At 65.6% G+C, this 55,213-nt stretch carries 58 protein-coding genes, 2 tRNA genes and 1 riboswitch (1 of these 61 cut by a window edge); of the genes, 41 read left to right on the top strand and 19 right to left on the bottom strand.

Annotated elements, in window-relative coordinates; genetic code table 11:
- The 3 genes from rpoB to BW990_RS18550 all read left to right on the top strand — a co-directional run.
- Positions 1-3,460 carry the 3' portion of a DNA-directed RNA polymerase subunit beta gene (rpoB, locus tag BW990_RS18560; protein WP_076450512.1) on the top strand. The gene continues 680 nt to the left of window position 1, outside the view, so the window shows 3,460 of its 4,140 coding nt (coding positions 681-4,140); its start codon lies beyond the left edge, outside the window; the stop codon is at positions 3,458-3,460.
- A gap of 128 nt (positions 3,461-3,588) precedes the next feature.
- Positions 3,589-7,836, top strand: a complete 4,248-nt coding sequence (rpoC, locus tag BW990_RS18555; protein WP_076450509.1) for a DNA-directed RNA polymerase subunit beta' — start codon at positions 3,589-3,591, stop codon at positions 7,834-7,836.
- A 155-nt stretch (positions 7,837-7,991) separates the two neighbouring features.
- Positions 7,992-8,303 carry a DMT family transporter gene (locus tag BW990_RS18550; protein ID WP_076450506.1) on the top strand — a complete coding sequence of 104 codons (312 nt, stop codon included), beginning with the start codon at positions 7,992-7,994 and terminating at the stop codon, positions 8,301-8,303.
- Between the two features lie 77 nt (positions 8,304-8,380).
- Here BW990_RS18550 and BW990_RS18545 read toward each other — a convergent pair whose 3' ends face one another.
- Positions 8,381-8,776, bottom strand: coding sequence for a hypothetical protein (locus tag BW990_RS18545; RefSeq protein WP_076450504.1), 396 nt, complete (start codon positions 8,774-8,776; stop codon positions 8,381-8,383).
- A 12-nt stretch (positions 8,777-8,788) separates the two neighbouring features.
- Positions 8,789-9,991, bottom strand: coding sequence for a pyridoxal phosphate-dependent aminotransferase (locus BW990_RS18540; RefSeq protein ID WP_076450502.1), 1,203 nt, complete (start codon positions 9,989-9,991; stop codon positions 8,789-8,791).
- Between the two features lie 100 nt (positions 9,992-10,091).
- On the opposite strand from BW990_RS18540, the gene BW990_RS18535 reads away from it, so the two are divergent.
- From BW990_RS18535 to BW990_RS18525, 3 genes are all read left to right on the top strand, one after another.
- Positions 10,092-10,487 (top strand): helix-turn-helix domain-containing protein, encoded by a 396-nt coding sequence (locus BW990_RS18535; protein WP_407690147.1) that lies wholly within the window; start codon positions 10,092-10,094, stop codon positions 10,485-10,487.
- Positions 10,484-10,780, top strand: a complete 297-nt coding sequence (locus BW990_RS18530; RefSeq protein WP_076450499.1) for a succinate dehydrogenase assembly factor 2 — start codon at positions 10,484-10,486, stop codon at positions 10,778-10,780. The genes BW990_RS18535 and BW990_RS18530 overlap by 4 nt, the downstream gene beginning before the upstream one ends.
- A 78-nt stretch (positions 10,781-10,858) precedes the next feature.
- Positions 10,859-11,356, top strand: a complete 498-nt coding sequence (locus BW990_RS18525) for a MarR family winged helix-turn-helix transcriptional regulator (protein ID WP_076450496.1) — start codon at positions 10,859-10,861, stop codon at positions 11,354-11,356.
- 34 nt (positions 11,357-11,390) lie between these two features.
- Here BW990_RS18525 and BW990_RS18520 read toward each other — a convergent pair whose 3' ends face one another.
- The 4 genes from BW990_RS18520 to BW990_RS18505 all read right to left on the bottom strand — a co-directional run bounded on the left by BW990_RS18520 (position 11,391) and on the right by BW990_RS18505 (position 15,133).
- Entirely contained in the window at positions 11,391-12,164 is a 774-nt protein-coding gene (locus BW990_RS18520) for a DUF1194 domain-containing protein (RefSeq protein WP_076450494.1), read from the bottom strand.
- Positions 12,165-12,187: 23 nt separating this feature from the next.
- Positions 12,188-12,622, bottom strand: a complete 435-nt coding sequence (locus BW990_RS18515; RefSeq protein WP_076450491.1) for a VOC family protein — start codon at positions 12,620-12,622, stop codon at positions 12,188-12,190.
- A 67-nt stretch (positions 12,623-12,689) separates the two neighbouring features.
- A complete protein-coding gene (locus tag BW990_RS18510; RefSeq protein ID WP_143526282.1) occupies positions 12,690-14,072 on the bottom strand; it encodes a surface lipoprotein assembly modifier in 1,383 nt (460 codons plus the stop codon).
- 5 nt (positions 14,073-14,077) lie between these two features.
- Positions 14,078-15,133 carry a hypothetical protein gene (locus BW990_RS18505; RefSeq protein WP_076450486.1) on the bottom strand — a complete coding sequence of 352 codons (1,056 nt, stop codon included), beginning with the start codon at positions 15,131-15,133 and terminating at the stop codon, positions 14,078-14,080.
- Positions 15,134-15,367: 234 nt separating this feature from the next.
- On the opposite strand from BW990_RS18505, the gene thyX reads away from it, so the two are divergent.
- The 6 genes from thyX to BW990_RS18475 all read left to right on the top strand — a co-directional run bounded on the left by thyX (position 15,368) and on the right by BW990_RS18475 (position 19,796).
- Positions 15,368-16,276, top strand: coding sequence for an FAD-dependent thymidylate synthase (gene thyX, locus BW990_RS18500; protein ID WP_076450483.1), 909 nt, complete (start codon positions 15,368-15,370; stop codon positions 16,274-16,276).
- Positions 16,277-16,502: 226 nt separating this feature from the next.
- Complete coding sequence (locus BW990_RS18495; protein WP_076450481.1) at positions 16,503-16,970, top strand: hypothetical protein; 468 nt, start codon at positions 16,503-16,505, stop codon at positions 16,968-16,970.
- Positions 16,971-17,202: 232 nt separating this feature from the next.
- Positions 17,203-17,595: a DUF2177 family protein gene (locus tag BW990_RS18490; RefSeq protein WP_076450478.1), complete on the top strand. Its 393-nt coding sequence runs from the start codon at positions 17,203-17,205 to the stop codon at positions 17,593-17,595.
- 218 nt (positions 17,596-17,813) lie between these two features.
- Positions 17,814-18,422 (top strand): outer membrane beta-barrel protein, encoded by a 609-nt coding sequence (locus BW990_RS18485; protein ID WP_234990306.1) that lies wholly within the window; start codon positions 17,814-17,816, stop codon positions 18,420-18,422.
- A gap of 186 nt (positions 18,423-18,608) precedes the next feature.
- Positions 18,609-18,932, top strand: coding sequence for a hypothetical protein (locus BW990_RS18480; RefSeq protein WP_076450476.1), 324 nt, complete (start codon positions 18,609-18,611; stop codon positions 18,930-18,932).
- A gap of 72 nt (positions 18,933-19,004) precedes the next feature.
- A complete protein-coding gene (locus BW990_RS18475; protein ID WP_076450474.1) occupies positions 19,005-19,796 on the top strand; it encodes an inositol monophosphatase family protein in 792 nt (263 codons plus the stop codon).
- 7 nt (positions 19,797-19,803) lie between these two features.
- On the opposite strand, the gene BW990_RS18470 is transcribed toward BW990_RS18475, so the two are convergent.
- Both BW990_RS18470 and BW990_RS18465 read right to left on the bottom strand, forming a co-directional pair.
- A complete protein-coding gene (locus BW990_RS18470) occupies positions 19,804-20,172 on the bottom strand; it encodes a GFA family protein (protein ID WP_076450472.1) in 369 nt (122 codons plus the stop codon).
- Entirely contained in the window at positions 20,169-20,915 is a 747-nt protein-coding gene (locus BW990_RS18465; RefSeq protein WP_076450558.1) for a rhomboid family intramembrane serine protease, read from the bottom strand. The genes BW990_RS18470 and BW990_RS18465 overlap by 4 nt, the downstream gene beginning before the upstream one ends.
- 324 nt (positions 20,916-21,239) lie before the next feature.
- On the opposite strand from BW990_RS18465, the gene BW990_RS18460 reads away from it, so the two are divergent.
- The 4 genes from BW990_RS18460 (at position 21,240) to BW990_RS18445 (ending at position 22,868) form a co-directional block, all read left to right on the top strand.
- Positions 21,240-21,716: an Lrp/AsnC family transcriptional regulator gene (locus tag BW990_RS18460; RefSeq protein WP_076450470.1), complete on the top strand. Its 477-nt coding sequence runs from the start codon at positions 21,240-21,242 to the stop codon at positions 21,714-21,716.
- A 30-nt stretch (positions 21,717-21,746) separates the two neighbouring features.
- Complete coding sequence (locus BW990_RS18455; RefSeq protein ID WP_076450468.1) at positions 21,747-22,292, top strand: tetratricopeptide repeat protein; 546 nt, start codon at positions 21,747-21,749, stop codon at positions 22,290-22,292.
- Positions 22,293-22,332: 40 nt separating this feature from the next.
- Positions 22,333-22,418, top strand: a tRNA-Leu gene (locus BW990_RS18450).
- 156 nt (positions 22,419-22,574) lie between these two features.
- Positions 22,575-22,868, top strand: a complete 294-nt coding sequence (locus BW990_RS18445; RefSeq protein ID WP_076450466.1) for an SH3 domain-containing protein — start codon at positions 22,575-22,577, stop codon at positions 22,866-22,868.
- Positions 22,869-22,896: 28 nt separating this feature from the next.
- On the opposite strand, the gene BW990_RS18440 is transcribed toward BW990_RS18445, so the two are convergent.
- Positions 22,897-24,816: an acyl CoA:acetate/3-ketoacid CoA transferase gene (locus BW990_RS18440; RefSeq protein WP_076450464.1), complete on the bottom strand. Its 1,920-nt coding sequence runs from the start codon at positions 24,814-24,816 to the stop codon at positions 22,897-22,899.
- A gap of 189 nt (positions 24,817-25,005) precedes the next feature.
- Here BW990_RS18440 and BW990_RS18435 point away from each other — a divergent pair, with 189 nt between their 5' ends.
- Complete coding sequence (locus BW990_RS18435) at positions 25,006-26,568, top strand: calcium-binding protein (RefSeq protein ID WP_076450462.1); 1,563 nt, start codon at positions 25,006-25,008, stop codon at positions 26,566-26,568.
- Positions 26,569-26,643: 75 nt separating this feature from the next.
- On the opposite strand, the gene irrA is transcribed toward BW990_RS18435, so the two are convergent.
- Positions 26,644-27,066: an iron response transcriptional regulator IrrA gene (gene irrA / locus BW990_RS18430; RefSeq protein ID WP_076450460.1), complete on the bottom strand. Its 423-nt coding sequence runs from the start codon at positions 27,064-27,066 to the stop codon at positions 26,644-26,646.
- A gap of 176 nt (positions 27,067-27,242) precedes the next feature.
- On the opposite strand from irrA, the gene fabA reads away from it, so the two are divergent.
- Positions 27,243-27,752 carry a bifunctional 3-hydroxydecanoyl-ACP dehydratase/trans-2-decenoyl-ACP isomerase gene (fabA, locus tag BW990_RS18425; protein ID WP_076450457.1) on the top strand — a complete coding sequence of 170 codons (510 nt, stop codon included), beginning with the start codon at positions 27,243-27,245 and terminating at the stop codon, positions 27,750-27,752.
- A 42-nt stretch (positions 27,753-27,794) separates the two neighbouring features.
- On the opposite strand, the gene BW990_RS18420 is transcribed toward fabA, so the two are convergent.
- Together BW990_RS18420 and BW990_RS18415 are read right to left on the bottom strand one after the other, a co-directional pair.
- Positions 27,795-28,169, bottom strand: coding sequence for a hypothetical protein (locus BW990_RS18420; RefSeq protein WP_143526280.1), 375 nt, complete (start codon positions 28,167-28,169; stop codon positions 27,795-27,797).
- Between the two features lie 43 nt (positions 28,170-28,212).
- Entirely contained in the window at positions 28,213-29,097 is an 885-nt protein-coding gene (locus BW990_RS18415; RefSeq protein ID WP_076450451.1) for a sulfotransferase, read from the bottom strand.
- A gap of 164 nt (positions 29,098-29,261) precedes the next feature.
- Here BW990_RS18415 and fabB point away from each other — a divergent pair, with 164 nt between their 5' ends.
- From fabB to BW990_RS18395, 4 genes are all read left to right on the top strand, one after another.
- Entirely contained in the window at positions 29,262-30,491 is a 1,230-nt protein-coding gene (fabB, locus tag BW990_RS18410; RefSeq protein ID WP_076450448.1) for a beta-ketoacyl-ACP synthase I, read from the top strand.
- A gap of 27 nt (positions 30,492-30,518) precedes the next feature.
- Positions 30,519-31,310: an enoyl-ACP reductase FabI gene (locus tag BW990_RS18405; RefSeq protein ID WP_076450446.1), complete on the top strand. Its 792-nt coding sequence runs from the start codon at positions 30,519-30,521 to the stop codon at positions 31,308-31,310.
- Positions 31,311-31,764: 454 nt separating this feature from the next.
- A complete protein-coding gene (locus BW990_RS18400; protein WP_076450443.1) occupies positions 31,765-32,166 on the top strand; it encodes a thermonuclease family protein in 402 nt (133 codons plus the stop codon).
- Between the two features lie 54 nt (positions 32,167-32,220).
- Positions 32,221-32,895 carry an FAD-binding oxidoreductase gene (locus BW990_RS18395; protein WP_076450440.1) on the top strand — a complete coding sequence of 225 codons (675 nt, stop codon included), beginning with the start codon at positions 32,221-32,223 and terminating at the stop codon, positions 32,893-32,895.
- 36 nt (positions 32,896-32,931) lie between these two features.
- Here the strand turns inward: BW990_RS18395 and BW990_RS18390 are convergent, their stop codons facing one another.
- Positions 32,932-33,801 (bottom strand): glycosyltransferase family 2 protein, encoded by an 870-nt coding sequence (locus tag BW990_RS18390; protein WP_076450437.1) that lies wholly within the window; start codon positions 33,799-33,801, stop codon positions 32,932-32,934.
- Positions 33,802-33,908: 107 nt separating this feature from the next.
- Between BW990_RS18390 and miaB the strand changes: the two genes are divergently transcribed.
- The 8 genes from miaB (at position 33,909) to metK (ending at position 41,780) form a co-directional block, all read left to right on the top strand.
- Positions 33,909-35,231 (top strand): tRNA (N6-isopentenyl adenosine(37)-C2)-methylthiotransferase MiaB, encoded by a 1,323-nt coding sequence (gene miaB, locus BW990_RS18385; protein ID WP_076450435.1) that lies wholly within the window; start codon positions 33,909-33,911, stop codon positions 35,229-35,231.
- A 217-nt stretch (positions 35,232-35,448) separates the two neighbouring features.
- A complete protein-coding gene (locus BW990_RS18380) occupies positions 35,449-36,075 on the top strand; it encodes an OmpA family protein (protein ID WP_083950717.1) in 627 nt (208 codons plus the stop codon).
- Between the two features lie 13 nt (positions 36,076-36,088).
- A complete protein-coding gene (locus tag BW990_RS18375; RefSeq protein ID WP_076450432.1) occupies positions 36,089-36,412 on the top strand; it encodes a hypothetical protein in 324 nt (107 codons plus the stop codon).
- Between the two features lie 156 nt (positions 36,413-36,568).
- Positions 36,569-37,543, top strand: a complete 975-nt coding sequence (locus BW990_RS18370) for a PhoH family protein (RefSeq protein ID WP_076450429.1) — start codon at positions 36,569-36,571, stop codon at positions 37,541-37,543.
- Between the two features lie 13 nt (positions 37,544-37,556).
- Positions 37,557-38,069 (top strand): rRNA maturation RNase YbeY, encoded by a 513-nt coding sequence (gene ybeY, locus BW990_RS18365; protein WP_076450427.1) that lies wholly within the window; start codon positions 37,557-37,559, stop codon positions 38,067-38,069.
- Between the two features lie 27 nt (positions 38,070-38,096).
- A complete protein-coding gene (locus BW990_RS18360) occupies positions 38,097-39,026 on the top strand; it encodes a transporter associated domain-containing protein (protein WP_076450425.1) in 930 nt (309 codons plus the stop codon).
- Positions 39,019-40,536, top strand: a complete 1,518-nt coding sequence (gene lnt / locus BW990_RS18355) for an apolipoprotein N-acyltransferase (protein ID WP_076450423.1) — start codon at positions 39,019-39,021, stop codon at positions 40,534-40,536. The genes BW990_RS18360 and lnt overlap by 8 nt, the downstream gene beginning before the upstream one ends.
- Before the next feature lie 11 nt (positions 40,537-40,547).
- Positions 40,548-40,595, top strand: a riboswitch (SAM-SAH riboswitch).
- A gap of 6 nt (positions 40,596-40,601) precedes the next feature.
- Positions 40,602-41,780: a methionine adenosyltransferase gene (gene metK / locus BW990_RS18350; RefSeq protein WP_076450421.1), complete on the top strand. Its 1,179-nt coding sequence runs from the start codon at positions 40,602-40,604 to the stop codon at positions 41,778-41,780.
- Between the two features lie 192 nt (positions 41,781-41,972).
- On the opposite strand, the gene BW990_RS18345 is transcribed toward metK, so the two are convergent.
- Both BW990_RS18345 and BW990_RS18340 read right to left on the bottom strand, forming a co-directional pair.
- Positions 41,973-42,686, bottom strand: coding sequence for an NUDIX hydrolase (locus BW990_RS18345; RefSeq protein WP_076450419.1), 714 nt, complete (start codon positions 42,684-42,686; stop codon positions 41,973-41,975).
- Between the two features lie 52 nt (positions 42,687-42,738).
- Positions 42,739-43,131: a DUF983 domain-containing protein gene (locus tag BW990_RS18340; RefSeq protein ID WP_076450416.1), complete on the bottom strand. Its 393-nt coding sequence runs from the start codon at positions 43,129-43,131 to the stop codon at positions 42,739-42,741.
- Positions 43,132-43,361: 230 nt separating this feature from the next.
- On the opposite strand from BW990_RS18340, the gene BW990_RS18335 reads away from it, so the two are divergent.
- From BW990_RS18335 to BW990_RS18320, 4 genes are all read left to right on the top strand, one after another.
- Entirely contained in the window at positions 43,362-43,850 is a 489-nt protein-coding gene (locus BW990_RS18335) for an EF-hand domain-containing protein (protein WP_076450414.1), read from the top strand.
- Positions 43,851-43,926: 76 nt separating this feature from the next.
- Positions 43,927-44,493 carry a sigma-70 family RNA polymerase sigma factor gene (locus BW990_RS18330; RefSeq protein WP_076450552.1) on the top strand — a complete coding sequence of 189 codons (567 nt, stop codon included), beginning with the start codon at positions 43,927-43,929 and terminating at the stop codon, positions 44,491-44,493.
- On the top strand, positions 44,480-44,857 hold the full coding sequence (locus tag BW990_RS18325; protein ID WP_076450411.1) for a hypothetical protein: 378 nt from the start codon (positions 44,480-44,482) through the stop codon (positions 44,855-44,857). The genes BW990_RS18330 and BW990_RS18325 overlap by 14 nt, the downstream gene beginning before the upstream one ends.
- A gap of 3 nt (positions 44,858-44,860) precedes the next feature.
- A complete protein-coding gene (locus BW990_RS18320) occupies positions 44,861-45,349 on the top strand; it encodes a periplasmic heavy metal sensor (protein WP_076450409.1) in 489 nt (162 codons plus the stop codon).
- On the opposite strand, the gene BW990_RS18315 is transcribed toward BW990_RS18320, so the two are convergent.
- Complete coding sequence (locus tag BW990_RS18315) at positions 45,301-46,785, bottom strand: diguanylate cyclase (RefSeq protein WP_083950715.1); 1,485 nt, start codon at positions 46,783-46,785, stop codon at positions 45,301-45,303. The genes BW990_RS18320 and BW990_RS18315 overlap by 49 nt on opposite strands.
- Positions 46,786-46,887: 102 nt before the next feature.
- Between BW990_RS18315 and BW990_RS22365 the strand changes: the two genes are divergently transcribed.
- The 5 genes from BW990_RS22365 to BW990_RS18290 all read left to right on the top strand — a co-directional run bounded on the left by BW990_RS22365 (position 46,888) and on the right by BW990_RS18290 (position 49,658).
- Positions 46,888-47,172 (top strand): DUF3572 domain-containing protein, encoded by a 285-nt coding sequence (locus tag BW990_RS22365; RefSeq protein ID WP_076450404.1) that lies wholly within the window; start codon positions 46,888-46,890, stop codon positions 47,170-47,172.
- Complete coding sequence (locus BW990_RS21150; RefSeq protein WP_234990305.1) at positions 47,163-47,870, top strand: HAD family hydrolase; 708 nt, start codon at positions 47,163-47,165, stop codon at positions 47,868-47,870. The genes BW990_RS22365 and BW990_RS21150 overlap by 10 nt, the downstream gene beginning before the upstream one ends.
- 68 nt (positions 47,871-47,938) lie before the next feature.
- Positions 47,939-48,529 carry a heme NO-binding domain-containing protein gene (locus tag BW990_RS18300; protein WP_076450401.1) on the top strand — a complete coding sequence of 197 codons (591 nt, stop codon included), beginning with the start codon at positions 47,939-47,941 and terminating at the stop codon, positions 48,527-48,529.
- A complete protein-coding gene (locus BW990_RS18295; protein ID WP_083950713.1) occupies positions 48,526-49,527 on the top strand; it encodes a GGDEF domain-containing protein in 1,002 nt (333 codons plus the stop codon). The genes BW990_RS18300 and BW990_RS18295 overlap by 4 nt, the downstream gene beginning before the upstream one ends.
- Before the next feature lie 56 nt (positions 49,528-49,583).
- Positions 49,584-49,658 (top strand) — tRNA-Gln (locus BW990_RS18290).
- 583 nt (positions 49,659-50,241) lie between these two features.
- Here the strand turns inward: BW990_RS18290 and BW990_RS21640 are convergent.
- Entirely contained in the window at positions 50,242-51,015 is a 774-nt protein-coding gene (locus BW990_RS21640) for a hypothetical protein (RefSeq protein WP_143526279.1), read from the bottom strand.
- A gap of 545 nt (positions 51,016-51,560) precedes the next feature.
- Between BW990_RS21640 and BW990_RS21145 the strand changes: the two genes are divergently transcribed.
- Both BW990_RS21145 and BW990_RS18285 read left to right on the top strand, forming a co-directional pair.
- A complete protein-coding gene (locus tag BW990_RS21145) occupies positions 51,561-51,809 on the top strand; it encodes a hotdog family protein (protein ID WP_083950712.1) in 249 nt (82 codons plus the stop codon).
- Positions 51,809-52,192 (top strand): transposase, encoded by a 384-nt coding sequence (locus BW990_RS18285; RefSeq protein WP_234990304.1) that lies wholly within the window; start codon positions 51,809-51,811, stop codon positions 52,190-52,192. Before BW990_RS21145 ends, BW990_RS18285 begins: the two co-directional genes overlap by 1 nt.
- A gap of 338 nt (positions 52,193-52,530) precedes the next feature.
- Here BW990_RS18285 and BW990_RS18280 read toward each other — a convergent pair whose 3' ends face one another.
- Both BW990_RS18280 and BW990_RS18275 read right to left on the bottom strand, forming a co-directional pair.
- Complete coding sequence (locus BW990_RS18280; RefSeq protein WP_076450399.1) at positions 52,531-53,316, bottom strand: hypothetical protein; 786 nt, start codon at positions 53,314-53,316, stop codon at positions 52,531-52,533.
- Positions 53,317-53,329: 13 nt separating this feature from the next.
- The gene (locus BW990_RS18275) at positions 53,330-54,508 is read right to left on the bottom strand and encodes an MAC/perforin domain-containing protein (protein ID WP_076450397.1); all 1,179 of its coding nucleotides are present in this window, start codon (positions 54,506-54,508) and stop codon (positions 53,330-53,332) included.
- Positions 54,509-55,213: the final 705 nt, after the last annotated feature.

Below are 55,213 nucleotides of genomic sequence, written 5' to 3'. Positions count from 1 at the left end.
GGACGCGTATTACGACACGGTCGATTTCCACTACGAGAAGGGCAAGGGCTGGAAGACGAAGTTCTTCCCCGACCGTGTGCGCGGCACACGTCCGACCCACGACCTGATCGATGCCGATACCGGTGAAGTCATCGCCGAGGCCGGCAAGAAGATCACGCCCCGCGCGGTCAAGCAGATCAAGGACGAGGGCAAGGTGAAGAACCTCCTCGTGCCGTTCGACAACATCGTCGGCCGCTTCGTCGCCAAAGACATCATCAACGAAGAAACCGGCGCGATCTACGTCGAGGCCGGGGACGAGCTGACCTGGACCGTCGACAAGGACGGGGAAGTCTCGGGCGGCACCCTGAAGGAGCTGGTCGATGCCGGCGTGACCGAGATCCCGGTCCTCGACATCGATAACATCACCGTGGGCCCGTACATGCGGAACACCATGGCGAACGACAAGAACATGAACCGCGACACCGCGCTCATGGATATCTATCGCGTCATGCGTCCGGGTGAGCCGCCCACCGTCGAGGCCGCCTCGGCGCTCTTCGACACGCTGTTCTTCGACGGCGAGCGCTACGACCTCTCGGCCGTGGGCCGGGTGAAGATGAACATGCGTCTCGCGCTCGACAAGCAGGACACGCAGCGCACGCTCGACCGCGAAGACATCGTCGCCTGCATCAAGGCGCTGGTGGATCTGCGCGACGGCCGCGGCGATATCGACGACATCGACCACCTCGGCAACCGCCGGGTGCGCTCGGTCGGCGAGCTGATGGAGAACCAGTACCGCGTGGGTCTCCTGCGCATGGAGCGCGCCATTAAGGAGCGCATGTCGTCGGTCGAGATCGACACCGTCATGCCGCAGGACCTGATCAACGCGAAGCCTGCCGCGGCGGCGGTGCGTGAATTCTTCGGCTCCTCGCAGCTGTCGCAGTTCATGGACCAGACCAACCCGCTGTCGGAAGTCACGCACAAGCGGCGCCTCTCGGCCCTCGGGCCCGGCGGTCTGACCCGCGAACGCGCCGGCTTCGAGGTGCGCGACGTGCACCCGACCCACTACGGCCGGATGTGCCCGATCGAGACGCCGGAAGGCCCGAATATCGGTCTCATCAACTCGCTCGCCACCTTTGCGCGGGTGAACAAGTACGGCTTCATCGAAACGCCCTACCGCGTGGTGAAGGACAGCCAGGTGACCGACGAGGTCCACTACATGTCCGCCACCGAGGAGATGCGCCACACCATCGCGCAGGCCAACGCGTCGCTGAACAGCGAAGGCAAGTTCGTCAACGACCTGGTGAACACCCGCCAGTCGGGCGATTACACGCTGGCGCCCGCCGACAGCGTCGACCTGATCGACGTGTCGCCGAAGCAGCTGGTGTCGGTCGCGGCCTCGCTCATTCCGTTCCTCGAGAATGACGACGCCAACCGCGCGCTGATGGGCTCCAACATGCAGCGGCAGGCGGTGCCGACGCTGCGCTCCGAAGCGCCGCTGGTGGGCACGGGCATCGAGGGCATCGTCGCCCGCGATTCCGGCGCCTCCATCATGGCCAAGCGCGGCGGCGTGATCGACCAGGTCGACGCGATGCGGATCGTCGTGCGCGCCACGGAAGATCTCGAGCCGGGCGATCCGGGCGTCGACATCTACCGTCTGCGCAAGTTCCAGCGGTCCAACCAGAACACCTGCATCAACCAGCGTCCGCTGGTGACCGTGGGCATGGAAGTGTCCAAGGGCGAGGTGATCGCCGACGGCCCGTCCACCGATATGGGCGAGCTGGCGCTGGGCAAGAACGTGATCGTCGCGTTCATGCCCTGGAACGGCTACAACTACGAGGACTCCATCCTCATCTCCGAGCGCATCGCGCAGGACGACGTCTTCACCTCGGTCCATATCGAGGAATTCGAAGTCGCGGCCCGTGACACCAAGCTCGGGCCCGAGGAAATCACCCGCGACATTCCGAACGTGGGTGAAGAGGCGCTGCGCAACCTTGACGAGGCGGGCATCGTCTATATCGGCGCCGATGTGGAGCCGGGCGATATCCTCGTCGGTAAGATCACGCCGAAGGGCGAAAGCCCGATGACGCCGGAAGAGAAACTCCTCCGCGCCATCTTCGGCGAGAAGGCCTCGGACGTGCGCGACACCTCGCTGCGCGTGAAGCCCGGCGATTACGGCACGGTCGTGGAAGTCCGCGTCTTCAACCGTCACGGCGTCGAGAAGGACGAACGTGCGCTCCAGATCGAGCGGGAAGAGATCGAGGCCCTCGCGCGCGACCGCGACGACGAGCTCGCGATCCTCGACCGCAACATCTATGCGCGTCTGAAGTCCATGATCCTCGGCAAGACCGCCGTGAAGGGCCCCAAGGGCGTCAAGGCGAATTCCGAGATCACCGAGGAGCTGCTGGACAGCCTGACCCGCGGTCAGTGGTGGCAGCTCGCCCTCGGCGAGGAAGAAGAGGCCAAGTTCGTCGAGGCCCTGAACGAGCAGTACGAGGCGCAGAAGCGCGCCCTCGATGCCCGGTTCGAGGACAAGGTCGAGAAGGTCCGCCGCGGCGACGATCTGCCCCCGGGCGTGATGAAGATGGTCAAGGTCTTCGTGGCGGTGAAGCGCAAGCTGCAGCCGGGCGACAAGATGGCCGGCCGTCACGGCAACAAGGGCGTCATCTCCAAGGTCGTGCCGATCGAGGACATGCCGTTCCTGGCGGACGGCACGCCGGTCGACTTCTGCCTCAACCCGCTCGGCGTGCCGAGCCGGATGAACGTGGGCCAGATCCTCGAGACGCATATGGGCTGGGCCGCGCGCGGTCTGGGCATCAAGATCGACGAGGCGCTGCAGGATTATCGCCGCACCGGCGACCTGAGCCCCGTGCGCGAGGCGATGCACACGGCCTATGGCGACGACGTCTTCGAGGAAGGCATCGCGGGCATGTCGGACGACGCGCTGATCGAGGCGGCAAGCAACGTCACGCGCGGCGTGCCGATCGCGACGCCGGTCTTTGACGGCGCGAAAGAGCCGGACGTGAACGACGCTCTGCGCCGTGCTGGCTTCGACGAAAGCGGACAGTCGATCCTATTCGACGGCCGCTCGGGCGAGCAGTTCGCGCGTCCGGTGACCGTGGGCGTCAAGTACCTGCTGAAGCTGCACCACCTCGTGGACGACAAGATCCACGCGCGTTCGACCGGGCCTTACAGCCTCGTCACGCAGCAGCCGCTTGGTGGTAAGGCGCAGTTCGGCGGTCAGCGCTTCGGCGAGATGGAAGTCTGGGCGCTCGAAGCCTACGGCGCGGCCTACACCCTGCAGGAGATGCTGACGGTGAAGTCCGACGACGTCGCGGGCCGGACCAAGGTCTACGAGAGCATCGTCAAGGGCGAGGACAACTTCGAGGCCGGCGTGCCGGAATCGTTCAACGTGCTCGTCAAGGAGGTCCGGGGTCTGGGCCTCAACATGGAACTCCTGGATGCGGAGGAAGACGAAGAGTGACGCCAGTCTCCGGGCGCGGATTTTCATCGAAAATCCGCCCCGGTTTCCGCGCGGAAACCGGCCTGAATTTTGCGAAAATCCAGGCCCCGCTCTTCCCCCCCGCACCCTCTGAACTCTGAGGAAAAGACATGAACCAGGAAATCACGAACAACCCGTTCAATCCCCTGACCCCGCCCAAGGTCTTCGACGAGATCAAGGTGTCGCTGGCCAGCCCCGAACGGATCCTCTCGTGGTCCTTCGGCGAGATCAAGAAGCCCGAGACGATCAACTACCGCACGTTCAAGCCCGAGCGTGACGGCCTGTTCTGCGCGCGCATCTTCGGGCCGATCAAGGATTACGAATGCCTCTGCGGCAAGTACAAGCGCATGAAGTATCGCGGCGTCGTCTGCGAGAAGTGCGGCGTGGAAGTGACCCTTCAGAAGGTCCGCCGCGAGCGTATGGGCCATATCGAACTGGCCGCGCCCTGCGCCCATATCTGGTTCCTGAAGTCGCTGCCCTCGCGCATCGGCCTCATGCTGGACATGACGCTGCGCGATCTGGAGCGCGTGCTCTATTTCGAGAACTACGTGGTGATCGAGCCGGGCCTGACGGACCTGACCTATGGCCAGATGCTGACCGAGGATGAATTCCTCGACGCGCAGGACCAGTACGGCATGGACGCCTTCACCGCCAATATCGGCGCCGAGGCTATCCGTGAGATGCTGGCCCAGATCGACCTGGAATCCGAGGCCGACCGCCTGCGCGAGGAGCTGAAGGAAGCCACCGGCGAGCTGAAGCCCAAGAAGATCATCAAGCGCCTGAAAGTGGTCGAGAACTTCCTCGAATCCGGCAACCGTCCGGAGTGGATGGTCATGACCGTGATCCCGGTCATTCCGCCGGAACTGCGTCCGCTCGTGCCGCTCGATGGCGGCCGCTTCGCGACGTCGGACCTGAACGACCTCTACCGCCGGGTCATCAACCGCAACAACCGTCTGAAGCGTCTGATCGAGCTGCGCGCGCCCGATATCATCGTGCGCAACGAAAAGCGGATGCTGCAGGAATCCGTGGACGCGCTTTTCGACAACGGCCGCCGCGGCCGCGTCATCACCGGCGCCAACAAGCGTCCGCTGAAGTCGCTGTCGGACATGCTCAAGGGCAAGCAGGGCCGCTTCCGCCAGAACCTTCTGGGCAAGCGCGTCGACTTCTCGGGCCGTTCGGTCATCGTGACCGGCCCCGAACTGAAGCTGCACCAGTGCGGCCTGCCCAAGAAGATGGCGCTCGAGCTCTTCAAGCCGTTCATCTATTCGCGGCTCGAGGCCAAGGGCCTCAGCTCGACCGTGAAGCAGGCCAAGAAGCTCGTCGAGAAGGAGCGTCCCGAGGTTTGGGACATCCTCGACGAGGTCATCCGCGAGCACCCCGTGCTGCTGAACCGGGCGCCCACGCTGCACCGTCTCGGCATCCAGGCGTTCGAGCCCATCCTGATCGAGGGCAAGGCGATCCAGCTGCACCCGCTCGTCTGCTCGGCCTTCAACGCCGATTTCGACGGCGACCAGATGGCCGTGCACGTGCCGCTCTCGCTCGAAGCGCAGCTCGAGGCGCGCGTCCTGATGATGTCCACGAACAACGTGCTGTCGCCCGCCAACGGCGCGCCGATCATCGTGCCGTCGCAGGACATGATCCTCGGTCTCTACTACACCACCATCATGCGCGAAGGCATGAAGGGCGAAGGCATGATCTTCTCCTCGACCGAGGAAGTGGAGCACGCGCTCAACGCCGGTGAAGTGCACCTGCACGCCAGGATCCAGTGCCGGGTGAAGCAGATCGACGAAGAGGGCCAGGAAATCGTCAAGCGCTTCGAAACGACGCCCGGCCGGGCCCGCCTCGGCGCGCTCCTGCCGATGAACAACAAGGCGCCCTTCGATCTGGTCAACACGCTCCTGCGCAAGAAGGACGTGCAGCGGGTCATCGACACCGTCTACCGCTATTGCGGTCAGAAAGAGTCGGTCATCTTCTGCGACCAGATCATGACGATGGGCTTCAAGGAAGCGTTCAAGGCCGGCATCTCCTTCGGCAAGGACGACATGGTCATCCCCGACGCCAAGTGGCCGATCGTCGAAGAGACGCGCGACCAGGTGAAGGACTTCGAACAGCAATACATGGACGGCCTGATCACCCAGGGTGAGAAGTACAACAAGGTCGTCGATGCCTGGTCGAAGTGCAACGACAAGGTCACCGAGGCGATGATGTCCACCATCTCGTCGGCCAAGCACGACGAGAACGGCGCCGAGATGGAGCCGAACTCGGTCTACATGATGGCCCATTCCGGTGCCCGTGGCTCGGTCACGCAGATGAAGCAGCTGGGCGGCATGCGCGGCCTGATGGCCAAGCCGAACGGCGACATCATCGAGACGCCGATCATCTCGAACTTCAAGGAAGGCCTGACCGTTCTCGAATACTTCAACTCGACGCATGGCGCCCGCAAGGGTCTGTCGGACACCGCGCTCAAGACCGCGAACTCGGGTTACCTGACCCGCCGTCTCGTGGACGTGGCGCAGGACTGCATCGTGCGGATGAAGGATTGCGGCACCGAAAACTCGATCACCTGCGAAGCGGCGATCAATGACGGGGAAGTCGTGGCCTCCATCGGCGAGCGTCTCCTGGGTCGCGTCGCGGCCGAGGATGTCGTGAAGCCGGGCACCGACGAGGTGCTCTGCAAGCACGGCCAGCTCATCGACGAGCGCACGGCGGATACGATCGAAGAGGCGGCGGTGCAGACCGTGCGCATCCGTTCGCCGCTGACCTGCGAAGCCGAAGAGGGCGTCTGCGCGGCCTGCTACGGTCGCGACCTCGCGCGCGGCACCATGGTCAACGTGGGCGAAGCGGTGGGCATCATCGCGGCGCAGTCCATCGGTGAGCCGGGCACGCAGCTGACGATGCGGACCTTCCACATCGGCGGCGTGGCCCAGGGTGGCCAGCAGTCCTTCCTCGAGGCGTCGCAATCGGGCAAGATCGAGTATGACAACCCGAACACGCTGGTGAACGCGGCGGGCGACCTTCTGGTCATGGGGCGGAACATGAAGATCCGCATCGTGGACGAGAACGGCGCCGAACGCGCGAGCCACAAGGTCGGCTACGGCACCAAGCTCTTCGTCAAGGAGGGCGACACGATCGAGCGCGGCGACAAGCTGTTCGAATGGGATCCCTACACCCTGCCGATCATCGCCGAGAAGGACGGGACGGCCAAGCTCGTCGACCTCGTGAACGGCGTTGCCGTGCGCGAGGAAACCGACGACGCGACCGGCATGTCCCAGAAGATCGTGACCGACTGGCGTGCCGCGCCCAAGGGCAACGAGCTCAAGCCCGAGATCATCCTGCAGGATGAGAACGGCGAGCCCGTGCGCAACGATCAGGGCAACCCGATCACCTACCCGATGTCGGTGGACGCGGTCCTCTCGGTTGAGGAGGGCGACACGGTCAAGGCCGGTGACGTGGTGGCGCGGATCCCGCGCGAGGGTGCGAAGACGAAGGACATCACCGGCGGTCTGCCGCGTGTGGCCGAACTCTTCGAGGCCCGTCGACCCAAGGATCACGCGATCATCGCGGAAATCGACGGCTACGTGCGCTTCGGCAAGGACTACAAGAACAAGCGCCGGATCTCGATCGAACCCGCGGACGAGAATGTCGAGCCCAAGGAATACATGATCCCCAAGGGCAAGCACATTCCCGTGGCCGAAGGCGATTACGTCCAGAAGGGCGACTACATCATGGACGGCAACCCCGCGCCGCATGACATCCTGTCCATCATGGGTGTCGAGGCGCTGGCCAACTACATGATCGACGAAGTCCAGGACGTCTACCGCCTCCAGGGCGTGAAGATCAACGACAAGCATGTCGAGGTGATCGTCCGCCAGATGCTCCAGAAGTGGGAAATCCTGCACAGCGGGGACACCACGCTTCTCAAGGGCGAGCATGTGGACAAGCTCGAGTTCGACGAGGCCAACGCGAAGGCCGAGAAGAAGGGCGGACGTCCCGCGCAGGGCGAACCGATCCTGCTCGGGATCACCAAGGCGTCGCTGCAGACGCGCTCGTTCATCTCCGCGGCCTCGTTCCAGGAGACGACGCGCGTGCTCACCGAAGCCTCGGTGCAGGGCAAGGTCGATACGCTTGTCGGTCTGAAGGAGAACGTCATCGTCGGCCGCCTGATCCCGGCGGGTACCGGTGGCGCCACCACCAACGTGCAGAAGATCGCCACGGATCGCGACAACGTCGTGATCGAAGCGCGCCGCGCGGAGGCCGAAGAGGCCGCCCGCCTGGCCGCGCCCACGGAAAGCGACGATGCGGTCGGTGGCGATGCCTTCGACACGGTGATCGAAGAGACCACCGAGAGCCGCGAGTAACCGCGCCTCTTCCCCGACATCGAAAGGCCCCGCATCGCGCGGGGCCTTTTCTTTTTTGCCGCAGCTGCCGCGCGATCGGGCAGGCCATGTATTCCCGACTTACCCGACGTCACGGCCCGTGGTATCATGAGGCATTGTTCTGAAGGTCTTTTGACATGGCCATTCCCTTGATCGTCCTCGCTTCGGCAGGCTTCTATTGCATCGCGATGATCGCCATGAAGTCATGGTGGGTCGGCCCCAGCCCCTGGATCCTGATCGCGATTGCCGGCGCCCTGCTGATCGCCGGCGCCTTCGAAGTGCTTGCCCTGAAACAGGAACGTCTGGGGATCGTCTATGTGGGCATCCTCGGGGCCGAGGTGCTGATCATCGGAACCGTGTCGATCCTGCTCTTCGGAGAAAGCTTCACCGCACGGGAAGTGGCCGGGATCGCGCTGGTGCTGGTGGGCACGGCGCTGGCCTGGGCCTAGGGCCGGGCTTCTCGGTCGCGGCCCGACGGGTTGCCCCGCCTTTTGCCCACGATCCGCCGCCGCGCAGACGCGTCGGCCTATCCCAGCCGGTCCGCTTTCTTGCGCACCAGCACCGTGCGCAGGTCGTGCATGGCCAGCAGCAGCGCATCGGTGACCTCTTCCAGCTGCTCGGCGGTAGCCTTGGACTGCGCCCATTGCGCCGTCAGGTTCATGTGGTCGATGGCGCGGTGGATATCGTCCATGTCCCGAGCCGCGACGAGCGCCCGGCGACCGTCCATCCAGCCCTCGATCTCGGCGATGTCCCCGGCGCTCAGGGCACGGTCGCCCTGCGGCTTGATCTCGCCGTTGCGGATGTTCACGACCGCGATCGGCTCCATCTCGATGCGCCGCTGCCGGTTCTCGGTGTCGAGCCGGAACACCAGCGCGCCGTTCTCGCGGACGCGGAAGTAATACTCGGGCAGGTCGCTGGACATGGGTCTGGCTCCTTATCTCAGACCGTCGCAGAAGCGGCGGATCCGCGTGCAGGCCTCGCGCAGCGCGTCGTCCGAGGCCGCGTAGCTGATGCGGAAATGCGGCGACAGCCCGAAGGCCGCACCGAAGACGACCGCAACGCCTTCCTCCTCCAGAAGCGCGCGGGCGAAGGTCTCGTCGTCGTCGATCCGCGTGCCGCCCGCGCTCGTCTTGCCGATGGCTCCGGCGCAGGACGGGTAGACGTAGAAAGCGCCCTCGGGCGTGGGGCAGGAGAGGTGCGGCGTGTCGTTCAGCGCGGCCACCACCATGTCGCGCCGCCGCGCGAAGGCCGCGAGCCGCTCGCCGAGGAAGTCCTGCGGGCCGGTCAGCGCCTCCACGGCGGCCCATTGGCTGATCGAGCAGGGGTTCGTCGTCGATTGCGACTGCACCTTGCGCATGGCGGCGATCAGCGGCTCGGGCCCGCCCGCATAGCCGATCCGCCAGCCGGTCATCGCATAGGCCTTGGAGACGCCGTTCACCGTCAGCGTCCGGTCGTAAAGCGCCGGGGCCACCTCGGCGGGTGTGCAGAAGGTGAAGCCGTCATAGGCCAGGTGCTCGTACATGTCGTCGGACATGATCCAGACATGCGGGTGACGCTCCAGCACGTCGGTGAGCGCCTTGAGCTCGGCGCGCGAATAGCCCGCGCCGGTAGGGTTCGAAGGCGAGTTGAAGATGAACCACTTGGTCTTCGGCGTGATCGCCGCCTCGAGCGCCTCCGGCGTCAGCTTGAAGCCGGTCTCCATCCCCGCCTCGACGATCACGGGCTCCGCCCCGCCAAGGCGCACGATATCGGGGTAGCTGACCCAGTAGGGCGCGGGAATCACCACCTCGTCGCCGGGATTGAGCGTCGCGATCAGCGCGTTGAACAGAACCTGCTTGCCCCCGGTCGAGACCGAGATCTGCGAGGGCGTGTAATCCAAGCCATTCTCGCGCTTGAATTTTTCGCAGATGGCGGCTTTCAGCTCGGGAATGCCGTCGGGGGCGGTATATTTCGTTTTTCCCGCATGGATTGCCGCAATCGCTGCGGATTTTATGTTATCCGGTGTGTCAAAGTCAGGTTCGCCGGCCCCGAGGCCGATCACGTCCCGCCCCTCCGCCGCGAGGTCCCGGGCCAGCTGCGTGACGGCCACGGTCGGCGAAGGTTTTACCCGGGCGAGCGTGTTCGACAGGAAGGACATACGCGGGCTCCGGCGCTTGAGTGAAGATTGTTGTCGAAGGTTTATGGGGCACATTCCGCGCGTGCAAGCGTGCCGGGCCCGAGCACAGGAGATTGACGAAATGATGAGTGACGTGGACTGGTACGGCCCCGATGCCGCGACCTTCGGGGACCGCGTATCCGCCGCACGCGAGGCTGCGGGCATGAGCCCGGAACAGCTGGCCCGCCGCCTCGGGGTCAAGGCGCGCACCCTGCAGAACTGGGAAAACGACCTGTCGGAGCCGCGCGCGAACAAGCTGTCGATGCTGTCGGGCCTGCTGAACGTGTCGATGATCTGGCTGCTGACCGGCGAGGGCGAGGGCGTGAACGGTCCCGCCGAGGACAGCGCGAACCTTGGCGATCTGCGCGAGGCGCTCACCGAGCTTCGGGCGATTCGCGCCGACATGAAAACCCTTGCGGACCGGGCCGGACATCTGGAAAAGCATCTGCGCAAAGCCCTGGCCACGGAGCCCACATGATTTCCGAACAGCCCCGCGACGGAGAACCCCGCGATGTCCGCATCAAGCGCCTGAAGATGCGCTCGATGCGGCGAGGCATCAAGGAGATGGACCTGATCCTGATCCATTTCTCCGAGGCGCATCTGGCGTCGATGGATGATGCGGGGCTCGGTCTTTACGATGCGCTCCTGTCGGAAAACGACCAGGATCTCTACCAATGGGTGACCGGCCAGGTGGCCGCACCCGACCGGTTTTCCGCCCTCGTCGCCGAGATCGCCGCGGCCTCCGAAGGCGTCGTCGCGGATATCCGCTAAGACCCCGCGCCACTTAACCTAATCTTCGGTTTTTTCGCCAATGCTGCACGCCGATCAAGGGATCAGCGGAGACAGCGTATGAGCATCCATTCTTCTCTGGGGCGGGCCGGGCAGGCCAGCTTCATGATGACCTATCTCGATGCGCTCTCGCTCGTGGAGCGATTGCATCGGTTGTTGCTCGACGTCATCAAGGACGAATTCGAACGCGTGGGCGTGTTGCAGATCAACGCGGTGCAGGCGCTCCTGCTGTTCAACATCGGCGACAACGAGGTCACGGCGGGGGAGTTGAAGACGCGCGGCTATTACCAGGGCTCCAATGTCAGCTACAATCTCAAGAAGCTGGTCGAAGCCGGGTACATGCACCATCAGCGCTGCGAGATCGACCGCCGGGCGGTGCGCGTCAAGCTGACCGACAAAGGCCGGGAGATCCGAGATCTGGTCGAGGGGCTGTTCGCGCGTCATGCCGAAGGTCTGGAAGCCAAGGGCGTTCTGGGTCCCGACGGGCTCGAGGATATCACCCATGCCCTGCGCCGCATGGAACGCTATTGGACCGATCAGATCCGCTATATCTATTGAGGGGCCGCGGCGGGCGGTCGGGCGCGATGGGCGCTCAGCCCGGCGGGGTCGCCCCCGCAGCGCCATCGCCCGCATTTCGGCCCGGACCATCGGTCCCCGCCGCCTGCGCCGGACTTGACGAGACCGGGGCGGGCAGGGGCGCCAGGTCGCCCACGACCATGTTGCTGATCTCGCGGAACAGCTTGCGGGTCATGGCCCGGCGATAGCCCTCGTACCCTTCGGAGAGTTCGACGAAGGCGTTCGGACCGTGCATCACGTTGAACTCGTAGTAATCGGCGACCATCGGATCCGCCCCGAGGATGGCCAGGCCGTTCACCGTCACCCCCTGGAAGGGGAAATGCTTGTAGGCGAGGTCTGGCCCGAAGCCGTCATTGGTGATCCCGTCGCCCGAGACGTCGATCACCCGGCGCGCGCATTGCGGCCCCTTGGCCAGAAGCGTGGCGCCGTATCCCAGCGCGTATCCCATCGCCGTCGGAAAGCGGGTCTGCGAACGCGGGAAGCCGCGCAGCGTGGCGATGGCCCGGTCGATATCCGCGTCGCTCCGCAGCGCCGTCCAGTCCAGAACCAGCGCGTTCTGGCGCCGCCCGCTCCATTCATAAACCGCGAGCGCCACATGCCCGGGTCCCGACAGGATCGCGCGGCGGATATCGGGATCGCCCAGGGCCGCCGCCGCGCCGTCGCGCTGCAGGATGTATTCCCGCTCGTCGACCGAGCTCGAGACGTCGAGCGCCAGAACCAGGGCGAGGCGGCAGGAGGCCGCCTGGGCCGCCGCGCCGCCAGCGAGCCAGCCCGCAAGCAGGACCGCCACCAGCCCGGTTCTGAGCGCCGCTCTTACCAATGGCCCGTATTCTCCATCGAGGCCCAGGGCTCCCGCGGCGGCTTGGCCTCGCCCTTCTGCAGCAACTCCACCGACACGTTGTCGGGCGAGCGCACGAAGGCCATGTGCCCGTCGCGCGGCGGGCGGTTGATGGTCACGCCCGCATCCATCAGCATCTGGCACGCGGCGTAGATGTCGTCGACGCGATAGGCGAGATGACCGAAATGGCGACTGTCCGAGGGCAGGCCGTCGTCGCCGTCCCAGTTATAGGTCAGCTCCACATCGGCGCGGCCATCGTCCTGATCCGGCGGGCAGAGGAAGACCAGCGTGAAGCGGCCGGCCTCCACATCCTTGCGCATGCGTTCCTTCAGGCCGAGCAGCTTGTAGAATTCGAGCGATTTCTCGAGGTCCTTCACGCGGACCATGGTGTGCAGATATTCGATGGACATGGATGCCCTTCCTTCCTTCGGGTTGCTTGTCCGACAGGGTAGGGGGCTCGCCCAAGATGTCGAGAGATCAGAACCGCGATCTGATATCGATGCTAAGGCCGGTCTCGGAGCTGTCGTAAAGATCGACATTCGAGGCCACGTCCTTATGGCTGATCGTCACGCTTGGAACGAATCCGTAATAGTCGACCGCTTCCAGAACAACCGTCAGCGCCGCCCCAAGTGTGGCGTCGTCACGATCGCCGAAAGTGATGGTCGTCGCGTCGTAATGCCGGTCGGCTCCGAAAATTCCCAAGGCGATCTCACTGCCGTAAACCGGGGTCGGCCAGGCCAAGTCGAGCGCGATCCGATCCTCATCGTAATCTAGGTAGACTGCGTCGGAGCGGCTCTCGTTCCGGGTATAGGAAAGCGCGATTGGCATTCCGGCGAGGCGCGTCTCGAGGCCCAGCGTGGCCTGAAGGCGCACCGCGTCAGAGCGATCTCCGAGGCCGGTCTGCCATTCCTGCGACAGACTCAGCGCGGCCTCTGTGTCCGGGCTGAGCGCATATTGCGCCCTCACCGCGCCGCGCGCCGCGTTTTCGAGAGGTTCGCCTGCAAGGATCGTGTGGCTCATCCCGAGATCGAACCCCAACTCCAGCCGGTGGTCGGCTGTTAGCCAGTCCTGCATAAGCCCGGCGGCAAGAGTGGTTTGGTCGTAATCCGACCCTTTAGCGTCGGGCGCGATGTCCTGGGCCTCGTCGGACAGGCTGTAGGTCTTGTGGACGGCTTCCAACTTCACCCGGCTGCGGCGGCGCTCGGTCTCAGCGAAGCGGTATGCCGTTGCGATGCCGGCGGCATATTCGATCCCAGAAAGCGCACGCGCTTCACCTTCTAGGATAAATTTGAAGGGCAGGTCGTAGACGGTGATGGTCTCGCTCGTCGACCCGCCGTTGATGTTGGTGTTGGGAGTGATTGCGAAGGTGAAATTCGTCTCCCAGGGATTGCGCTTCCTCACATAGCGAAAGTCGCGCATGGCGAGGTTTTCGAGCCTGGGATCGGGCGCGATATGCGCTGCGCGCCGTAGCCAGAACTGCGCCCGCGTGCGCTTACCGTCTGAGGCGAGCGCCTGCGCCATTGACATCGCCGCGGCGAACCGCTCGTGGTCGTCGCCGGCATGCTCCCAGGCCCGCGCCGCCGCATCGCGCGCCTCGTCGAAGCGGCGGATGTCGCGTGTTGCGCGGGATTTGAGGATGAGCGCGTCGACGTCCTCGGGGTCGCGCTGCAAGAGGGCGTCCAACAGCACGATAGCCCGGCCGGCGATCCCGGCCTCGAGATCGCGGCTCGCCACGAGCAGCATCTCTTCCGGCGAGAGCGTAACGCCCTGGGCGCGCGCCGCCTCTGGCTGGCTTACCACCAGGCCCGAGGTCAGGACAGCGGCTCCGAGCGCGCCGATTAGGCTAAGCTTCGTCAGCACCGGGCTTACCGCGACACGATGAAGCCGCCGGTTTCGCGCACAGTGATGTTGGTCCCGCGCGGGTCGAGGCCCTCGACCACGATCACCCCGACGATCTCGCCTCCCGGGGCAGCGGTATGGTCACCGGACATGACCGCGTAATAGTTACCGGTCATGAATTCGTCGCCATCGACGGTGTTGAACGCCTCGCCGGTCAGCTCGCCGTTTTCGTCGGCCACGCCCGGCCCGATCCTGAAGCGCAGGACCGGCAGCTCGGTCAGCGTCGTGCCCTTGTCGTCGTTGATGGCGTCGATGTAGTCGGACGTAATGTCGTTGCCCGCCGTGTCGAAGATGCTCCGGTTGAGCACATAGCCGCGCACGGCATTGGCGCAGGCCTCGCCCGAGCAATTCCCCCGGAAGCCATTGAAGTCGATATCGACAACCATGTCACCCGACGCGTATTCCAGCCCGCCTCGGCCGTCGAAATCGCGGATCGCGCCGTAATCGCCGGAATAGCTGGCCTGACCCTCGGTCGGAAGGGTCACGGTGCCGTTGCGCTGGTAGACCCAGCCGCCGAAACCATAGCCGATATAGGCTCCGGTGCGGACGATCGCAAATTCCACGTCGCCGCTGCCACTCACGCCATAAAGGGCGCGGTGTTCGAACTGGCTGATCGGGTCGTTGTCGAGAAAATCGGGATGGGTGAGCGGGGCTTCGTAAAGCGCGAAGCTGGGCCGCAGCGAGCCGGGGGTCGAGCGGGCGAAGGCCTCGCCTTCCGGCTGGTTTCCGTCGAAGGCGAGCCCATCTACGAAGAACGTGTCGTCGGCGGCGCGGTATTCGATATTACGGGCAAAGCCGTTACCCTCGTCCACGTCCAGGGCTTCCTTGCGGAAGATGCCGGTCGCGGGGCTCGGGCTTTCAGTGCCGGGGGGCAGCTCGCGGTCGCTGTCGATGGGATCGCCGGGACCTTCGCCCGGGGTCTCTTCATCGCCGCCACCGCCGCCGGTATCGGGTTCTTCGTCGGTGTCCGCGCCGCGCGTAATTGGGTTGCTGCCGCTGCCGGATTCGCACGCGGAAAGCATCGCTAACGCGATAAGAATTGCAAGAATGCGGGTCATGTGTCCTGCCTCGAACTATGTTTATCGTTTTGCCGCAAAGGGTTCCGGTAATGACCCGCCAAGTCAACCGCGCCGCGCCGCGCCGGAGCAGAAGGCAGGCCAAGTGCGGCGGATTTGCATGACTGTATGTGGTGGTTTTTGACTCCGCTTTCTGCAAGATATTGTCCTGACCGATTCATTTAGCGGCGAGGCGGCCCCATGACCCTGACCCCCGAGCAACAATCCGAGATCGACGCGCAGCGCGCATCCGGCACCACCACGCTGCGCGCCACGGCTCCGGGCATGGAGCAGCATCTCTACACCGCGATCCCGGTGCTCGATCACGGCTTCATCCGGGTCATCGACTACATGGGCGACGATGCGGCGATCACCCAGGCCGCCCGCGTCTCCTACGGCAAAGGCACCAAGGCCGTGTCGAACGACGAGGGCCTGATCCGCTATCTGATGCGCCACTGGCACTCGACGCCCTTCGAGATGTGCGAGATCAAGCTGCATGTGAAGCTGCCGGTCTTCGTCGCGCGGCAATGGATCCGGCACCGGACCGCCAACGTGAACGAATATTCCGCGCGCTACTCGATCCTCGACCGGGAATTCTACATCCCCGCGCCGGAACACCTCGCGGCGCAATCGGTGGTCAACAACCAGGGCCGGGGCGAGGCGCTTTCGGGCGAGGAAGCCGACCGCGTGCTGCGCTACCTGCGCGACGACGCGATGCGCGCCTATGACCATTACGAGGAGATGATCTCGGACGTGGGCCAGCAGGGCCTCGCGCGGGAGCTGGCCCGGATGAACCTGCCCGCCAACATCTACACGCAATGGTACTGGAAGGTGGATCTGCACAACCTCCTGCACTTCCTGCGCCTGCGCGCGGACGCCCATGCGCAATACGAGATCCGGGTCTATGCCGAGGCCCTCTGCGAGGTCGTGCGCGACTGGGTGCCGTTTGCCTACAAGGCGTTCGAGGATTACCGCATGGGCGGCGCGACCCTGTCCTCGGGCGCCTTGGAATGCGTGCGGCGCATGCTGAAGGGCGAAGAGGTGACGCAGGAAAATTCCGGCATGTCCAAGGGCGAATGGCGGGAGTTCATGGGGGTAATCGAGGGATAACGGCGCGCCCGCGTCGCCCCCCTGCGCACCTGCCTTCGGGCAGCGTGTCGGGATGGCGCGCTGCGGGCTGGACACGGCCAAGGCCGTTTTCGGTGATACTCCCACGCATCGACGATCCGGGACCCGCATCCCTCCGCTTGCCCATTCCGAGGGCATGAGCGCCCGATTTATGTTAAGCTCCGCCCACCGTCGCGCTGGTTGCGAAGGATTATTGGAGGAACTTTTCATGTATTTTCTTGCCAGAATTTCCGCGGGTCTTGCCCTTGCACTCTGTCCGGTCGCCGCGACCGCCTTCGATTCCGGCGGCACCGGCTACGGTGTCAGTTCGAGCGAGGTCATGCCCATCCATGACGGCCTCGTACTCGTGAAGGTCAGCTCCGAATATTCGCGGTTCGAGACCGACGATCCCGACAGTCCGATGGCCAGCGCGACCGGACCCTGCTGGGGAACCATGGTGATCGACCAAGGCGTCGTGTCGGGCGGCGGCAATTGCCATTACACGGACGCAGACGGGGACATGGTCGCCATGTCATGGACAGCCCAGGGCATGTCCGAGGGGCGCACCCAGGGCGTTTGGGAGGTCATGGGCGGCACCGGAAAATGGGCGAATGCCCAAGGGTCCGGCACCTTCAACGGCGGCGGCCAAGGCGCGGATTACACCAATATCGTCACGGGCGAGATGACGCTCGAATAACCCCTCAGGATCAGTCGGATTGCTGCTCCGCGCGACATGCGCTTGCCGACGAACCGCGGCGCGTGTCGCGCCCCGGACAGCGCCCATCCGATGCGGCGTCCGCGGGCTCTTGACGAAAGCGTGGCGAACGACCGCCGCGCGCTTGGAGGCCGAGGGGGATGGCGTCCTGCCATGCCTAGAGAGCGCAGAGAAACGGGCTAGCTCATGCGGCGTACCCAATGAAAGCCCCGCCATGACCCTCTATCTGCTCACCGCCGCGATTTTCCTCGTGATCGACGCGATCATGCTCACCTTCGTGATGAAGCCGCTCTTCACGCGGCATCTGGGCGATCTCATGCGCGACAGCCCGATGCTGGGTGCTGCGGCGGGGTTCTACCTGCTCTACGTGGCGGGGCTCGTGTTCCTGGTCTCGGCACCGGCGCTCCGCGACGGCGATCCGGGCCGCGCGGCGCTGCACGGGGCGATCATCGGGGCGATGGCCTACGGCACCTACGAGTTCACCTCCATGGCGATCATGCGCGACTGGTCCTGGCAGATGGTGGCAGCCGATACGACCTGGGGTGCGGTCCTGACCGGATTTTCCGCCTGGGCGGGGGTCACGATCCTGATGCGGCTGCAGGCCTGAATCTGACGCGGCGGCAGGTTCCACGACCCGTTTTCCGTCTGCGAAAATCCGCCGCAAGCCTCTAAAATATAAGCGTACTCCAGCCTGTGTTGCTTAATCGAGACGGCAATATTTCGTGACCGGCGCGTGACGGAACTTCGGCTCGATCGTCCCCATTTCTGCCCTGTCGCCCCGCACGGGGACGGCATGACTTCCGAACCAAAGAACGGAGCAGAATTATGATGACCAAGACCATGACCGCCGCCGCGGCGCTGATCGCCGCAACCGCAACCGCGGGCTTTGCAGGCAACCCCGCGCCCACGCCCGCCGATCCCGCGCCCATGGCCGCGGTGCCGCCGGCGCCCGCCGCACCGATCTACGACTTCACCGGCCCCTCGGTCGGTGTGCAGCTCGGCTATAACGGCATCGATGTCGAAGACGGCGACATCGTCGAAGAGGGCGGCACCATCGGTGTGCGCGGCAACTACGATTTCCGCCTCGGCGGCAACGTGATCGGTGGTGTCGGTCTGCAATATGACGAAGGCGACATCGACCTCGACGGGGCGGCAACGCTCGACAACATCCTGCGCGTGGGTGGCCGTGTCGGCGTCGATTCCGGCCGCAACTTCTTCTACGGCACCGGCGGCTACGCCCATGCCACGACCGAGGACGACGATCTCGATATCGGCGATTCCGGCGGCTACTTCGCGGGCGTCGGCTACGAGGTCTTCCTGCAGGAGAACGTGACCGTCGGCACCGAGGTCCTGTATCACGAGTTCAACGAGTTCGATAACGACGTGGATGTCGAGGCGACGACCGCGAACGTGTCGCTCAACTACCGCTTCTGATCGCGACGCGATCGGTTGCAAGACGCCCGGCCCTTGCGGTCGGGCGTTTTGTTTCCGGCCCGGGCCCCGATTGTCCACGTTTTGGAAACGCCGCGTTTCAGTGGATAAAAATTGACGAACACCCCCTCGCGGGTCACACTTTTCCCTGTTGCTTTTGTCATTCGATCCAAGGGGCTGGAGAAGATCATGCTGAAAAAGACCGCCGCGCTGGGCCTGGCCGCGCTGATGCTGACGGGCGGGGCTGCCTTTGCCAGCGACGCCTATACCGGCACCTACAACGATCCCAATTCGAATTTCCGCTACAACGAGTTTCCCGGCGTGGCCAATTATTGCCCGGCGGGCCTGCAGCCGGTGCAGATCGGCGGCGAGATCTGCTGCGGCATACCCAATGCCGGGCCTTACGTGGACCGCGCGGGCGGCCATCGCACCGTGCGCGCAAGCACCTACCATGCGGGGGTCAAGGGCATGGATTATTCCTCGGAAGGCATCAAGGGGATGGGCGGCCAGTAAAGCGGCCCTTCACATCCCGGCACTGCCCGCGTATAGCCCCGGCCTGATCCACCATCGAAGGCCGGGTGTTCCATGCAGGGCAGCGCGAATATCAACATCATGATCAAGGCGGCGCGCAAGGCGGGCCGCTCCCTCGTGAAGGACTTCCGCGAGATCGAGAACCTGCAGGCCTCGATGAAGGGCGCGGCGGATTTCGTCAGCCGGGCGGATCTCGCAGCGGGCAAGATCCTGCGCGAGGAACTGACCTCGGCGCGCGGCACCTACGGCTATCACGCCAAGGGCCAGGAGGAGATCGCGGGCGAGGACCCGACCCGGCGCTGGATCGTCGATCCGCTGGACGGCACGGCCAACTTCCAGCACGCGCTGCCGCATTTCGCCATCTCCATCGCGCTCGAGCACAAGGGCAAGATCATCGCCGCCGTGGTCTTCGACCCCGCCAAGGACGAATTGTTCTACGCCGAGAAGGGCGCGGGCGCCTGGCTCAACGACAACAAGCGGATGCGCGTCTCGGCCCGCTCGCGCCTGCACGAGGCGCTCTTTGCCACCGGCGTGCCCTCGGGGGCCAAGCACACGCTGCCCGCCACCCTGAAGGACCTCGCCAAGCTGATGCCCGCCACGGGCGGCATGCGGCAATGGGGCTGTGCGGCGCTCGATCTGGCTTACGTCGCCGCGGGCCGGATCGACGGCTATTGGGAACGCGAGCTGCAGATCGGCGCCATCGCCGCGGGCTCGCTTCTCGCGCTCGAAGCGGGCGCGCTGGTAGGCGGCATCCGCGAGGGGCAGGACCCGCTCGAGACCGGCGCGATCCTCTGCGGCAACAGCAATCTCTACGACCAGTTCGCGCGGATCATCCGCGAGGTCTGACCGGGTCTCACCGGTCGGCCGGATGGTTCAACCCGTCGTTCCAGGCGATGGGTTCGTGCTCCGCCGGGTTCACGCCCTCGATCGCCCCCATGTTGATGCCGTACTCGCTCGGATCCGAACGGCGGCGGTGATACATGTAGATGCCGCAGGTGCCGCAGAAATAATGCGCCGCGACGCCGGTTCCGAACTGGTAGAGGCTGAGGGCGTCCTTGCCCCGCACAACCTCCAGATCAGCGAGCCGGGCCGAGAGCATGGGCGCCCCGCGGCGGCGGCAATAGGAACAATCGCAGCGGCGCGCGGTCTCGAGGCCCTGCGACAGCGTCACGCGCAGCGCCACGGCGCCGCAATGGCAGGTCACGTTCACGGGATCGGTCATCGGCGTCTCCGGACTTTCGGCACGTTGGTGCGCTTGAATTCGTACCGCGCCACGGGATGCGGCGGGTGGCCGCGGGTGCGGCGCCAGAAGGCCGGGCCGCCCCGCCGCAACCACAGCGGCAGCGCCAGGATCAGGCCGATGACGAAGCCCCCGGCATGGGCCCAATACGCCACCCCGCCGCCATCCGCCGCGGTGCCGAACCCGCCGAGGAACTGCATGCCGAGCCACAGCGCCAGCATGATCCAGGCGGGAATGGTGATGATCTTGAAGATGATCACGAGGATCACGAGGATATCCACCTCGGCCCTTGGGAAGAGCAGCAGGTAGGCCCCCATGACGCCCGCGATCGCCCCCGAGGCGCCCACCATCGGCACCGGGCTGAACGGGGCGGTGATGTATTGCGCAAGCCCCGCCGCGAGGCCCGAGGCGAGGTAGAAGACGAGGTAGCCCAGATGCCCCATCTCGTCCTCGACATTGTCGCCGAAGATGAACAGGAACAGCATGTTGCCCAGAAGGTGCATGATCCCGCCATGCAGGAACATCGAGGTGACGAAACCCGCCGCCCCGTCGCCCTGGCTGACCCGCGCGGGGATCAGCGCCCAGTCCCAGAAGAACATGTTGAGCATCTGGGGATTCGAGAACAGCCCGTAATAGCCGATGAAGATCAGCACGTTGACCGCGATGAGCCCGTAGGTGACGAAGGGCGTCCGGCCGGAGGGATTGTGATCGCGGATCGGAAACATGAAAGAGAGCTTGGCGTGCCGGAGGCGGAGGTCAAGCGCGGTGGGTTGGAATTGCGGTTTGCACGTGCGGTGCATCGGGTGGGCGGCGTCATCGCGCAAGACTGCGCGGCCCCGGCTCTGCCCCCGGCATTGCCGCGCGCCCCGCGGCGGACACGCCGTGCCATGGCTGCGCCGCAAGGCCCGCTGCCCGGCGCTTGTCGAAGATCGCGACGTCCGGCATGGCATCCTCCGGGATTTCCGGTAATCTCCACGCCAACACGCGGGAAACCCGACCGCAGATGACCGCTCCAGCGGTCCGAAAGCATCGTCCTGTAAGGAGCACCCATGTCGAACGACCTTCTGTCCCTCGATCGCTTCGATCAGGCGATACTGACCACGCTCGCCGCCGAGGGCCGGCTGTCGGTGACCGAGCTTGCGCGGCGGATCGGCCTGTCGAAATCGCCCACCCAGGCGCGGCTGAAGCGCCTCGAGGCCAGTGGCGCGATCCTCGGATACCGCGCCATCCTCGATCCGATCCAGCTGGGTCTCGATCACGTCGCCTTTGTCGAAGTGCGCCTGCGCGACACCTCGGAGGCGGCGCTGGCGGCGTTCAACGAACAGGTGGCGCTGATCCCCGAGATCGAACAAGCGCACCTGATCGCGGGCAATTTCGACTACCTCCTAAAGGTGCGCACCTCCGACATGCGCGCCTATCGGCGGGTGCTCGCGGACCAGATCTCCAAATTGCCGCATATCGCCTCGACCTCGACCTACGTGGCGATGGAGGCGGTGAAGGAGGTCGGTCTCGCCGACGTGACTTGACCGCGCCGCACCGCTCGGGATGCTGAATGCATGAAATCGCTTGCCTTCGCCGCCCTACTGCTGACGGCCCCGTCCGCCCTTGCCGCCGCCTGTCCGGCGGCGCCCGATCATTCCAAGGCGATCGCCGACACCCTGGCCGCCATCCAGTCCGCCGAGCGGGAGATGGATGCGCGTCCCCTGTCAAACCGGCTCTGGGAATACTGGACGGATGCGCCGGACGAGGCGGCGCAGGAATTGCTCGATGCGGCGATGCGGGCGCGGGAAAGCTACGATTACCTGCGCGCCCGCGACACGCTGGACCGGCTGATCGCCTATTGCCCGGATTATGCCGAAGGCTACAACCAGCGCGCCTTCGTGGCCTTCCTCACCGGGGATTTCACCGCGGCACTGCCCGATCTCGACCGCGCCATCGCGCTCAACCCGACCCATGTGGGCGCGCTGTCGGGCAAGGCGCTGACGCTGATGGGGCTGGGCCGGGATGCCGAGGCGCAGGAGGCGCTGCGCGCCGCGGTCACGCTCAATCCCTGGCTGTCGGAGCGGCACCTGCTCAAAGAGCCCGCGGGCGAAGACATCTGACGCTTTTCCTCCGCCCGCGATGGGGCTAGGACGGAGCCGGGCCCGCGTGGTGGAATGGTAGACACAGGGGACTTAAAATCCCTAGGCGTAAAAGCCGTGCCGGTTCGAGTCCGGCCGCGGGTACCACCTTCGGGCGATGCGCCGGGTCCGACGATTCCCGGCATGCGCGGGGCCTTGACCGCCGGGCGACGGCGCGGGATGGAAGAGGCGGACCGATCGCGCGACCTGCGCCGCAACGGCCCGGCAGACAGCACCCGAGAGACAGCACCCGACAGGAGCCTCATGCGACACGCCCTTTTGCCCGCCCTTGCCGTCATCCTGCTGATCGCGGGCTGCGCGACACCGCCCGTCCTCGGCAGCCGCAGCACGGTGACCGGCGTCGGCCCGGACGATTTCCTGCGCCTGCGCGCGGGTCCGGGCCTGGGCTTCCGCGTCCTCGTCGGCCTGCCCGACGGCACCGAGGTGGTGCGGCGCGATTGCGTGACCGAGGCGTTCCAGCTCTGGTGCCGTGTCTCGCCGGCCGCGGCGCCGGGGCTGACCGGCTATGTCTCGGCCGATTACCTGACCTCCGACTGAGCGCCCGGGCCGCCCCCGGTCCGCAGCCTCAATCCTCCAGATAGCTGCGCGCCTGTTCCTCGGTCTCGAAGATATGCCGGCGCGCCTCGGGGAAGGCCTCGCCCAGCTTCATGCGCATGAAGGCCGAGCCGGAATAGCGCGTGACGGTGCCGTAATACTGCTCCTCCAGCGCGGCGACCATGCGGGTCCATTCCGGCATCACCTCCTCGTCGATCCGGCTGCCGTCGTAGTTCACGATCACGTCCACCCGGTGGTCCAGCGGCGCGCAGGCCGCTTCGACCGCGGCGCGCACCGCCTCGACCTCGTCGAGGTTGCGCACGCGCAGCTTCTCGAAGTTCAAGAACAGCCGCTTGCCGCCGGCTTCCAGCGCGACACGGCTGTCGATCCCGATATTCAGAAGGTCGTCGCGCAGCCCCATCTCGCGGTCCTGGAACAGCCGCAGGTCCATCTTGGCCACGTCCTCGATGATCGGGCGGGTGTCCATATGGGCAAGGATATCCGCGTCGAGATCGACCCCCGGCGCGATCTCCACCAGTTGCAGCCCCCGCCGCGTCAGCTGGAAGACGCAGCGTTCGGTGACGTAGAGCACGGGCTGCTTCAGCCGCGCCGCGCGCGCACCCGAGAAGGTGATCTGCTCCACCTCCTCGAGAAACTTGCGCGCGCGGCCTTCCTGCCGGATCTCGATCCCGTCCTCGCTGATGCCCACATCCAGCCCGCCGGCGGTGAAGGTGCCCGCGAAGACCACCATTCGCGCATTCTGCGAGATGTTGATGAAGCCGCCCGCGCCCGCAAGCTTCGAGCCGAAGCGCGAGACGTTGACGTTGCCCGTGGCATCCGCCTGCGCGAGGCCGAGGCAGGCCATGTCGAGCCCGCCGCCATCGTAGAAGTCGAATTGCGCGTTCTGGGTGATGATCCCGTCCACGCCCGTCGCGGCCCCGAAATCGAGGCCCGAGGCGGGCTGGCCGCCGACGACGCCCGGCTCGGCGGTGAGGGTGACGTGACCCAGAACGCTTTCCTCGGCCGCGACCGAGGCCACGCCCTCGGGCATGCCGATACCGAGATTGACGATGCCGTTGATGGGCAGCTCGAAGGCGCAGCGCCGCGCGATCACCTTGCGCGCATCGAGCGACATCGCCGCGACCTCGCCTTCGGGCGGGCGCACGCGGTTGGTGAAGGCATGGCTGAAGGCGGTCTTGTAGGTCTGCATGTGATGCTCGGCCGGGGAGACCACGACCGCGTCGACCAGCGCGCCGGGCAGGATCACCTCGCGCGCGGGCAGCGAGCCGCGGCGCGCGACTCGTTCGACCTGCACGATCACGATGCCGCCCGAGTTCTTGACCGCCATCGCCTGGGCGAGGTGGTCGAGGATCAGCGCCTCGCGCTCCATCGTGACGTTGCCCGCCTCGTCGGCCGTGGTGCCGCGCAACAGTGCCACGGTGATCTTCGGCGCGTGATAGAACAGCATCTCCTCGCCCGCGATCTCCATCAGCTCGACCAGCGTGTCGGTCGAGATGTCGTTGAGCCGCCCGCCCATCTGCCGCGGATCGACGAAGGTCTCGAGGCCGACCCGGCTCAGCAAGCCGGGCTTGCCGGCGGCGATTTCGCGGTAGAGGTGGCTGACCACGCCCTGCGGCAGGTTCCAGCCCTCGATCTTGCCGTCGGTGCAGAGCGCCGCGACCTTCGGGATCAGGCCCCAATGCCCGCCCACGACGCGGCGGAGCAGCCCGTCATGCCCCAGCCGGTTGAGCCCGCGGTCCTTGCCGTCGCCCTGTCCCGCCGCGAAGACGAGCGACAGGTCGCGCGGATGGCCGGTCTCCTCGAAGCGGGTCTCGATCGCGGCCAGCAGCGCGTCCGGCACGCCGATGCCCACGAAGCCCGACGTGGTGAGCGTGTCGCCGTCCTTGACGAGCTTGGCCGCATCGGCGGCGGAGACGATCTTCTTGGGCATGGCTCTCACTCCTTCGGTCGTGCTGTATCGGGGCGGCGGGGCCACCGAACCGACGCGTTATCCCGCAAAGGCGCCGGGGCCTCAAGCGCGGGGTGACGCTACGCAAGGCAGGCGGCCGCGCACGGTTTTGATTGACAGATAGCATCGCGCTGCGGACCTTCACCTGCAACATTGACCCGAGGTATCGCCATGACCATTGCCGCCGTTCCCGCCCCCGATCCGACGACCCAGGGCGCCGCCATCGAAGCGGCGATGTTCCTCAACGCCTGGATCTACGGGGATGGCACGCTGCCGGCTGAGTTCCAGGGGGCCTCGTCCAACGACGGCGGCTACGACGACGATTACGACGGCTTCATCGACGCGGCCACGGCGGGCAGCTGGGACCTGCTAGGCGCGGACGACCTGCCCGACACCTATTTCGACGCGGCGCACGGCATCACCGATGGCGGGCTCTATATCGGCCAATTGCCCGGCACGCCCGACAGCGGCGCCGAGGCGCTGGTCGCGGTGACCGAGATCGACGGCCAGACCACGATGGTGATCGCCATCCGCGGCGCCGATGACGACAGCGCGGCCTTCGGCCCGCCCTTCTTCGCGCCGCTGACCCTGCAATTCTACGCGCAGCTGCGCCCGCTTTTCCAGGCCGCCGCGGATTACGCCGCCGATCCCGCGAACGGCATCGACGCGGCCATCCTCTCGGGCCATTCTCTGGGCGGCACGATGGCGGATGTGTTCTCGCTCATCGATGCGGGGCTCTTCACCGATAACGACGTGCCGCTGACCGTGGTCTCGCTGGCCTCTGCGGGCGTGGCCGAGGGTGTGGTGACGCTGGCGGAATTCCTGCAGGGCCAATCGTTGAGAATCCCGGGCGCGAGCGTCGGCGCGGAGCCCGTGCTGCTGGAGCCGGACGACTTCATGCATATCGGCGTGACGCAGACCGCAGACCCGGTGCGCTACCCGGAGGATTTCTCGCTTCCCGTCGTGCAGCCCTTGCTGCCGAACCTGCATTTCGCACCCGACCTCGTGATCGAGACACCCAATATCGAATTCGATGCCGCGGATGGCAGCTTCGGGGCAGGGCATTCGATCTTTCTTTACTGGCCCAACATCTTGGCGCTGGTGAACGATGGCTTGTATGCCGCGTACACCGACCAGACCGTCATCATGGGCGTGTCGAACTATGACAGCCAGCCGACCTTCACCGACATGCCCGTGGTCAACGGCTACGTGCCGCAATATGCGGGTTTCACCATCGACGACCGGGGGGTCGGGGCGCTGCGCGGCACGCAAGAGGCGGATTTCATTCTCGGGCTCGACGGGCGCGATTGGCTGCTGGGCCGGTATGGCGACGACCTGATGTCTGGCGGTGCAGATAATGACCTGCTGCTTGGGGGCGCGGGCGACGATAGCCTTGACGGCGGTACGGGCATCGACATCGTGCTAGGCGGCGATGGCGCGGATCTTCTGCGCTCGCTCGGCGATGGCGATCTCTTGATCGGCGGGGACGATGCGGATGTGTTCCAGTTTACCGCGCTCGAGACCGGCGCGGCGATCCGGGATTTCGAGACCGATCTCGATGCGATCGATCTCAGCCTTCTGGGCCTCACCGAGAGCGATGTAAGCTGGAGCGATGTGCAGGGCGGCGTCGCCGTCGACGCGGACGGCACGATCATCTTCCTGTCGGGCCTGAGCTCGGCGGACCTCGATTACGACGATTTCATTCTCGAGCCGGAAATCGCGACGCTGGTCTGATCGGGGGGAAGGGCGCGCCGGGTCAAAGCGACGCCGCGCGCCGCACTTGCGCCCGTCGCAGGATCGGCAGGCGGGTCAGCTGCTCCGGCGGCGCAGCCGGATGATGACGTCGACCGAGGCGATCTCGGCGCCTTCGGGGGCATCGGGCAGCTTCGCGATCTCGAGCTGGTAGGCGGGCGCGTCGGTCAGCTTCGCCTCGTCTTCCCAGAAGAAATGCGGATGGTCGTGTACGTTGGTGTCGAAGTAGCTCTTGGTGCCGTCGACCATCACTTCCTGCACGAGGCCCGCATCACAGAAGGCGCGCAACGTGTTGTAGACTGTCGCGAGCGAGACCTTCTGGCCCTGCTTCTCGACATCGGCAAACAGGCTTTCGGCGGTGACATGGCGATGCTGCCCGTCCCCGATCAGAAGCGCCGCAAGCGCCACGCGCTGCCGCGTGGGCCGCAGCCCCGCCTGGCTTAGCCATTCTGTTCCGCGATCTATTGCTGTGGGCGTCATCCCCGCAAAGCATCCCTTCATTGCGTCCAATCCAGTATATAGGCGCTGCAGCACCGAAATTTCAAACTATTTCGCCCGGATCGACCGTCGGGGCGGATCGCGCCCTAGGCTTGCGCCACCGGATCGCGGGGTGTTAGACGCGGGTCCGACCAGAAACGCATGAGGGGAGAGCGCGCATGGCCGAATATCCGACGAGTTTCGATCGGGACGACCTGCTGAAATGCGCGCGGGGCGAGCTGTTCGGACCCGGCAACGCCCAGCTGCCCGAACCGCCCATGCTGATGATGGACCGGATCACCGACATCTCCGGCGATGGCGGGCCGCACGGCAAGGGCCATGTAAGCGCCGAGTTCGATATCACGCCCGACCTGTGGTTCTTCGAGTGCCACTTCCCCGGCAACCCGATCATGCCGGGCTGCCTTGGCCTCGACGGCCTGTGGCAGCTCACCGGCTTCAACCTCGGCTGGCGCGGCTGGAAGGGCCGGGGCTACGCGCTGGGCGTGGGCGAGGTGAAGCTCACCGGCATGGTGCGGCCGGACCGCAAGATGCTGACCTATTACGTCGATTTCACCAAGGCCGTGCAGACCCGCCGGCTGACCATGGGCGTGGCCGATGGCCGGGTCGAGGCCGATGGCGAGACGATCTACCAGGTCAAGGACATGAAGGTCGCGCTCAGCGAAAGCTGAGTGCTGACACGCTCCGGTCCGGTGCCTGTCGGCACCGGGACGCTATCCCAAGTGCCAAGACCAGTCAAAGTCGGGCGCATTGCCCACGTCCGCAGGAACGGTTTCTTCCCCGAACGGCTCGGGCACATCGAACCGCCCGAGCTTTTTTTCGGCGGCGGCGGTGACGGCATCTGGACCGTTCCCGAGGCGGTTTCCCGGTACGTCGAACCCACGGAAATTTTCGATCACGTCCAGGATCTGATCGCGCGCAGCGAGGCTTGCGGTCGGGCTTGCGACCCCCAGCGGATCGTTGTCGCTGGTGGCGAAGACGAAAGAGAGCATGCAGTCTTCAGGCATAATGTATCCTCCGGCTGAAATGATCTGCTCCTGATGATCGGAGCCTGCCAAAATACGCTGCTCGATGTGGAATGTTACCATGAGACAAGGCTGGCGTGGAGACCCTGTTTCCGGTCAGGCGATCTCAGGCCAGCCATGCGCCGGGCACAGCGTCACCGAATTTTTGTCGGCAATAAGCATATTGCGGGACCAGGCGGTCTAGGAACGCCGCGCGCGCCACGTCTGGCAGGGGGGTTTTCACGTCGGTCTCATTGCGGGCCGCATGGCTTTCCGGGGCGGCATAAGTGGAGCCAATAAAACGGCAGAGGCGTTTCTGGGCGGTCTCGGTGAAAAGGTCCTCATAGAACAGAAAGAGCCGCTCTTCGGGGCGAAAAACCGCTTCGAGTGTCTCAATCGTGCTGCGGTAATCGCACCGCGCCATGATCGCGGGGCTGTCGAGCGCGGTTTGCCAATCCGTGCCCGCGTAGAAATCCGCGCGCATCTGCTGCCAATGCCGCAGCTGCGACCAGAGCCGCGAGACCGGATCGCGCATCAGGAATAGGATGCGGGGTGAGATGTTATGCGGTTCCAGCAGGGCCTGGGCCAAACGGAACCCTGCCGCGCCGATCACCGCATAGGCCGGTGTGAAATCAGCGAAAACGCGGGTCTCCGGCCGCGCCAGACGTGCGAAATGCGCGAGATACGCTGTCTCGTCATAAATCATCTGCACCCGATCCAGGCTCGCGCGGAAGGTGGGCCAATCTCGCAGGTTCCGGACCGCATCGCCTGGCTGCGAGAGGTGAAAGCGCAGGCGTTCGAGCGCCATGGCGTCCACATCCCAGAGCGCGTTTTCCGGGAACCGCGCGTTGAAGAAATGCACTTCCTTGAGCGGTGAGACCGTAACCTCGGGCAAACCGCCCAGCCAGTGATGCAGCCAGCTCGTGGCCGTCTTCGCAGCGCCTATGCAAATCAGGCCCGTGGTGCCGTACAGCGTGTGCCTCGGTTCGGATATGGGTGTCTTTCCGGCCATGGATTCCTCGCTCAGATGCACCGGCGATGATTGCCCGCGACAAAATCAGCGTCGCACCGGGCGCGGTTTCGCTCAACCAGGGCTGGCACCGTTCTGGTGATCGCGCCTTGCACCCCGCCTGCGGCCTATCCTACACAGATGTCAGCAAAATACAGGAGAGCGCCATGCGCCGCGTCGTCGTCACCGGACTGGGCATCGTCTCGTCCATCGGAAACAACGCAGACGAAGTGCTCGCCGCGCTGAAGGCGGGCAAATCGGGCATCACCGCCAATGCAGACATGGCCGAGCACGGCTTCCGCAGCCAGATCGCGGGCGACGTGAAGCTCGACGTGACCGAGCATGTGGACAAGCGCACGCTGCGCTTCATGGGGCCGGGCGCCGCCTATGCGCATATCGCCATGGGCCAGGCCATCGCCGATGCGGGCCTCGAGGAAAGCGATATCTCGAACCCGCGCACCGGGCTCGTCGCGGGCTCCGGCGGGCCGTCCACCTCGGCCATGCTGTCGGCGCACCAGACCGTGCTGGAAAAGGGCAGCCCGAAGCGGATCGGGCCCTTCGCGGTGCCGAAATGCATGTCCTCCACGATTTCGGCCAACCTTTCCACGGCCTACAAGATCAAGGGCATCAACTACTCGATCACCTCGGCCTGCTCGACCTCGCTGCATTGCATCGGCAACGCGGCGGAGCAGATCATGATGGGCAAGCAGGACGTGATGTTCGCCGGCGGCGGCGAGGAGCTGGACTGGACGCTGTCCTGCCTCTTCGACGCGATGGGTGCGATGTCCTCGAAATACAACGATACGCCGGAGAAAGCCTCGCGGGCGTTCGATGCCAACCGCGACGGCTTCGTCATCGGCGGGGGCGGCGGCATCCTCGTTCTCGAGGAGCTGGAGCACGCTAAGGCCCGCGGCGCGAAAATCTATGCGGAGGTGACGGGCTACGGCGCGACCTCGGACGGGCACGACATGGTGGCCCCCTCGGGCGAGGGCGGGGAGCGCGCGATGCGCATCGCACTCGGGACGCTGCCCGAAGGCCGCAGCGTCGGCTATATCAACGCGCACGGGACCTCGACGCCCGTGGGCGATGTGGGCGAGATCGAGGCCGTGCGGCGCGTCTTCGGCGACGGCCAGACGCCGCCGGTGTCGTCCACCAAGTCGATGACCGGTCACAGCCAGGGCGCAACCGGCGCGCAGGAGGCGGTCTATTGCCTGCTGATGCTGCAGCACGATTTCATCACGCCGTCGATCAATGTCGAAACGCTCGATCCCGCGCTGAAACCCGCGGAGATCGCGACGGCGCTGGTGGAGAATGCCGGGCTCGACACGGTGATGACCAATTCCTTCGGCTTCGGCGGCACGAACGGGTCGATGCTTCTTTCCAAATATCTCGATTGACGATTCAATTTCAGCGGAGGCGACACGATGGGCGGACAGCTTGAGGGCAAACGCGGCCTGATCATGGGGGTCGCCAACGAGCGCTCCATCGCCTGGGGGATCGCCCGGGCCTGCGCCGCGGCCGGGGCGGAACTGGCCTTCACCCACCAGGGCGAGGCCTTCGGGGCGCGGCTGAAACCGCTTGCGGAAAGCGTCGGATCGGACCTGATGATCGACGTGGACGTGACCGACGAGGCCTCGCTCGACGCGGCCTTCGCGACCCTGTCCGAGGGCTGGGACCGGCTCGATTTCCTCGTTCATGCCATCGCGTTTTCGGACAAGTCCGAGCTGCAGGGGCGGTTCCTGAACACCAGCCGGGCGAATTTCAAGAACTCGCTGGATATCTCCTGCTATTCCTTCATCGACGTGGCCCGCCGCGCGCATCCGCTGATGACCGAGCATGGCGGCACGCTGCTGACCCTGACCTACCAAGGATCGAACAAGGTCGTGCCGAATTACAACGTCATGGGTGTGGCCAAGGCCGCGCTGGAAAGCTCGGTGCGCTACCTCGCCAACGATCTCGGGCGCGAGGGCATCCGGGTGAACGCGCTGTCGCCGGGACCGATGAAGACGCTGGCGGGTGCTGCCATCGGGGGCGCGCGCAAGACCTTCAAGCACACCGACCAGAACGCGCCTCTCGGGTCCAACGCGACGCTGGAGGCGGTGGGCGGCACGGCGGTCTGGCTCGCATCGGATGCCGGGGCCTGCACCACGGGCGAGATCGTGCATATCGATGGCGGGTTCCACGTCCTCGGCATGCCGCAATACGACAACCTCTGAGCCGGTGATCCGGCGGAGCGGGCGGCAGGGCCGCCCGCGCATCTCTGGCCCGATGACCGTGCCGATCATCGCGCATGGGGGCTCTGCCCCCGTCTGCCGCCGGTGCGGCAGCCTCCCCCGGGCGACTTCCCGGAAAGATGAAGGTGCGGGTCATCATCCTGCCGGAAAGTCATGCGAGCCTCGCGGCATGGGCAAGATCGTCGCTTTCCGCCGGGCGCGCCGCCGCCGGCCTGTCCGCAAATCGCCGCGGACGCCGCGCGGCGTCGGGCGCGCGTTGTCGCCGCTTTTCGCGATGGCGGCGATCCTTGCGGGCGTCGCGGTCTGGGAGGAGACCCGGTCGGGAGGTCCTGCTGTCGGGGCACAGGGTCCCGTCGCGTCCAGTCGCTCCGTAAGTGTGCTTGGAACGCTCCCCCAGGTGGAGACAGGATCGATTGCAGCCGAGGACAAAGGCGCTATGGGTCCGACCCACCGTCCGGTCGCCCGGACGGACGCGCCGGGGCCAACGGTTCAAAGCGCGGGAGAGGTGAAGATCAATCGCGGTCCGGCCCTCGAACGCGCCACGGCGACGCGCGGCGCGCCGCGGATGCTCGCGGGGCGGGTCAGCCATGTCCGCGACGGCGACACGATCGAGGTCGCGGGCACACCGGTGCGCCTCGGCGATCTCGATTGCGCCGAGCTTGGCAGCGCCGACGGCGCGCGGGCGCGGCGCGCGATGGTCAGCCTTGCGGATGGCGCGCATGTCACTTGCGCGCTCGACGGCCGCCGATCCTACGACCGGGAGATCGGTCGCTGCCGCCTAGTCGGCGGTCCGGACCTGGCCCGCGCCATGCGGGATCGCGGTATCTGCGGCGGTTAGGGGAACAAGCCCGCCTCCCTGTCGTTGAGTTGGCAACGCCAAGGAGGTACCCCCATGTCCCACACGCTCACGCTCGCATCGATCGACGCGGTCACCCACGACACCTATCACCTGGTCTTCGACCGCCCCGAGGGCTTCACCTTCACGCCAGGGCAGGCCGTCGACCTCGCTCTCGACCGCGATGGCTGGCGCGAGGAAAAGCGGCCCTTCACCTTCACCTCGCTGCCCTCGGACGAGAACCTCGAATTCGTTATCAAGTCCTATCCCGACCATGACGGCGTGACCGAGCAGATCGCCGGGATGAAGGCCGGCGACACCGCCCTGATCGACGATCCCTGGGGCGCCATCGAGGACAAGGGCGCGGGCTGGTTCATCGCCGGCGGCGCCGGCGTGACGCCCTTCATCGCCATCCTGAAGAAGCGGCTGAAGGAGCATGCCACGCTCGAGGGCTGCACGCTGCTCTTTTCCAACAAGACCGAGGCGGACATCATCCTGCGCGACACGTTCGAGGGCATGCCCGGCCTCAAATGCGTCTTCACCGTCACCGACGAGCCGGGCAGCCCGCTCTGCATGGGCATGATCGGCAAGGAGATGCTGGCCCAGCATGTGAGCCCGGGCGAAGGGCCCTGCTATATCTGCGGGCCCGATCCGATGATCGACGCGGTGGCCGATGCGCTGAAGAAGATCGGCGTGCCCGAGGGCGACATCATCACCGAAGAATTCGACTGAGCGTCCGGGGCTTCCCGACGGCGCGACGGGGCCCGGTCAGAACCACTGGCCGGGCTCCATCAATCCGAGGTCCAGAAGCTGGCGCGAATGCCATTCGAACGGCGTGGAATTGTGCCAGGTGAAGCCGTGGATGTCGAAGGTCGAGCCGGGGTTCTTCTTCAGCGCCTTGGCGGTCCGGAACGACACGATGGCCGCCGTCAGGTTGTTGTGCCACGGGCAGGCATAGGTGTTGTATTCCTCGTCCGAGAAGGTGTGGTTTTCCCTCAGCGTGAGACCCTTGCTGGCGCGGAACAGCGCGATCCGGTCGATCTTGCGGCGCTTCTGGGGGATGTGTTCCTCGTAGCGCCAGCGCAGCCCGCCGTAGAAATCGAGCTGCCGTTCCTTGGGATGGTTGTGGTTGTCCGGATCGTGCCGTGCTAGCGCGTAATAGCCCGATTTGTCGAGGCAGGCCTCGTCGAGCGACACGGCATCCGGCGCCCGGTGCAGATCGCGCGCATATAGGTCGATCACGTAGGTCAGCATCGCGTCGCGCCGTTCCTCGCTGTGGAAGGCCAGCATCTCCGACACGTTGCGCGTCTCGCAGAACGGGTAGAACAGGTATTCCGCGTTGTAGCAGTAATACATCCACAGCCCCGGCGCCGCGGCGATCACCGCGTTCACCGCCCGCTCGGTCGCGCCTTCGTCGGTCAGGTCGTCGTCGATGCGGATGACCTCGCCGGTCAGATCCGGCGCCAGCGGGAAGATGCGGGACATGAAGACCAGCACGCTGCGGAAGCCCAGATGCTGGTGATGGCGGATGGTGGTATCCAGCTCGACCGTGTCCTCGGCGAAGACCATCGCGATCGGCCCCTTGTCGAGGGCCGTTCCGGGATTGGCGAGAAAGGCGTCGAGACTGTCGAACTGCATGGGCATTCTTCTGTTTCGCAGGAGAGTCCTGAAATTCGGTGTGCATTGCAAGAGGCCGCGCTTCTGCGCTATGTGCGCGGCTCATCCCGACCCCGGAGTGCCCTGCCATGACCGCACCGAAAAAGCTGTTCATCAAGACCTATGGCTGCCAGATGAATGTCTATGACAGCGAACGCATGGCCGAAGCGCTGGGCGGCGAGGGCTATGTCGAGACCGACACGCCCGACGACGCGGACATGATCCTTCTGAACACCTGCCATATCCGCGAGAAGGCCGCCGAGAAGGTCTATTCCGAGCTTGGCCGCTACAAGGGGCTGAAGGCCGCGAAGCCCGATCTGAAGATCGGCGTGGCGGGCTGCGTCGCGCAGGCCGAGGGCGCCGAGATCGTGCGCCGTCAGCCGATGGTCGACTTGGTGGTGGGACCGCAGAGCTATCACCGGCTGCCCGACCTGCTGGCCAAGACGCAAGGCGGGGCTCGCGCGCTCGACACCGAATTTCCCGACGAGGACAAGTTCGGCCACCTCAAGGCGCGTCCCAAGGCGCGCCGGGCGCCCTCGGCCTTCCTGACCGTGCAGGAGGGCTGCGACAAGTTCTGCGCCTTCTGCGTCGTGCCCTATACCCGCGGGGCCGAGGTCTCCCGCCCGGTGGACCGGGTGCTGACCGAGGCGCGCGATCTGGTCGATCGCGGCGTGCGCGAGATCACCCTGCTGGGCCAGAACGTGAATGCCTATCACGGCATCGGTCCGGACGGGGCCGATTGGTCGCTGGCGCGGCTGGTGCGCGAACTGGCCAAGATCGACGGTCTGGCGCGCATTCGCTTCACCACCTCGCACCCGAACGACATGGATGACGACCTGATCGCAGCGCATGGCGATTGCGACAAGTTGATGCCCTATCTGCACCTGCCGGTGCAGTCCGGATCGGACCGCATCCTCAAGCGGATGAACCGGCAGCACACGGCGGAAAGCTACCTTGCGCTGATCGAGCGGCTGCGCGCGGCGCGGCCCGATCTGCACCTGTCGGGCGATTTCATCGTCGGCTTTCCGGAAGAGACCGAGGCGGATTTCCAGGCCACGCTCGATCTCGTGGAGGCGGCCGAGTACGGCTCGGCCTTCTCGTTCAAGTATTCGACCCGACCCGGCACGCCCGCGGCGGAACGCGCGCAGGTGCCCGAGGACGAGAAGACCGACCGCCTGCACCGGCTGCAGGCGCTTCTGACCCGCCAGCAGCGCGCGCTGCAGGATGCGATGGTCGGCCGCGACGTGCAAGTGCTGTTCGAAAAGCCCGGGCGGATGCCCGGCCAGATGGGCGGAAAATCGGAATATCTGCACGCGGTCCACGTGGCGGGCGCGGACGTGGCGCCGGGCGATCTTCGACGGGTGCGCATCACCGCATCTGGTCCGAATTCGCTGACTGGCACGCTCCTCTGAACGGTCATTGCCGGGTCATTTTTAACTAACCGGCTGTTAAATATTTCGAAAATCCGGATTGTGTCAGGATTGTGGCGGGCTGGGCATTGTTTCCGGCCCGGACACAATATCTTGTGGAATTTTCTTCACAGATGTCGATTAGCTGCTAAAGTGTTGATTATAGTGGCTTTGCGTTTTCTGGTGCGTTCGCCGTCGCGCAAGGTAGGGGGCAATGATAATGATTAAAGGAACGAAGGCTGTGGCTTATTCCGTTTTCAAGTCCGCCAAGGCGGCCCTGCTCGGCGCGGTGGTGGCCGCATCGGCGGTGCTGCCCGGCGCGGCGGTTGCCGACACCGCGGAGGCGCGCGTGCCGGTGATCTCGACGCAGAACACGACGACGATCGTCGGTGAACGCTACATCCCGGGCATCTGGGTCGATCCCGACGGCTGCGAGCACTGGGTGATGGATGACGGCGTCGAGGGCTACATGAGCCCCCATGTCAATCGCAAGGGCATCCCGGTCTGCCGCCGGGGCAATGTCTGCGGCGTGATGAATTCCGACCAGTTCTTCGCCACCGACAGCTACCGCATCAGCAGCGCCGGCAAGCAGCGCCTCGCGGAGTTCTTCCGCAGCGCCTCGGCCACCGCCTTCGTGATCGTCGGGCATACCGACAGCCGGGCCAGCGACCAGTACAACATGCGCCTGAGCTACAACCGGGCGAACTCGGTCGCCGCGGTCGGCAAGTCCGTGGGCGCCCGCATCGTCGATGTGCGCGGCTACGGCGAACGGATGCCGGTCGCGTCGAACGCGTCGACGGCGGGCATGGCGAAGAACCGCCGCGTCGAAATCATCTGCATCCGCTGAGGGGACGAGGGACATGAACATCACGAAACTCGCCCTGATCGGGCTTGCCGCGGCGTCCCTTTCGGGATGCGAGCTTGCCGACGGGCTCGGCGGCTACGGGCCGGACAAGTCCATCGACCGCGGCATCGATGCCGACGACCTGTCGACCATGCGCGCGGGCATCTGGGTCGATCCCAACGGCTGCGATCACTGGATCATCGACGACGGCGTCGAGGGCTACCTCTCGGCGCGGATCGACAAGTACGGCCGCCCGGTCTGCTCGGGCTCGGCACCGCCGACCGTCGCCACCGGCGATTTCAAGCAGGGCTCCACCTCGATCATCGGCGATCCGCTCTGATTGGCGCCTGCATATCCCAACACCAGCGCCGCGCCGGGGTCGTATCCTTGGCGCGGCGTTTTTATATGCGAAGGCAGGGATGGACGCCGCTTCTGTCTTGCCCATCCGCCCTGCGCTTGAAACAGTGAAGACAGAACCGCAAACACGGAGAGCTGCGTGACGACAGGCACCCTGACCGACGCCTCGATCGAATTTCCCGATAACCGATTGCTTATCGAACTCTGCGGCGAATTTGACCGCAACCTGACCGATATCGAAGGCCGTCTGGGCGTGCAGATCCTGCGCCGCGGCAACCACCTGGCCGTGCATGGCGAACCCGATGCCCAGAAGGAAGCCGTGGAGGTGCTGACCAGCCTCTACAACCGGCTCGAACAGGGCAAGGGTGTGGAGCGCGGCGATATCGACCGCGAGTTCCGCATGAACGCCGAGCCCGCGGCCGAGGACCAGCTCGAGATGTTCTCGGGCGGCACGGTCGAGATCAAGACCCGCAAGAAACTCGTCGAGCCGCGCACCGAGGCGCAGAAGGCCTATGTCCGCGCGCTTTACGACAACGAGCTGGCCTTCGGCATCGGCCCGGCGGGCACCGGCAAGACCTATCTCGCCGTGGCGGTGGGCGTGAACATGTATATCAACGGCATGGTCGACAAGATCATCCTGTCGCGCCCCGCGGTCGAGGCGGGCGAACGGCTGGGCTTCCTGCCGGGTGACATGAAGGACAAGATCGACCCCTACATGCAGCCGCTCTACGACGCGCTGAACGACTTCCTGCCGGGCAAGACGCTGGCCAAGATGATGGAAGAGAAGACCGTCGAGATCGCGCCGCTCGCATTCATGCGGGGCCGGACGCTCGCCAATGCCTTCGTGGTGCTGGACGAGGCGCAGAATGCCACCTCGATGCAGATGAAGATGTTCCTGACCCGCCTGGGCGAGGGCTCGCGCATGGTCATCACCGGCGATCGCAGCCAGGTCGACCTGCCGCGCGGCGTGCAATCGGGCCTGCGCGACGCGGAGCGGATCCTGACGCAGATCGACCGCATCTCGTTCAACTACTTCACCGCCGCCGATGTGGTGCGGCACCCGCTGGTGGCGGCGATCATCAACGCCTACGACAAGGACGCCGAGAGCGCGTGAGCCGGGCCGCGCGATGCTGACCGAGACGATCCTCGAGGATGCGGGCTGGGAAGCGCTCGATCTGCCGGCGCGCGCCGAGGCGGCGGCGCGGGCGGCGCTGATCGCGCTCGATCTCGATCCCGACGCCTTCGAGATCGCGGTTCTGGGCTGCGACGATGCCCGCATCGCCACGCTGAACGCCGATTTCCGCGGCAAGCCGCAGCCCACCAACGTGCTGAGCTGGCCCGAGGAGGATCTCTCTCCGGACGAGCCGGGCGCGCCGCCCCTGCGCCCCGAGACCGAGGGCCCGGAGCCGCATTTCCTCGGCGATATCGCCATCGCCCGCGAGACCTGCCTCGCGGAGGCGCGCGAACAGCGCCTTTCCGCCGATCACCATGTCACGCATTTGATCGTTCATGGTGTGTTGCATCTGCTAGGCTATGACCACGTGCGTGATGCCGACGCCACATTGATGGAGGCGTTGGAGACGCGGATACTTGGACAAATGGGCATTCAGGACCCATATACGGCGGACAGGGCCCTCTAGGGACCCAAGGAAAGGACGGAACAAGAAATGGGCGACAGCGACGCATCGTCTAATGCAGCGCAAGGCGCGCAAGCAGACGACGCAGAAGACAGGCCGGGATTTTTCCGCTGGCTCTTCGAGGGCATGGGCGGGACCTCCGACGAGGACGGGACAGACGGACAGGCAACCCCGGTCATGGCGCGACAGACGCATGGCCTCGCCAATCTGCGGCGGATGCGCGTCGACGACGTCTCCATCCCGAAGGCCGATATCGTCGCCGTTCCCGACTCGATCACCAAGGACGAATTGGTGAAGGTGTTCCGCGATACCGGCCTCACCCGGCTTCCGGTCTACTCCGGCACGCTCGATACCCCCATCGGCATGGCGCATCTGAAGGATTTCGCGCTCATGCACGGCTTCAACGGCAAGGGCACGCGCTTCAATCTCAAGAAGATGCTGCGGCCGCTTCTCTTCGTGCCGCCCTCCATGCCCATCGGGGTGCTGCTGACCAAGATGCAGACCGAGCGCCGGCACATGGCGCTGGTGATCGACGAATATGGCGGCGTCGACGGCCTCGTCACGATCGAGGACCTCATTGAACAGGTCATCGGCGAGATCGAGGACGAACACGACACCGAGGAAGGCAAGAACTGGCGGCTTGAGAAACCCGGCTGCTATCTGGTGCTCGCCAAGACCCAGCTTGAGGAATTCGAGGCGGAGATCGGCCTCGACCTGACCGAGGACGAGGAAATCGACGGCGAGGAGATCGAGACGCTGGGCGGGCTCGTCTTCGTGCTGGCGGGCCACGTGCCCGCCCGGGGCGAGGTGGTGCCGCATCCCGCGGGCCTCGAATTCGAGGTGGTGGAAGCCGATCCGCGCCGGATCAAGCGGCTGCGCGTGCGCATGCCGGGCGCCCAGGGCACCGCCGTCGCCGCCAGCGTGCGCGCACAAGGGGCGCAGACCGGTCAGAATGGCTGAGACGACCCTCGACGCCGAAACGCCGAGCCAGGCCAAGCTCGCGGGCGGCGCGCTGTTTCTGGGGCTGATCTTCGCGACCGGTCAGGCGCCCTTCGACCTGTGGTATCTGGCACTTGTGGCGCTGGGCGGCGCGCTCTGGCTGATCCGCGCGGCCGCCACGCCCCGGCAGGCAGGCTGGACCGCCTGGGCCTTCGGCGCGGGCTATTTCGGATTTTCCATGAGCTGGCTGGTGGAGCCTTTCCTTGTTGATGCGGCGGTCACGGGCTGGATGGCGCCCTTCGCGCTGGTGCTTGCGGCGGGGGGCTTCGCGCTCTTCTGGGCCTGGCCCGCCTGGGTCGCCGCGCGGTTTTCGGCGCCCTGGCTGATCGTGCCGCTCTGGGCGCTGTCGGAACTCGCCCGGGCCTACATGCTGACGGGCTTTCCCTGGGGCATGGTGGGCTACGTGCTGGCGCCCACGACCGCCGTGCAATGGCTGGCCTGGATCGGGCCGCACGGGCTCAACCTGTTGCTCCTCGCGCTGGTGGCGCTGACGGTCAGCGCGCTCGGGCAGCGCGATTGGCGCGCCGGGCTTGCGGCCTGCCTCGGGGCGGCGATGCTCTTTGGCATCGGCTGGGCAAGGATCGCGCCGCCCGCGCCCGAAGAGGGCCGCCCGGTGATTCGTCTTGTGCAGCCGAACGCCCCGCAGGCCGAGAAATGGCTGCCCGGCCGCGCGCAGATGTTCTTCGAACGGCAGATTCGCGCCACCGCGGCCGGGCCGCAGCCGGACCTGATCCTGTGGCCGGAAACCGCGCTGCCGATGCTTCTGAACCATGCGGGCGAGGCGCTGCGCATCGTCTCGGACGCCGCGGGACCGGTGCCCGTGCTGATCGGCATCCAGCGCGCCGAAGCGGACCGCTACTACAATTCCTCGGTGCTGATCGGCCCGGACGGGGCGGTGCGCGACACTTATGACAAGCATCACCTCGTGCCGTTCGGGGAATACATGCCCGCCGCGTGGCTGTTCCGGCATATCGAGGTCTCGGGCCTCGCGCAGCGCGCCGAATACGGCTATTCCGCGGGGCCGGGCCCGCGGCTGATCGATCTCGGCGATCTCGGCACGGCGCTGCCGCTGATCTGCTACGAGGCGGTCTTTCCGCAGGATGTCGGCGGGGCGCCCGCGCGCGCGGACATGATCCTGCAGATGACCAACGATGCGTGGTTCGGGCAATGGTCCGGGCCCTACCAGCACCTCATGCAGGCCCGGCTGCGTGCTATCGAGCAGGGGCTGCCGGTGATGCGGGCGGCCAATACCGGCGTGTCGGCGGTGATCGACGGGCAGGGCCGCATCACCGCGCGGCTGGGCCTCGGCCTGTCCGGGCACGTGGATGCCGCGATCCCGCCGCCCTTGCCGCCGACGCTTTACAGCCGCACCGGCGACTGGCCGATCCTGTTGTGTCTTCTCGGGCTCGTGGCGCTGGGCGTCGCCTCTCTGCGGCGCAATCCGATTGACGGCACCGGGCTGCGCGGATAACTCGACCTTATTCCCTGTCACAACGGCTTCCTGGCGTGACAGCAGACCCTAATGGAGCACTTCCCATGGCCCGTAACGATTATATCTTCACCTCCGAGTCCGTCTCCGAGGGGCATCCCGACAAGGTGTGCGACCGGATTTCGGACGCGATCCTCGATGCGCTTCTGGCGGAAGACCCGCTGGCGCGCGTCGCCTGCGAGACCTTCGCCACCACCAACCGCGTCGTCATCGGCGGCGAGGTCGGGCTGACCGACCAGGCCAAGCTCGCCGAGTATATGGGCCGCATTCCCGACATCGCCCGCGACTGCATCCGCGACATCGGCTACGAGCAGGACAAGTTCCACTGGAACACCTGCGAGATCACCAACCTGCTGCACGAGCAATCGGCGCATATCGCGCAAGGTGTCACCGGCGAGCGCGGCGACGAGGGCGCGGGCGACCAGGGCATCATGTTCGGCTATGCCACGAACGAGACCGACGCGCTGATGCCGGCGCCGATCCTGTTCAGCCACGCGATCCTGCGGCGGCTGGCCGAGGTGCGCAAATCGGGCGAAGAGCCGCTTCTGCGGCCCGACGCCAAGACCCAGCTCTCGGTGCGCTACGAGAACGGCAAGCCGGTGGGGGTCACGCAGATCGTGCTCTCGACGCAGCACGCCGATGACAGCCAGAGCTCCGACGATATCCGCGCCATCGTGGAGCCCTATATCCGCGACGTGCTGCCCGACGGCTGGATCGACGCCTCCACGGAATGGTGGGTGAACCCCACCGGCACCTTCGTGATCGGGGGGCCCGACGGCGATGCGGGTCTCACGGGCCGCAAGATCATCGTCGACACCTATGGCGGCGCGGCGCCCCATGGCGGCGGCGCGTTTTCCGGCAAGGATCCGACCAAGGTCGACCGCTCGGCGGCCTATGCGGCGCGGTACCTGGCGAAGAACGTGGTGGCGGCAGGGCTCGCGGAGCGCTGCACGATCCAGCTCTCCTACGCGATCGGTGTCGCGAAGCCCCTGTCCATCTATTGCGACACGTTCGGCACCGGCGAGGTGGAGCCGGCGGCGATCGAGAAGGCCATCCCGAAGGTCATGGACCTCACCCCGCGCGGCATCCGCACGCATCTCGACCTGAACCGGCCGATCTATGCGCGCACGGCGGCCTATGGGCATTTCGGGCGCGATCCGGAAGCCGATGGCGGGTTTTCGTGGGAACGCACGGATCTGGCCGAGGCGCTCGCTCGCGAGACCTGATCGCGGCGCGGTTTGAGGCCTTGGCGGGGCGCGGGTCATCGCCGTTAAGCTTGCGTCCATGACGCGCCTGGAAAGCGAGGGGGCTGTCTGCCCCCTCGCGCTCCCCCGAGAGGTATTTCCGGTCCGGTCGTGACAGGGGCGCGGCGCGTCGTTGCGGACATTCGGCGCGGGCGGCAAACGCCGTGGCGCATCTCAGATCAGCCGTTCGCCGCGCAGCCGCAGGAACAGGCTTTCCTCGTCATCGTTGCGGAAGAACGGCACCGAGACGGGTGGCGCGGGATCGGCGGCGCGGGCCGCGATCTCGGCCAGGACCACTTCGGTGATGAAGGGCATGTCGAGCGCGCGGACCTCGTCGAGCGCGACCCAGCGCAGATGCGACAGCTCATCCGAGGCGGCGCTGAAATCGTCCGGGTCGGAGGCCAGCGCCTCGGCATCGGCGAGGAAGAACCGCGCGTCGAAGCGGCGCGGCCTGCCGGGGGGCGTGATCGCGCGGAACACGAATTGCAGCGCTTCCGCCGAGGGCCGGTGCCCGGTCGCCGCGAAGGCGCGCCAATCGGCGGGCGGGTCCGGCCAGTCCGCCGGGGTGCCGAGGATCTGCCCGGTCTCTTCGAACAATTCGCGAATCGCGGTCAGCGGAAGCGCGCGGGCGGGCTCCGGCGCGCTGTCTTCCTGCAGCCGGTCCCGGCAGATCGCGGGCAGCTCGCCCGCCAGCGGCACGCGGGCATCGCCGGGATCGCGGGCACCGCCGGGAAAGACGAATTTCGACGGCATGAACACGGCCTTGGCGCCGCGCTGGCCCATCAGCACATGGGGCCGCGTCGCCCGGTCGCGCAGCACGATCACCGTCGCGGCGTCGCGCAGGGCGGATTTGTCTTGCGGCGCCCCGGCCGCGGCGTGCTCCGTCATGCTTTCCCCTGCCATGATGCGCCTCGGCGCCCGGGCGGCACGGAGGCGCACGTCACGTGGTGTCGCCGCCGAAACCGTGCATGCCGCGCGCCCATTGGAACGCGACGATGGCCCCTTTCAATCGGGGCAGAAGGTAGAGGGAAAGGCCGATACAGCCAACCGCAAAGATGGTGAAGAGGACCAGCGGTTCGGGCCGCCATGTCTCGAACACGATCAGCAGCAGCGGCGCCATCAGGTGGCCGACGATCAGGATCGTCAGGTAGGCCGGGCCGTCATCCGCGCGGTGGTGATGCAGCGCCTCGCGGCAGACCGGACAGCGGTCGCGCACCTTCAGGTAGCCCGACAGAAGCGGACCGGTGCCGCAATTGGGACAGCGCCTGCGCCAGCCCTTGATGAGGGCGGGCCAGGTTGCGCGGGCCTCGATCGTCTCGTCGGCGGATGCCATGGGAACTCCGGAGTCGTGTCGGGCGGAATATGAACCCCGGCCGCCGACGTTTGAAGGGCGCAGTGTGTCCTTGCGGCTGGATGTCGCGCGCGCGCCGGCGGAGTTTTTCCGGCCGCGCCGAAGAAAATTCGACGGAATCCGCCGAGTGGCGCGTGAAAGGGTCATGCATCGGGACGAAGCGCCGAACGGGCCTTCCGGGCCGCGATGCAACGGACAGACAGGAGTTCACCATGATCCACGGCACCTTCACTACCAGTCTTCTCATCGCGGCTCTTGCGGGCGGCGCGGCCTTCGCGCATCCGCCGGAGATGCGCGGCGCGGACGGCCTCCGGGGCCCGAGCTTCGAGATGCTCGATGCCGATGCGGACGGGCAATTGACCGAAGCCGAACTCGCTGCACAGGCCGCGGCGCGATTCGCCGAACGCGACAGCGACGGGGACGGGCAATTGAGCGTCGCGGAGATCCTGGCCCACCGGCAGGCCGCGCAGGCGGAGCGCATCGCGCGGCGGATCGCGCGCCTCGACCAGAACGGCGACGGTGCGCTCAGCTATGCCGAGATCACCGCCTGGCGCGATCCGGCGGCGATGTTCGACCGGCTCGACGCGGATGCCGATGGCGCCGTCAGCGCCGAGGAATTCGCGGCGCTCGAAAAGCGGCGTGGCGGGCGCGGCCATGGCCGTCCGGGCCACGGGCAGGGCCCCGGCGCGCGGCAGGACTGAGCCGGTCCGCGCCCTTGTCGCGCATGGCGGGGCGCGCTAACGGCTGGAAGATCGGGCGGCTGCGGTGGCGCTGGACATGAATGGCGAGGAAAGCGACGACGCGCTTCTGGCGCGGCTCGCCGCAGGCGATGCGGCGGCGGCACGGGTCCTCAGCCTGCGGCTCGCGCCGCGCGTCTTCGCCCATGCCCACCGTCTTCTGTCGGACCGGGCCGAGGCCGAGGACGTGACGCAGGAGGCGCTCTTGCGGCTCTGGCGGCAGGCGCCGGCCTGGCGCGCGGGCGAGGCCAAGGTGCGCACCTGGCTCTACCGCGTCACCGCGAATCTCTGCATCGACCGGCTGCGCAAGCTGCGCGATACCGGGCTCGAGGCGGCACCCGAGATCGCCGATGACCGCCCCGGGGCGGCCGAGGCGATGGATGCGCGGGCACGTGCCTCGGCCCTGCAGGCGGCGCTGGCCACGCTGCCCGACCGTCAGCGGCAGGCGGTGGTGCTCAGGCATCTCGAAGGCTGCGACACGCGCGAGGTCGCGCGGATCATGGACATCGGACCGCGGGCGGCGGAAAGTCTGATCGCCCGCGGCCGCCGTGCCCTAGAGGCGCGGCTGGCCGGACGACGCGAGGAGTTGGGATATGGCGAAGACTGAACGCGGGCAGAAGCGGGACGACCCGCTCGAGCGCTATTTCGAGGCGGGCCGGAACGCGCCCGAACGCCCGGATCCGGCCTTCCTCGCGCGGCTGGCGGAGCAGGCGGCGGGGATGGCGGCCGATCACCGCAACCGGGAGGCACGGCCGCTTCGGGGCACGGCGCTGGGTCAGATCCGGGAGGCGCTGGGCGGCTGGCCCGCGCTGTCGGGACTGGCGGCGGCGGGGCTTGCGGGCCTCTGGATCGGGATCGCCGGCCCCGGCCCCATCGCCGATCCGCTGGCGGTGCTCTGGACCGGCGCGGAGAATGCGGCGGGCAGCACGCTCTTCGGCACCGATTTCGCGACCGTGCTGGAGGAGGGCTGAGCCATGGCCGAAAGCCCCCAAACGCCCCGGACTCCGGACACGCCGCGCGGGCAGCCGCGCACGCCGCGCCTCGTGAAGGCGGTGCTCTTCGTGTCGGTCGCGCTCAATCTCGTGATCGTCGGGTTGATCGCGGGCCTCTGGATCGACAAGGGGCCGCCGCGGCGCGATGGCGGCCCGGCGGGCATCGCCTTCCTGCAGGCGCTTGCGCCCGAGGACCGGCGTCGGCTCGTGCTCGAATTCGGGCAGACCCGCGAGCGGGGCCGCGGCGTGGTCACGCCGGAGGCCACCCGCGCGCTGGAGGTCCTGCGCCGCACGCCCTTCGACAGCGCGGCCTTCGCGGCGGCGCTCGAGGCCGAGACGGCGCGCAACGCCGCGCGGCGCGCAGCGGGGCAGGCGGCGCTGGTGGCACGGGTCGCGGCCATGTCGGAGGCCGAGCGGCGCGCCTATGCGGATCGTTTGGAAGTAAGGCTCGCCGGCCAGAAGCGGCGCTGAAGGCTGCGGCGCGCATCGGCGGAGATCATGAAGCGCGCACCGTCCTTGTTGGCGGCGGGTGTGGCGAAGTGCCAGCGCGAGCGCCCCTCGGCCTTGGCGCGGTACAGGGCCCGGTCGGCCTCGGCCAGAAGCTGCGAGCCCGAGGGCGCATCGGTGGGTTGTCCCGGGCCCATGGCGATCCCGATACTGACCGAGACCGCGATATCGGTGTCGCCCGGCGCCAGCGTGACCGGCCGGCCGGCAAGCGCGGCCATCAGCCGCCTCGCGGTCGCTTCGGCATAATCGCGATCGGCATCGGGCAGCAGGATGAGAAACTCCTCGCCGCCCAGCCGCGCGATCACGTCGACGCCCCGCAGCTGCGATTGCAGGCGCTTCGCCACGCTGCGCAGCACCGCGTCGCCGGTCATGTGGCCGTGGCGGTCGTTCACCCGCTTGAAGTGATCGAGATCGGCGATCATCACGCAGCAGCTGTCGCCCGTGGCCGCTGCGGTCGCGACCATCTGGTCGAGATTGGGCAAGGCGTAGCGGCGGTTCCAGAGCCCGGTCAGCGGATCGACAAGGGCCGCCTGCAGACCGGTCTGCATGCGCAGGCGATGCGCTTCGGCGGCACGGCGCCGCGTGATCAGACGCTCGCACCAGGCCACCAGCTCCTCGGGGCAGCAATCCCAGAGGACCGCGTCGTCGGCCCCGAGATCGAGCGCGCGCGCCGCCTCCGCGGTCTGCCCGGGCGCCGCGCCGTAGAGAATGGCGGCGTGCCGGGTTCGGCCGTGGGCGCGCAATTCGCTGAGCAGCGCGAGGGTGCGCGCCTCGTGCCGGGGCGCGCCGAAGAGCAGGTAGAGATCGGTCGCCGCCCCGTCGCTGTCGCGGCGCAGGATGTCCTCGGGCGTCTTGCGGACGAAGCGCCCGCGCCAGACCCGTTCGAGCGCGCCGACAAGCGCCGAGGGCAGGGCGGTCGGATCGGGATGGATCAGCGTCAGGCGCCCGCCGGTGCGATAGGGCAGGGCCGCCTCGGCGAGGCCGAGCGCACGGTCCGCATCCTCGCGCAGCCGCGAGTCGCGGTCGTTGTCGATGGCGCGGAAGATGCAGCGAAGCCGGGCGAGAAGGTATTCATGGTCGAGCGGCAGGGACATGACATCCTCGACCCCCGCGGCAATCGCGCTGTGCCGTGCCTGTGCGCAGCTCTTGGCCTGCAGGAACACGCAGCGGATCTGTTCGCCCGGCAGCACGCCGCGCAGCCGCGTCACGAAACGCGCGGGATCGTTGCCGGGCAGGGAATCGCCGAAGATCACCACGTTGGGCCGGAACACTCGGGCGAGCCGCAACGCTTCCTCCGCGCTTTCGGCCTGTTCGGTCTCATAATAGGCGCAGGTGAGCTTCACCCGCAGCAGGGCACGGGTCGTCGGCTGGGCATCGACGATCATGATCCGTCCTGGCATTGATGCGCTCCGACCGTTGCGTGGCGGCACGGACGGGATGTCCGTTGCCTGTCGCCCATCTTTATGATGGATGGTTAAGAAACTCTTTCCAATTTGGTGAAAATGATCCTTTCACGAACAAATGCCGAGGTGATCGGCCTCAAGGCGGTGGGGTGGCTGGCCGGAAACGACACGCTCCTGCCGGTGTTTCTCGGCGCGACCGGCGCGGACGAGGCGCAGTTCCGCGGCGCGTTCGGCGATCCGGACTTCCAGGCCTCGGTGCTCGACTTCCTCTTGATGGACGATGCCTGGATCGCGGCCTTCTGCGATGCCGAGGGGCTGGATTATTCCGCGCCCATGGCGGCCCGCGCCGTCCTGCCCGGCGGCGAGGCCGTGCATTGGACCTGAGCGCCCGCGTCGGGATCTCGGCGATCCTCTTCGACAAGGACGGCACGCTGTTCGATTTCCGCGCTACCTGGGACGGCTGGGCGCGTGAGGTGATCACCGAACTCGCGGGCGGGGATGAAGGCCGCCGCGCCGCGCTGGCGGACGCCGTGCGCTACGACCTCTCGACGGGCCGCTTCGCCGCCGACAGCCCGGTGATCGCGGGCAGCAACGACGAGGTCGCGGCGCTCTTCGCCGAGTGCCTGCCCGGGCGCGAGGCGCCGGAGATCGCGCGCGCGCTGTCCGATGCCGCAGCCGCCGCCACGCTGGTGCCGCCCGTGGCGCTCGCTCCCTGCCTCGGCGGCCTGCGCGACCGGGGCCTGCGGCTGGGCGTCATGACCAACGATGCCGAGGCCGTGGCCCATGCGCATCTCGCCACGGCGGGCATCGGCGGCTTCTTCGATTTCGTCGCGGGCTGCGATTCGGGCTTTGGGGCGAAACCCGATCCGGCCCCGCTTCTGGCCTTCGCCGAGGCGGTCGGCGCGGCGCCCGGCGCGATCGCGATGGTGGGCGACAGCACCCATGATCTGCTGGCCGCCGCGGCGGCGGGCATGGTGCCGGTGGCGGTGCTGACCGGCCCCGCGGAGCACGCCGAACTCGCGCCCCATGCCGCGGTCGTGCTGCCCGATATCGGCCATCTGGAAGGCTGGCTCTGGCCCTGACCGGCGGGCATTCGGACAAAATTAACGCATATGGCCTAGGTGTTGCCTCCGGAAATCCGGAGACCGGCATGCACGGGCTGATAAACGCGACACTGCAATTCTTCGTCGAGGATAATTACGGCGCGGATCGCTGGGCCGCGGTGGCGCGCCGCGCCGGGCTGAAGACCGCGATGTTCGAGACCATGCTGGTCTACGAGGACACGGTCACCAATGCCGTCGTCCGCGCCATAGCACAGGAATTCGCGCGCCCGCCGGAAGCGGTGCTCGAGGATGTGGGCATCTATCTCGTGACCCATCCCAAGCGGCAGGCGCTGCGCCGGCTCCTGCGGTTTTCCGGGACCGATTTCCGCGATTTTCTCTATGCGCTCGACGATCTGCCGGACCGCATGCGCCTGGCCGTGCCCGACCTGCGTCTGCCCTCGATCGCGGTCAGCGACCTGGGCGGCGACCGGTTCGAGATATCCTGCCGGTCGCCCTTTCCGGGCGCGGGATGCGTGTTGATGGGGCTCCTGCGCGCCATGGCCGACGATTACGGCGCCCTCGTGGTGCTCGATCATCACGCCGATGACGCGGGCTGCGATGTCTTCCGGGTCACGCTCGTGAAGGAGGCCTTCATGCCCGGTCGCGCCTTCGATCTCGTCGCGGGGGAAGGCGCGTGACTGCCGCGGTGTCGCCCTCCGCGATCGACGCGCTTTGTCCGATGCATGTGCAGATCGGTCCGGACGGGTCGGTCCTGCATGCGGGCCCCACCATCCGCAAGGTTCTGGGCGATCTCGAGGGACGCGCGCTCTTCGATATCCTGCGGGTGGAACGGCCCGCGGGGATCGCCTCCCTGGCGGACTTGCGCAAGCGTGCCGGGCGCAAGCTGCACGTGACCGCCTTCGTGGCACCGCACACGCCGCTTGTGGGCCACGCAGTGTGCGAGGTCGATGGCGGCGCGCTGCTCGACCTCGGCTTCGGGATCGGCGTGGCCGATGCGGTCCGCCGCCACGGCATCACCGGCTCGGACGTGGCACCCACCGATCTCACCATGGAGATCCTGTTCCTGATCGAGGCGCAGGGCGTCGCGATGACCGCCTCGCGCATGCTGAACCTGAAGCTGCAATCCGCGCGCATCGCCGCCGAGGCCGAGGCGGCGACGGACAAGCTCACCGGGCTTGCCAATCGCCGTGCGCTGGAGCTGACGCTCGACGCGCTGATCGAGGACGAGGCGGCCTTCGGGCTCATCCATCTCGATCTCGATCACTTCAAGCAGGTGAACGATACCCATGGCCATGCGGCGGGCGACATCATGCTCTGCGAGGTGGCCGCGACGCTGACCGGAACCATCCGCCCGCATGATATCGCCGCGCGGATCGGCGGCGATGAGTTCCTGCTGATCTTTCCCAATCTCAGCGACGCGCTGCAACTCGCCGCGCTCTGCGACCGGCTGATCGAGAAGATCACGATTGCGAATTGCGAGGCCGTGCCCGACGCCCGGGTATCGGCCAGCGCCGGCATCGCGATCTGGGCCGGCGGACCCGGCGCCGATCCGGCCGAAATGATCGCCCGCGCGGACCGCGCGCTCTACGCGTCGAAAAGGGCCGGACGCAGCCGCGCGACCCTCGCATGGGCCGATCTGGACAGCCCGCCCCCGCGAACCGGAACCGCCCCATGATTTTTGAACCTCGGGTCTTGATCCCGATGCGGGGAAGCCGTATGCACCCGCGCAGTTGGGGTGTAGCCAAGCGGTAAGGCAGCGGTTTTTGGTACCGTGTACCGTAGGTTCGAATCCTACCACCCCAGCCATCCACTCGCTCCGCTCGTGAAGTCTTGTGCTACTAGGCAGCTTCGGTTCCGTCGGAGTTCGGACTGCCCCAAGGGGTGCCCCAGCGGGTATGACGGGTAGCTGATCAACCTGTCCAGCGAGGCTGTGCCACGCTACAGCATGTCGAAGTCCACGCCATAGGCCGCCGCCTCCCAGTCGTCGCGCTTGTTTCGGCACCTGTGCAAACCTCCAACCCGTTGCGATTGATTAAGAAAGCGCCGCCTAGCGCGCACTGATCATCGGTGGGTGCTTAGCTTGGGGTTTCGGTATATGGCGCTCCGAACGTGGCGTTCGCGTATCGCTCAGACTGCCCGTGACCGAGGATGGTCTCGGTGTGATGCGCGTTCCGGCGCAGGTTTCGGGACAACGAAAGCGCCCCGCCGGACAAGTTTGCGCATATCTCACGGGCATCTTGCTGACCTGTCCGGCATTCGTGTTGGAGGTATCCAGCCCCGGGTCAAACGACCTCGCCGTCATGGGCACTACGATGAATGCCGCTCGAAAGACGCCTATGCCCAAAGTGCTTCTGGTCTGACCACGCGGCGCGGAGGGCGTGAGCCGCATCTACTGCTTCAAGCGGACCATGCGCATGCCTTCGGAGCGCAACTCGAACGGGAAACGGTTCTTGGCGTAGACGCCGTGCTTGAAGTTTATCTTCTGCGATCGGTCGATCTTGGGAGTGTTCATTCGGATACCGGAGACGCTTTTGTAGACACCAGCTGGTAAATCCGGCGAATACTGCCCCTGGATGGCGGGGCGTCCGTCGACCAGCACCGACACCGAGAATGATCCATGTCCATCCAGATCGAGAAGGATCTGCAGCAGGTGTTTCGTCCCATCACGTTTCAAAACCTGTTTTCGCTGGTAATTGGCCGTCACCAGCTCGTTCTGAATGCAATGGTCTTCACCCTTGCCGGCGACTTTGTAGTGACTGCGTAGAGCGACGCGATTGTCCGAGCCCCATTCCACCTTGAGTGGCGGAGCACATGCTTTCCGAGCATCATGCATCTGAAATACATCGAATTTTTGGCTGGAGGGGCTCGTCAGGGAGACCGTCGTCTCGAAGAGATATCTACCTTGTAGGTTGCGACTGTACTTCCGCGAGAAGATCTCGGTTCGCTGGTCCCAGCCCCAAGGTGTGTGACCGTCACAATGATTGCTGCTGGGTCGGAAAATATAGGTTTTGCCCTGTTTGGTCAGAGCTCCGCGATCCGCTCCGCAGGATACCTTCCACCCGGATATCTGGCCAGGATTGCTCGATTGTGCGGCGGCGGGCTGGCAAAGGGCGGCTACCAGAGACAGAACAAGAGCACTTTTCAAAAACACGTCCCGAACCATTGTAAATATCCTTGTTACTCAACCGGGTTTCGCACGTCCGAAAGATACACGATTTCCGTCGAATCGTCACGAAGCGCCGCACTTCTTCACTCGAGGATCAATCGAGGCGCCTGTGCCACGCTACAGCATGTCGAAGTCCACGCCGTAGGCCGCTACCTCCCAGTCGTCGCGCTTGTTGTCGGCCCTTGTCCTGATCTCCAGATGCTCAGGGTTGATGCAGACTCCAGCGAGCTTGCAAGAGTTTGAGGCCGACACTTGTCCTTCGCGAAGTCAATGACCGTTGTCAGCCCAGAAGCGGACGTGTCACGAAACGAAAGGACCTGTCAGAGCGGACCTTCAGGCCGAGATGGTCAGGTGACCGTTGTGCGGACTTTCCGGACCTTCACTTTGTTACGAACTCTGTTCAGACAAAGAGTGGGCACCTATGCGTTGTGCCACGCACGCAAAAATTTTTTCGCGATTGAGTATTCATACTTTGGAGTAGGTTTGAACGATCGGCAACTCACTTTCTAGTTGTCAGCGCAGCCGCCAGGCGAGGATAAGAAATGAAGTTGATCTTTTTTGATGAGATCGAAGTGCCATCTCGCTTGCAAGGACCGAGTCAAACCATCGACCTGCAGGAAATGATTGATTTTGCAGAAGTCTGGGACCCGCTCCCAATCCATCTCGATGAAGATTTTGCTCGAGAATACGGAGGTATAACGGCATCTGGACCATATCCGCTCGCATACCGCATCCGCCTAGACAAGGCCGTGAAGAGTAAAGCCAAGGCCATCCCGTGGCGCGTTGTCTGATGACGATCCCTGGCGTCGGTCCGGTCAATGCGCTCAGCTTCATCGCCCTTGTTGATGATCCGACCCGGTTCAGCCGCGGGTCCGATGTCGGCGCGTTTTTCGGCCTCACGCCGAAGCGGCACCAATCCGGTGAAATCGACTGGTCAGGTCGTGTCTCCAAATGCGGTGACAGCGCGATGCGCGGGCTGCAGTTTGAGGCGGCATCCTGCGTCATTCGCCAGGTTAAACGCTTCTCGACCTTGAAGAGCTGGGCCGTGCGTCTCGCCGGACGACGCGGGTTCCGCAAGGCTGCGGTGGCAACGGCCCGCAAGATCGCCGTTCTCATGCTGACACTCTGGAAGAACGGAACAGACTATCAATGGACGAAGGAGGCCACTGCCTGATCTGGATTCTCGCCGAAGAGGCGGGAAAGCGAAGTCACTACGGGACGGAGGTGTCAATCTCGTAAAAACGGTTGGGACACGGCCCCGTGCCGTTCACCCAGCAAACGACATCGGAGACGATCCGCAGCCGAACACCATCATGAGGCCCGAGACCCGCGACCTCGGAGAGAACCATGGCCCCGGAAGGACAGCCTGCTCACCCGCTTGACAAAGCCGCAATCAAAGAACCGTTTTTGACCAATCAATGATCCGGACTTACAGAATTGCGATCTGTCACAGCTGCGTAGGACTGGGGATGATATGTCACCCCAGCCTGGCGACACCTGGGCACCGCGCTGCTAGTCCAATGGTCCGCACAGATGCGTTGCCGTTCCTGCTTCAATTCGAGCCTTCAATTCCTCTCGGGTTAAGCCGGCGAGATCGCCTGCGAAAGAGCCCGCGCAGACCCGGCCTTCGATCATGAAGTCGGGAACGTTGGCACAGAGTAGGTTCGGAAAGCTCTCGCACACCTCTTGCGGAGATGTGTCGACCGTTTCAATCGGGAGTGAGTCGTCGATTGCATAGATCGACACGCGCCGATTTATGGCGCGGTTGGCGCGAGCGGTTGCGTTGCTTGAATTGACCATGTTGTCTACCAACGGGCAGGAATTGCCCTTGCCGTCGAAGATCAGTGTCACGTCAGAGCCCAAAACCTCGCCGCAAAAGGCGTCGTCATTGTCGATCTCGTCCCGGTGCACAGTGAAAGAAGTCAGACCATGGGTTTCCAGGGACGCAGCCAGCATTTCGGCAATGGTCTCTCCCCGGGTCTCGGCGCGCCGGTCGTATTCGTTGGCGGAGATGTTGCGGAAGGACGAGGCGTGGCCGACTAGACGCAAGCAGATGATTGGCTGAGCATCGCTGTGGCTGTCGGCTATCCGCCGTGCGATTTCCCCAATCTGCGACCGTTGCTCGACAGTCGTGTCCGTCTGGTGGGCGGGGAAATCGTTGATCGTCCAGGTCGGACGCCAGGAGTCGCAGGTCTGCGGGTTGCATTCGGCGATGTCGCAGGCGGCCGCGCCGAGGCTCGGCATGAAAAGTAGGGCAAGGGTGCAAGCGATCGCCCGAACTGAAGATGTCATGGTCATTCGACAGATCCCTTCAATTGCGCCGTGGAATAACTTGGTGAGCGATCACAAGTTGATTGAAATCGACCCGATGATTGCCGCCAGGATCCTGAAAAACTGGCGGCCCGATCTCAAACTCTCTTGGTTCGCGTGGACTTGTGACCGGCGTCTTGCGTTCTGGAAAAACCAGCGACGGCGGCGCGATGTCTTGCGGCAACACGCACAGCTCGCGGTCGCGCGCACAATTGTCAGCAGCACTCGCAATCCGGTTGAGATTGCGGTTGCACTCGTTGAGCGCGTCGCGAAATGTCTGTACATTGAATCGCTGAAAGGCGTCGCGATTCCGCAGGACGAAGTCGATCTGGTTGCGCAGCTCGACCTGTTCCTGAAAATTCTCGCCGAGCTCGTCTAGAAGAGCGCGCGCCACCTGTTCCTGCACAAAGGTCACGTCGTCGCTGGGCAGGGTAAGCTGGTTGAAGGGAGACATCTCAGCCGTGATGGGAACCGCGACCCCGTTGGTCACTTCCTGTTCGAATAGACTGATCTCGGACATCAGTTGGTCGATATTGAAGACCGGGCGAGGCGAGCCGCCGATTGCCATGATGTGCATCTCGATCCGGTCGGTACTGGAGTTGAAGTTCTCAGAGAAATCGTTGGAAGAGTTAACCGAGCCGCCGAGCACATTGCCGATGCGCAGCGACACATCGACGCCCAGCTCCTCCTGTTTTTCTTCGCTCTCGGATTCAATTCGCGCCACGCCGTAGAATACGCCGCCCGACACGATCTGCCTGACGAAATGGCTTCCAAACCGTTCGTGGAACCGTTCGGTCCGCGGCGGCAGCATCGCCAGAAGGTTGTTGCCGTCCTCAATAAGGCGGGCGTTGATCAGCCTCCGTGGCCGACGCATGATAGCGATGCGTAGCAAGATGTTGGTAGACTGGCTAGAAACCGAGACGCGTTCGCGGAAATCGATCTGTGCTTTGGCTCCGAAATTGAGCGTCCGCACGCTGGCTCCGGCGGAAATCGCCATGGATTTGGCCAAGTCCGAGGAGCTGGTTACCATTCCAAAATGAAAATCTGTGGAAAGGTTTCCGCTGGCATCGTCATCCATGCCGATGTCACCAATGGCGGCAACTGATCTAAGGTCGAATGTGGCCTCGTTGTAGCCAACGCCAAGCATTGCGCCGACAGGGGCATCGATTGTAAAAGTCACAGCAACTACCTCCCTTAGGGTGAAATCATACCATTTTTCGTAGCGCTCTTGTAAAAAACCTGCGTCACCATTCTAAGCGACAAGTTTCAGCTGCTTGAACGCTGTCGAAAAAGTAGCCTAATCATTGAACCAGAAACTCTCCGGTAAACCCGGGGCGTGTGTGGATGCCCCCTGTTTGACAAGCATTATTTGCAATTTGTCGGCGGGGTCTTCGATCAGACGTGTATCAGGCCTCAGGATGTGGCCTTCGATGACGCCACGGGCCGGTATGCTGTTCGGATGGCTGGGTTCACATCGGTTCAAAGAGCTGCAAGCGCTCGAGCCCCGGGTCTGAATCTCCCTGCCATGAACTTCGAAGGCCGTGTCGCCTACTCCTCGTCGATCGCTCACTCCGGCCTTGCGGCCATGCCGTGCCTACCTTCATCCAAAGCCGACATTGATGCAGACGCAGCGAAAGAGCGCTCCGTCCGCGAAGCTGTCATCGGTGCCCCAGAACTCGGTGCAGCCGCACGGAACGACCGCTTTTCCTTCTGCGGCGCAGCTGGCGGCTTCGGTCGATCAGATTGCTGCATCTGTGAGCGTCAGCACTTGAGCACCTCCGCTTCGGGCTTATTCCGTTGAAAAACCCGCGCTTGATCGAGGGCCGTGGTGCTGATTCAATTCCGCCGATGGGTGGGAGGATTGGCGATGATGGGACCGAGGAAG

Source organism: Roseivivax lentus, from assembly GCF_900156805.1.
Taxonomy (GTDB): Bacteria; Pseudomonadota; Alphaproteobacteria; order Rhodobacterales; family Rhodobacteraceae; genus Roseivivax; species Roseivivax lentus.
This window is presented reverse-complemented; position numbering and strand designations above follow the sequence as displayed.

Bases quoted from the DNA above. Each gene is read 5' to 3' on its own strand.
- rpoC (WP_076450509.1), top strand. From the start codon at position 3,589: ATGAACCAGGAAATCACGAACAACCCGTTCAATCCCCTGACCCCGCCC.
- BW990_RS18550 (WP_076450506.1), top strand. From the start codon at position 7,992: ATGGCCATTCCCTTGATCGTCCTCGCTTCGGCAGGCTTCTATTGCATC.
- BW990_RS18545 (WP_076450504.1), bottom strand. From the start codon at position 8,776: ATGTCCAGCGACCTGCCCGAGTATTACTTCCGCGTCCGCGAGAACGGC.
- BW990_RS18540 (WP_076450502.1), bottom strand. From the start codon at position 9,991: ATGTCCTTCCTGTCGAACACGCTCGCCCGGGTAAAACCTTCGCCGACC.
- BW990_RS18535 (WP_407690147.1), top strand. From the start codon at position 10,092: ATGATGAGTGACGTGGACTGGTACGGCCCCGATGCCGCGACCTTCGGG.
- BW990_RS18530 (WP_076450499.1), top strand. From the start codon at position 10,484: ATGATTTCCGAACAGCCCCGCGACGGAGAACCCCGCGATGTCCGCATC.
- BW990_RS18525 (WP_076450496.1), top strand. From the start codon at position 10,859: ATGAGCATCCATTCTTCTCTGGGGCGGGCCGGGCAGGCCAGCTTCATG.
- BW990_RS18515 (WP_076450491.1), bottom strand. From the start codon at position 12,622: ATGTCCATCGAATATCTGCACACCATGGTCCGCGTGAAGGACCTCGAG.
- BW990_RS18505 (WP_076450486.1), bottom strand. From the start codon at position 15,133: ATGCTTTCCGCGTGCGAATCCGGCAGCGGCAGCAACCCAATTACGCGC.
- thyX (WP_076450483.1), top strand. From the start codon at position 15,368: ATGACCCTGACCCCCGAGCAACAATCCGAGATCGACGCGCAGCGCGCA.
- BW990_RS18495 (WP_076450481.1), top strand. From the start codon at position 16,503: ATGTATTTTCTTGCCAGAATTTCCGCGGGTCTTGCCCTTGCACTCTGT.
- BW990_RS18490 (WP_076450478.1), top strand. From the start codon at position 17,203: ATGACCCTCTATCTGCTCACCGCCGCGATTTTCCTCGTGATCGACGCG.
- BW990_RS18485 (WP_234990306.1), top strand. From the start codon at position 17,814: ATGATGACCAAGACCATGACCGCCGCCGCGGCGCTGATCGCCGCAACC.
- BW990_RS18480 (WP_076450476.1), top strand. From the start codon at position 18,609: ATGCTGAAAAAGACCGCCGCGCTGGGCCTGGCCGCGCTGATGCTGACG.
- BW990_RS18475 (WP_076450474.1), top strand. From the start codon at position 19,005: ATGCAGGGCAGCGCGAATATCAACATCATGATCAAGGCGGCGCGCAAG.
- BW990_RS18470 (WP_076450472.1), bottom strand. From the start codon at position 20,172: ATGACCGATCCCGTGAACGTGACCTGCCATTGCGGCGCCGTGGCGCTG.
- BW990_RS18465 (WP_076450558.1), bottom strand. From the start codon at position 20,915: ATGTTTCCGATCCGCGATCACAATCCCTCCGGCCGGACGCCCTTCGTC.
- BW990_RS18460 (WP_076450470.1), top strand. From the start codon at position 21,240: ATGTCGAACGACCTTCTGTCCCTCGATCGCTTCGATCAGGCGATACTG.
- BW990_RS18455 (WP_076450468.1), top strand. From the start codon at position 21,747: ATGAAATCGCTTGCCTTCGCCGCCCTACTGCTGACGGCCCCGTCCGCC.
- BW990_RS18445 (WP_076450466.1), top strand. From the start codon at position 22,575: ATGCGACACGCCCTTTTGCCCGCCCTTGCCGTCATCCTGCTGATCGCG.
- BW990_RS18440 (WP_076450464.1), bottom strand. From the start codon at position 24,816: ATGCCCAAGAAGATCGTCTCCGCCGCCGATGCGGCCAAGCTCGTCAAG.
- BW990_RS18435 (WP_076450462.1), top strand. From the start codon at position 25,006: ATGACCATTGCCGCCGTTCCCGCCCCCGATCCGACGACCCAGGGCGCC.
- irrA (WP_076450460.1), bottom strand. From the start codon at position 27,066: ATGACGCCCACAGCAATAGATCGCGGAACAGAATGGCTAAGCCAGGCG.
- fabA (WP_076450457.1), top strand. From the start codon at position 27,243: ATGGCCGAATATCCGACGAGTTTCGATCGGGACGACCTGCTGAAATGC.
- BW990_RS18420 (WP_143526280.1), bottom strand. From the start codon at position 28,169: ATGGTAACATTCCACATCGAGCAGCGTATTTTGGCAGGCTCCGATCAT.
- BW990_RS18415 (WP_076450451.1), bottom strand. From the start codon at position 29,097: ATGGCCGGAAAGACACCCATATCCGAACCGAGGCACACGCTGTACGGC.
- fabB (WP_076450448.1), top strand. From the start codon at position 29,262: ATGCGCCGCGTCGTCGTCACCGGACTGGGCATCGTCTCGTCCATCGGA.
- BW990_RS18405 (WP_076450446.1), top strand. From the start codon at position 30,519: ATGGGCGGACAGCTTGAGGGCAAACGCGGCCTGATCATGGGGGTCGCC.
- BW990_RS18400 (WP_076450443.1), top strand. From the start codon at position 31,765: ATGGGTCCGACCCACCGTCCGGTCGCCCGGACGGACGCGCCGGGGCCA.
- BW990_RS18395 (WP_076450440.1), top strand. From the start codon at position 32,221: ATGTCCCACACGCTCACGCTCGCATCGATCGACGCGGTCACCCACGAC.
- BW990_RS18390 (WP_076450437.1), bottom strand. From the start codon at position 33,801: ATGCAGTTCGACAGTCTCGACGCCTTTCTCGCCAATCCCGGAACGGCC.
- miaB (WP_076450435.1), top strand. From the start codon at position 33,909: ATGACCGCACCGAAAAAGCTGTTCATCAAGACCTATGGCTGCCAGATG.
- BW990_RS18380 (WP_083950717.1), top strand. From the start codon at position 35,449: ATGATTAAAGGAACGAAGGCTGTGGCTTATTCCGTTTTCAAGTCCGCC.
- BW990_RS18375 (WP_076450432.1), top strand. From the start codon at position 36,089: ATGAACATCACGAAACTCGCCCTGATCGGGCTTGCCGCGGCGTCCCTT.
- ybeY (WP_076450427.1), top strand. From the start codon at position 37,557: ATGCTGACCGAGACGATCCTCGAGGATGCGGGCTGGGAAGCGCTCGAT.
- BW990_RS18360 (WP_076450425.1), top strand. From the start codon at position 38,097: ATGGGCGACAGCGACGCATCGTCTAATGCAGCGCAAGGCGCGCAAGCA.
- lnt (WP_076450423.1), top strand. From the start codon at position 39,019: ATGGCTGAGACGACCCTCGACGCCGAAACGCCGAGCCAGGCCAAGCTC.
- metK (WP_076450421.1), top strand. From the start codon at position 40,602: ATGGCCCGTAACGATTATATCTTCACCTCCGAGTCCGTCTCCGAGGGG.
- BW990_RS18345 (WP_076450419.1), bottom strand. From the start codon at position 42,686: ATGACGGAGCACGCCGCGGCCGGGGCGCCGCAAGACAAATCCGCCCTG.
- BW990_RS18340 (WP_076450416.1), bottom strand. From the start codon at position 43,131: ATGGCATCCGCCGACGAGACGATCGAGGCCCGCGCAACCTGGCCCGCC.
- BW990_RS18335 (WP_076450414.1), top strand. From the start codon at position 43,362: ATGATCCACGGCACCTTCACTACCAGTCTTCTCATCGCGGCTCTTGCG.
- BW990_RS18330 (WP_076450552.1), top strand. From the start codon at position 43,927: ATGAATGGCGAGGAAAGCGACGACGCGCTTCTGGCGCGGCTCGCCGCA.
- BW990_RS18325 (WP_076450411.1), top strand. From the start codon at position 44,480: ATGGCGAAGACTGAACGCGGGCAGAAGCGGGACGACCCGCTCGAGCGC.
- BW990_RS18320 (WP_076450409.1), top strand. From the start codon at position 44,861: ATGGCCGAAAGCCCCCAAACGCCCCGGACTCCGGACACGCCGCGCGGG.
- BW990_RS18315 (WP_083950715.1), bottom strand. From the start codon at position 46,785: ATGCCAGGACGGATCATGATCGTCGATGCCCAGCCGACGACCCGTGCC.
- BW990_RS22365 (WP_076450404.1), top strand. From the start codon at position 46,888: ATGATCCTTTCACGAACAAATGCCGAGGTGATCGGCCTCAAGGCGGTG.
- BW990_RS18300 (WP_076450401.1), top strand. From the start codon at position 47,939: ATGCACGGGCTGATAAACGCGACACTGCAATTCTTCGTCGAGGATAAT.
- BW990_RS21640 (WP_143526279.1), bottom strand. From the start codon at position 51,015: ATGGTTCGGGACGTGTTTTTGAAAAGTGCTCTTGTTCTGTCTCTGGTA.
- BW990_RS21145 (WP_083950712.1), top strand. From the start codon at position 51,561: ATGAAGTTGATCTTTTTTGATGAGATCGAAGTGCCATCTCGCTTGCAA.
- BW990_RS18285 (WP_234990304.1), top strand. From the start codon at position 51,809: ATGACGATCCCTGGCGTCGGTCCGGTCAATGCGCTCAGCTTCATCGCC.
- BW990_RS18280 (WP_076450399.1), bottom strand. From the start codon at position 53,316: ATGACCATGACATCTTCAGTTCGGGCGATCGCTTGCACCCTTGCCCTA.